This is a genomic window from Streptomyces viridiviolaceus (assembly GCF_014650995.1).
GTDB lineage: Bacteria > Actinomycetota > Actinomycetes > Streptomycetales > Streptomycetaceae > Streptomyces > Streptomyces viridiviolaceus.
This window is the reverse complement of the sequence record NZ_BMWA01000004.1, coordinates 115149-171915: the sequence shown is the minus strand read 5'-3', so window position 1 is coordinate 171915 and position 56767 is coordinate 115149. Positions and strand designations below refer to the sequence as shown.

Below are 56767 nucleotides of genomic sequence, written 5' to 3'. Positions count from 1 at the left end.
CGGTGGTCCGGGTGGTTCGGCTCGTCGCTATGGGCCGCTTCGGGCGCCGGGGAGTACGGGGCCCGGGGACACGTACGGGTGAGCTGTCCCCTCGCCTTGACGCAGGGTGACTGACATCACATCCACGCGCGTTGATGGTCGGTGCGTACCGGCGCCGCGGCCCTTGTCGTACAACCGCACACGGTTGCGAATCGCGATCTGACTCCGAAGTAGCCATGGGTTGACGTCCCGAAGCGCTGAGTGCCGTCGTGAGCCTCTTGAGGCCCCCTTCCGCATATCGGGAGTCGGACGACGATGGTTCAGGGCGGCACATGGGGACTCAGGTACCGGCAAACACCCATCAGTGTCAGTGCTACCGGTAGACTGGGAGACAATCCCGCCCCGAACGTGGGGACCGTCCGGGAAAAGCTGAGCAACGCTGATCAAGGCTTACCAACGCAACATGCCGCAGCCGCTCCGGCAACCCGCCGACGAGCCCGGCTCGTGCTGTGCCAGAAAGGGCGCTTCGTGGCCGATTCCGGCAACCCCAACGAGAACATCCCGTCCACCGAGGCCCCGGCCGGAGTCGCCGAGGGCTCAGCCGCCGCGTCGTACGACGCCAGCGCCATCACCGTCCTCGAGGGTCTGGACGCGGTCCGCAAGCGACCCGGTATGTACATCGGCTCGACCGGTGAGCGCGGCCTGCACCACCTCGTGTACGAGGTGGTCGACAACTCCGTCGACGAGGCGCTGGCCGGGCATGCGGACACCATCGACGTGACGATCCTGGCCGACGGCGGCGTGCGCGTCGTCGACAACGGCCGTGGCATCCCCGTGGGCATCGTGCCCTCGGAGGGCAAGCCGGCCCTCGAGGTCGTGCTGACCGTGCTGCACGCGGGCGGCAAGTTCGGCGGCGGCGGCTACGCGGTCTCCGGTGGTCTGCACGGCGTCGGCGTCTCCGTCGTCAACGCCCTGTCGACGAAGGTGTCCGTCGAGGTGAAGACCGACGGGTTCCGCTGGACGCAGGACTACAAGATGGGCGTCCCGACGGCCCCGCTCGCGCAGCACGAGGCGACCGAGGAGACGGGCACCTCGGTCACGTTCTGGGCGGACCCGGACATCTTCGAGTCCACCGAGTACTCCTTCGAGACGCTGTCGCGGCGTTTCCAGGAGATGGCGTTCCTCAACAAGGGCCTGACGATCAGGCTCACCGACGAGCGGGAGTCGGCGAAGGCCACCGCGGGGGCGGACGAGGCCGGTGCGGACGAGCTGGCCGAGGAGCAGAAGGCCAAGACGGTCACGTACCACTACGAGGGCGGCATCGTCGACTTCGTGAAGTACCTCAACTCCCGCAAGGGAGACGTGGTGCACCCCACCGTGATCGACCTGGAGGCGGAGGACAAGGAGAAGGCCCTGTCCCTCGAGGTCGCCATGCAGTGGAACGGCGGCTACACCGAGGGCGTGTACTCCTTCGCCAACATCATCCACACCCACGAGGGCGGTACGCACGAAGAGGGCTTCCGCGCGGCGCTCACCTCGCTCATCAACAAGTACGCGCGCGACAAGAAGCTGCTGCGCGACAAGGACGACAACCTCACGGGCGACGACATCCGCGAGGGTCTGACCGCGATCATCTCGGTCAAGCTGAGCGAGCCGCAGTTCGAGGGCCAGACCAAGACCAAGCTGGGCAACACGGAGGCGAAGACCTTCGTGCAGAAGGCGGTCTACGAGCACCTCAACGACTGGCTGGACCGCAACCCGAACGAGGCCGCGGACATCGTCCGCAAGGGCATCCAGGCGGCCACCGCGCGCGTGGCGGCCCGCAAGGCCCGCGACCTGACCCGTCGCAAGGGCCTGCTGGAGTCGGCGTCGCTGCCGGGCAAGCTGTCCGACTGCCAGTCGAACGACCCGACCAAGTGCGAGATCTTCATCGTCGAGGGCGACTCCGCCGGCGGCTCGGCCAAGTCCGGCCGGAACCCGGAGTACCAGGCGATCCTCCCGATCCGCGGCAAGATCCTCAACGTCGAGAAGGCGCGCATCGACCGGATCCTGCAGAACCAGGAGATCCAGGCGATGATCTCCGCGTTCGGCACGGGCGTGCACGAGGACTTCGACATCGAGAAGCTCCGCTACCACAAGATCATCCTGATGGCGGACGCCGATGTCGACGGTCAGCACATCAACACCCTGCTGCTGACCTTCCTGTTCCGCTTCATGCGGCCGCTGGTCGAGGCCGGGCACGTGTACCTGTCCCGCCCGCCGCTGTACAAGATCAAGTGGGGCCGGGACGACTTCGAGTACGCGTACTCCGACCGCGAGCGCGACGCCCTGATCGAGATGGGCCGCCAGGCCGGCAAGCGCATCCGCGAGGACTCGGTCCAGCGTTTCAAGGGCCTCGGCGAGATGAACGCCGAGGAGCTGCGCATCACGACCATGGACCAGGAGCACCGCGTCCTCGGCCAGGTCACGCTCGACGACGCCGCCCAGGCCGACGACCTGTTCTCGGTGCTGATGGGCGAGGACGTCGAGGCCCGGCGCGCCTTCATCCAGCGCAACGCCAAGGACGTCCGCTTCCTCGACATCTGAGTCGGTCTCAGCTGACCGCACCAGGAAGGACCTTCACCAGCAATGACCGACGAGAACACTCCCGTCACGCCTGAAGAGGACGGCCTGGCGCTGCGCGTCGAGCCCGTCGGGCTCGAGACGGAGATGCAGCGCTCCTACCTCGACTACGCGATGTCCGTCATCGTCTCGCGTGCGCTGCCGGACGTCCGTGACGGCCTCAAGCCCGTGCACCGCCGCGTGCTGTACGCCATGTACGACGGTGGCTACCGCCCCGAGCGCGGCTTCTACAAGTGCGCCCGCGTCGTCGGCGACGTCATGGGCAACTACCACCCCCACGGCGACAGCTCCATCTACGACGCCCTGGTCCGCCTCGCCCAGCCCTGGGCGATGCGCATGCCGCTCGTCGACTCCAACGGCAACTTCGGCTCCCCGGGCAACGACCCGGCCGCGGCGATGCGGTACACCGAGTGCAAGATGGCGCCGCTGTCGATGGAGATGGTCCGCGACATCGACGAGGAGACCGTCGACTTCACGGACAACTACGACGGCCGCTCCCAGGAACCGACCGTCCTGCCCGCCCGCTTCCCGAACCTGCTGATCAACGGCTCGGCCGGCATCGCGGTCGGCATGGCGACCAACATCCCGCCGCACAACCTGCGCGAGGTCGCGGCCGGCGCCCAGTGGTACCTGGAGAACCCGGAGGCGTCGCACGAGGAGCTCCTGGACGCGCTGATCGAGCGCATCAAGGGCCCCGACTTCCCGACCGGCGCCCTGGTCGTCGGGCGCAAGGGCATCGAGGAGGCGTACCGCACCGGCCGCGGCTCGATCACCATGCGCGCGGTCGTCGAGGTCGAGGAGATCCAGAACCGCCAGTGCCTGGTGGTCACGGAGCTGCCGTACCAGGTCAACCCCGACAACCTCGCGCAGAAGATCGCCGACCTGGTCAAGGACGGCAGGATCGGCGGCATCGCGGACGTGCGTGACGAGACGTCGTCCCGTACCGGCCAGCGCCTGGTCATCGTGCTCAAGAGGGACGCGGTCGCCAAGGTCGTCCTCAACAACCTCTACAAGCACACGGACCTGCAGACGAACTTCGGCGCCAACATGCTGGCGCTGGTCGACGGCGTGCCGCGCACGCTGTCGCTCGACGCGTTCATCCGCCACTGGGTGAACCACCAGATCGAGGTCATCGTCCGCCGCACGCGCTTCCGGCTGCGCAAGGCCGAGGAGCGCGCGCACATCCTGCGCGGCCTGCTGAAGGCCCTGGACGCCATCGACGAGGTCATCGCGCTGATCCGGCGCAGCGACACCGTCGAGATCGCGCGCGGCGGCCTGATGGGCCTCCTGGAGATCGACGAGATCCAGGCCAACGCGATCCTGGAGATGCAGCTCCGCCGGCTGGCGGCCCTGGAGCGGCAGAAGATCGTCCAGGAGCACGACGAGCTCCAGGCGAAGATCAACGAGTACAACGAGATCCTCGCCTCGCCGCTGCGCCAGCGGGGGATCGTCAGCGAGGAGCTGGCGGCGATCGTCGAGAAGTACGGCGACGACCGCAAGACCAAGCTGATCCCGTACGAGGGCGACATGTCCATCGAGGACCTGATCGCCGAGGAGGACATCGTCGTCACGGTCACGCGTGGCGGGTACATCAAGCGCACCAAGACCGACGACTACCGGGCCCAGAAGCGCGGCGGCAAGGGCGTACGCGGCACGAAGCTGAAGGAAGACGACATCGTCGACCACTTCTTCGTGTCCACGACCCACCACTGGCTGCTGTTCTTCACCAACAAGGGCCGCGTCTACCGCGCCAAGGCCTACGAGCTGCCCGACGCCGGCCGGGACGCCCGCGGCCAGCACGTGGCGAACCTGCTGGCCTTCCAGCCGGACGAGGCGATCGCCGAGATCCTCGCGATCCGCGACTACGAGGCGGCGCCGTACCTGGTGCTGGCCACCAAGGCCGGTCTGGTCAAGAAGACGTCTCTGAAGGATTACGACTCTCCGCGTTCGGGCGGCGTGATCGCCATCAACCTGCGCGAGCGGGAGGACGGATCCGACGACGAACTGATCGGGGCCGAACTCGTCTCGGCCGATGACGATCTGCTGCTGATCAGCAAGAAGGCGCAATCGATCAGGTTCACTGCGACGGATGACACGCTCCGTCCCATGGGCCGTGCCACCTCGGGCGTCAAGGGCATGAGTTTCCGCGAGGGAGACGAACTGCTCTCGATGAATGTTGTTCGACCCGGTACGTTCGTGTTCACTGCCACCGACGGCGGGTACGCGAAGCGGACCCCTGTCGACGAGTACCGCGTCCAGGGTCGCGGCGGTCTCGGCATCAAGGCCGCCAAGATCGTCGAGGACCGTGGATCGCTCGTGGGAGCGCTGGTGGTCGAGGAGCACGACGAGATCCTCGCCATCACACTCTCGGGCGGTGTGATTCGCACGCGAGTCAGCGGAGTCAGGGAGACGGGCCGTGACACCATGGGCGTCCAACTGATCAACCTGGGCAAGCGCGATGCCGTCGTGGGCATCGCACGCAACGCCGAAGCGGGACGCGAGGCGGAGGAGGTCGACGGCGACGTGGTCGTCGACGAGACCGCCGAAGGCGCCGCCGCCATCGGCACGGACGAGGGTGACGCGCCCTCGGCCGAGTAGCACGAGGAGAGTCATCGTGAACGGAGCCACGGGCGCCGGATCGGCCGGTACCTCACGGGGTACGGAAACGGACGGCGGCGACCGTGGCTCCGTCGCGCACGGAACGGACTCGCAAGCCCACTCGTCCTCACCCTCGTACGACACTCATGGATCCCAGGGGGGAACTGTGACGGACACCCGAGGCCCGCAGACCCAGCAGTACGCGGCTGGAGCGGGCCCGGCCGCTTCGGGCGCCCAGGGCCGACCCGCGCACCACCAGGAAGCCGCCCAGCAGCCGGCCTCGCCGCTGCCCGGGGAGCGGCAACCGCAGCAGCCCGGCGGGCCGTACCACCCGCCGCAGGCGTACCAGCCCCAGGGCGACGGCCCGGCGGGCCCCTCGGGCGCCGTCCGCCGCCCGCGCACCGGCGCACGCACCACGCCCCGTGTCCGCAAGGCACGTCTGCGCGTGGCGAAGGCCGACCCGTGGTCGGTGATGAAGGTCAGCTTCCTGCTCTCCATCGCGCTGGGCGTCTGCACGATCGTCGCGTCGGCCGTGCTGTGGATGGTCATGGACGCCATGGGCGTCTTCACGACGGTCGGCGGCACGATCTCCGAGGCGACCGGCTCCAACGAGTCGAACGGCTTCGACCTGCAGTCGTTCCTGTCGCTACCCAACGTGCTGATGTTCACGACGATCATCGCGGTCATCGACGTCGTCCTCGCGACGGCCCTGGCGACGCTCGGCGCGTTCATCTACAACCTCTCCGCCGGCTTCGTCGGCGGCGTCGAGCTGACGCTCGCCGAGGACGAGTGACGAGCGGCTGACGTCCGGCTGGAACGGGCAGTTCCACGGTCGGTCCAGGGGCTCACCGACGGCTCCACGCCGGTCCCCCGGCCCGCCACCCACAACCGATTTTGGGACTGCCCACCTCGTGCGCTAATCTTCAGGAGTCAGCGCGCGGGACACACACCGCAGAGCGCGGCGGGGCTATAGCTCAGTTGGTTAGAGCGCATCCCTGATAAGGATGAGGCCACAGGTTCAAATCCTGTTAGCCCCACCAGCGAGAAGACCCCCAGCCGATACCGGCTGGGGGTCTTTGACGTTCACGGCCCACATCAGCCGATGAGTGGATCTCCCAGAAGCTCGGCGATCATGCCCACCGCTTCGCGCACCGGTAGAGGATCAAGGGGGGACAGATGCCGAGTGATCTCCAGTTCAGCTGGGAACTGAGCGGAGCCGGTTGGGCAACGTGCCGCATCGCGGACGGATTTTCGGAACGCCGAGATCATGTCAGCTACTGCACGGACGCTCTCGCTGACCTATTGCATGGCGTAGCAGGCCTGTACGGATCCAGCTCGGTCCAGCGGTTCTCCTTCGACCTGGAACCAGCCGAGATGCGATGGGTTCTCCGCAGCCATGGCACCAGGACGTCGAGATCCTTGTCCATCTCTTCGCTGACATGTTCACGAGCTTCGAGCTGCCCGACGACGAAGGCGAGCTCTCGTGGAGCTCCATCCAGCCTCGCAGCGTGGTTGGGCATGCAGTGACGGAGGCGGCACAGACCGTCTTGCGACAGCACGGAGAGGAGGGGTACCGGAAGAAGTGGATGCAGCACCCATTTCCCGTCTCCGCCTTGCAGGATCTCAGACGCCTGCATCTGCGAGATGACGAGTGCCGGATGGAACATGACCTGCTGCCATAGCCCGGCGAAGGACACCGGCCCGTTGACCGACGCTGCCGACGCCCGGTGATCGACCGGATGAGGATGCGGCCACAGGATCCGATCCTGTCGAGCCCACCAGCGAGAAGACCCCCCGGTGATTCACCTGGGGGTCTTTCACCTTCATGGTTCCGTGCCCGGGTTCGCGCGGTGAGGCCCGGCTGCTCGTTCGAGCGGCCGGGCCCAGGGGGTGGCGCTGCTGTACGCAAGTTCGCCGTGGTGACAGGGGCAGAGGGGCAAGAGGGGCGGGGCCGGGTGGTGGCACGGCGGTGCGTGCCAGGGCGTCAGCGCTGCAGGGGCGTGTCGTCCGGGGTGGTGGACTCTGCCGGGGTCTCGCAGGAGGAGCGGTCGGACTTCGTGGCCGTGGTCGAGTCGTTCGTCGCGGTGGCGTCCGACAGCGGGCGGTGGCGGCAGCTGGGGGACTTGCCGTGGGCCTCGGCGTGGATGCGCTGCTTCATCGTGGGGGGCAGGGCCCCGGCGCGTAGCCAGGACGAGAGGGGCAAGGCCGGCGCCGTCGCCCGCGTGGTGCTGTCACTGTCACTGGTGTTGTCGCTGTTGCGCTGAGTCTCGGTCTGGGGTACGGCCGCCGAGGCGGTCGTCGTGATGAATCCGAGCGCCGTGCACAGCGCGAGGAAGGCGGTGACGATGGCGGTCCACAGCTTCATGACCTTGTTCCGGGCCATGGGCCCCTCACTTTCGGGTCGGGCGATTTGCGTACTTTGCTCATCATGTGTATGTGGATCGCGAAGTGGTGGACCGACGCTCGTGGCGCGTCGCTCTTCGGATGAACACCACTCGGATGGACGTAAGAAGGGCGAAAAGGATCGGAGACGGGAGGAGGGCGGGCAAAAGTCACCCTCCGTGCGGGTGCGATCACCCTCCGACCGGAGCGGCACGGCCCGTTCCTATTGGGCTCCGATGACCGGGAGTTGACAGCCGACGCAGGTCACCGATCGATATCGGTCGGTGTGTATAGTCGGGCGCCAGAGGTCCCCTACGTCAAGGAAAGACGAGGTCGCGCGGTGAAGAAGCTTCTCCTGGTCGCACTGGCCGCCATCGGCGGGCTCCTCGTGTACCGCCAGATCCAGGCGGATCGCGCCGAGCAGGATCTGTGGACGGAGGCGACTGACTCCGTGCCCACGGGTTCGTGAGTACGACCGACATCCGGTTCTGAGCAAACCCCGGCCGTCATCGCGGTCGGGGTTTTGTGTTGCCCGGATGGCGGTCCGGGTCGCGGGGCAGGATGGGCCACGGTCCGGTCCGGGCGACGGCGAGGAGTGGCGGGTGACGGCACGGTGGTGTAGGGCTCGGCGGCGGGCCAGGGCATGGCGCGATCGGCCGGCGAGGCGGCGCCCGTGGGTGCCCGTACGTCTGGCCGTGGTGAGCGCGGTGGCCGGTGCGACGGTCCTCCTGCCGGGCGGCACGGTCCTGGCGGCCGACGGGCCCGCCGACGACGCGTACGCCTTCGCCGAGGGGGCCCGGCGGATCGAGGGGGCGGCCGGCCCGGCGGACGCCGCGCTCCTGGAGCCGGGCATGGCGTACCGGAGTTCCCTGCCCCGGAGCGGCACGGTGCACTTCCGCCTCGAGCTCGACGCCACCTCGAACGCGTACGTCTCCGTCACCGCCGTCCCGGCCGCCGCTGACGCCGTCACGGCCGTCGACGGCATCCGGGTGACCGTGCAGGACGCCGACGGCCGCGCCTGTTCCTCGGACAGCGCGGGTTTCGGCGCCGCCCGCAGCCCCCGCCCGGTCACCGCCTGGGGCATGCGGGAGACGTCCCCCACCGGGACCCGCTGCAAGGAGCCCGGCACCTACTACGTGACGGTCGAACGGCTCCGGCCGCAGGACTCCCCGCCGGGCGCCTGGGACCTGGACCTCACCACCGCCACCGAGCCGCGCCCGACGCGACCCGGAGCGACGAACGCGCCCGAGACCTGGGACTCGGCCTCGCCGACACCCCTCACCGGCGAGCCGGAGCTGCGCCGCGGCGGCAGCGGATTCGCCGACGCCACCGCCGTCGCCGAGGGCGTCTGGCGCGATGACGTCCGGCCCGGGCAGACCCTCTTCTACAAGGTCCCGGTCGACTGGGGCCAGCAGCTCCACGCCACAGCCGAACTCGCCGCTTCGGGCAGCGGCTCCGGCTACGCGACCAGCGCCCTGGCCCTGGCCCTGCACAACCCCGTGCGCGGCGAGGTCGAGGACTCCGCCACCGGCTACACCGGCCGCCGGACGACGGCCGACCTCGCTCCCGTGCCCCCGGTCGCCTACGCCAACCGCTACGCCACCGCCGACCAGGTCAGCGGGATGCGATTCGCCGGCGCCCACTACCTCGTCGTGCATCTCGCGGCGCAGGTCGCCGAGGACTTCGGCGACGGCCCGTTCGAGCTGACGCTGCGCGTACGGGTCGAGGGAGACGGAGAGAGCGGCCCAGGGTACGACGGGGAGCCGGTCCCGCAGGGTGTCTTCGAGGTCGCAGGCCGGCCAGCCGCGCCGGAGGGCGGAGCCACGGGCGACGACCTCGCCCTGAAGGCGGTCGCCGTGGGCGGCATCGGTACGGGCAGCGCGCTGCTGGTGGGGCTGGGCGTGTGGACGGCTCTGGCGCGGCGCAGGGGCGCGGACCCGCGCGCCGGCCTGTAGGGCGCGGCCTGGAGAGCGCCACCGGCTCAGATGCGGGCCAGGGCCCAGAAGCCCACCGCGTAGCAGACCAGCGCCAGCAGCAGGAGCGGGACCGCCACCTTGGCCGGGGGACCGGGGCGGCGCCGTCGCTCCGCACGGTGCTGGGGAAAAGCCCGGGCGGAAGGCGGAACCCGCGGGGCTTGGGCGGTGTACGAAGCAGTAGAGGCGTCGGCGCGCTGGTGCGTCGGCGGTGTCAGGGCCTGGGCGGGGTGCGTCGGCGCGCGCGGCGGAGAGGAGGGCAGTCCATGGGCGGGTTGGTGCGGTGGGTGCTGGAAGCCCTGTGGCCGGCCGTTCTGCGGTGCGTCCGGCGGTGGACCGGGCGCCGAGAAGGAGGTGACGGTGGCCTGCGGGGGCGGCAGAAGGAAGCTGCCGGTGTCCGACACGCGGGACGGCGCGGGGGGCCGCTCGGGTGGTTGCCGCTGTGCCGGGGGAGGCGGTCCCTGGCGCCCCGTGGGCCCGCCGGCGGCGGTGACCGGGCCGGACGGTGGCGCGCTGCCCGGGGCTGCCGCCGGGCCCGGGCCCTGCCGCGGATCCGTGGGGACGGTGCCCGCTCCCGTGCCTGTGCGCGCCCTCGCTGCCGTGCCCGGTGCCGGTCCGAGTGGCCCGTCCGGGCCGAACCCCGGTGGCAGTGGCCCCACTTGGTCGAAGATCTCGATCAGCTCGTCGTCGGGACCCGGCTCCGGCAGCAGCTCAGCGGCCGCGGCCAACGCCTTGCGCGCCCCCGTGGCCGTACGGAACCGGGCCGACGGGTCCGGCTGCAACAGGGTGGCCACGACCTGCCACAGCGGCTCCGGAACGCCCTGGGGAGCACCCGGTGTCCCGTGCTCGGAGAAGTACTGCACGAGGGCCTTGGCGTCCGGTTTGGCACCCTCCAGCAGATACAGAGCCACCAGACCGACGGCGAACAGGTCCGCGGGAAAGTCCGGTTCCGCGCCCATCATCTGCTCGGGCGCCAGATAACCGGGCGTCCCCACCACGAGGTTGGTCTCCGTCAGCCGCGGCTCACCCAGCCGCATCGCGATGCCGAAGTCCGACAGCCGCAGCCGGGGCCGGCCCGTGCCGGTGGCCTCGAGCAGCACGTTGGCGGGCTTGATGTCACGGTGCACGACGTCCTCCGCGTGCACTGCGGCCAGCCCGGCCAGCAACTGGTCGAGGAGAGTGCAGACGAACGCCGGCGGCAGGGGCCCGTAGTCCCCGACCAGGTGGACGAGCGAGCCGCCCGTCACCAGGTCCATGGTGAACAGGACCTTGTCGTCGTCGGCGGCCCAGCTGGCGGGGGCGAGCACATGGGGATGATCGATCCGCAGCGCCTGCTCACGGACGAAGCGCAGCAGCGAGTGGGCGTCGCTCTGCTGGAGCACCTTGGCGGCCACATAACGCCGACGGCGGTGGTCCCAGGCGCGCCAGACGGCGCCGACTCCTCCACGGCCGATCGGATCGACCAGCTCGTACCGGCCGGCGAAGACCTCACCCATGGCTCTGTGCCGCTCCTCCCCCTCGCGTCACTGGTGAGCCCGGCCGCCGAACCCCCCTTCAGCGGCCGGACTCCGGGGTCAGTTCTGGTGGGACTGGTAGTGCGCGACCGCGTCGGAGGTGCGACCGGCGCCGTACACCCGGAGGAACTCCGCCAGTTCCGGGTGGCTCTGAGTGAGGGCGTCCGCCGCATCGATGATGTCGCCCGCGGCCGCCACCGAGCGCAGCAGGGACTGGATCTCGCGGACGACGCGCTTGACCGTCGGCGCTCCCGAACTGCTCGTCGTCTGCGTGGTGTTGTTCAGCACCGAGCCCCCCTGTGACTTCTTGATCTCGTCCATGCGCTCGGACGCCTCGGCCGCGCTCACGCTGCCGTCGGCGACCTGCGCCGCCAGGTCCTGCAGCAGCTGCACCCGCTGGACCACCGCGGGATTGCCGATCTTCGCCCGCTGGCCGCTCATCAACTGCGACAGCATCGGTGCGGACAGTCCCAGAACCCCCGCGAGACGAGCCTGGTTGAGACCAAGATCGTCGATGAGCCTACGGAAGAGCGCCCCCAACGGCTCCCCGTACCAGTTCCGCTGCAGTTCCCGCGCTCTTGCGGTGGCTTCCTGCTGTGCGGCGTCCATTGCGTCTCCCCATCGCTTCCCCAAAAACCGCAGTTCGCTCCAGCGAACCACGCCGAGCATCTTACGGAGCGTGGTCGTTCATCGGGACCCCCAATCATTTGTGAGATACGGGGGCCGACCCGGTACTCTTGTCCCCGGCGCCCTGTCGGCACGCTGTTCCGCCGGCCGGACGCTTCGTCTTCCGGGGCCTTAGCTCAGTTGGTAGAGCGCTGTCTTTGCATGGCAGATGTCAGGGGTTCGACTCCCCTAGGCTCCACAGCCCGAGAGCCCGTCCACCTGCGGTCACGCAGGTGGACGGGCTCTTCGTGTCCACGCCGTCACGCGCCGTGCGCGTACAGGCCGAGGGGTGCCTCCGATATACCCAAGGGGTCACCCGACCACCCGGGCGCTCGGGACCGGCTTCACGCACGCCCCGCATCCGCCCCAGGGCGCACCGACCAGGACGATCATCAACCGCATTCCGGAAAAGGCCAGTTGACGATGCAGGACAACCGCCGCCCCCGGGGATCCGGGCGTGAACAGGCTCACGGAGAGCCGCCACTCAGCACCGGGATGAGGCGGTCTGCTCTTGATATCGTCACCCCAGAGGGCACCAGCGCCACACCCCTGCGGGGCGGTGCCAAGTGGCTCATCGCCGTCGGAGCCGTTCGGTCGCTGCCGACGAGGTGGAAGGGGTAGACCATGCGGGCGAAGGTACGGGCCGCTCTCGACGCGATCTACATGAAGCGGCTGGTCAGGGAACTGGAAGGACGCCCACGCCCCCAGCACATCGGCATCATGCTGGACGGCAACCGCCGGTGGGCCAAGATGTCGGGCATCGACGACCCCCGTGAGGGCTACCGGGCGGGCGGGGCCAAAGTGCTGGACTTCCTCCGCTGGTGCGACTCCGCGGAGATCGAGCACGTCACCCTGTACATGCTCTCCGACGACAACCTGCACCGCCCCGAGGAAGAGCTGAACCCGCTCATCGACATCATCGCCGAGGTGGTGGAGCGACTGGCCGCCCCGGGCAACCCCTGGCCCGTCCAGGTCGTCGGCGCCCTGGACCTCCTGCCCGCCGACTCGGCGAGCCGCCTGAAGACCGCCACCGCCGCGACCGAGGGCCGCCGGGGCGGCACGAAGGTCGACGTGGCCGTGGGCTACGGCGGCCGGCGCGAGATCGTCGACGCCGTCCGCTCGGCCCTCATGGAACACAGCGCCCAGGGCGGCGACATCGACGAGTTCATCGACTCCTTCACCATGGAGCACATCTCCAAGCACCTGTACTCCAAGACGCGGTCCGAGTCCGACCTCATCATCCGCACCTCCGGCGAACAGCGGCTGTCCGGCTTCCTGCTCTGGCAGTCCGCATACGCCGAGATGTACTTCTGCGAGACCTACTGGCCGGACTTCCGCGAGATCGACTTCCTGCGCGCCCTGCGCTCGTACTCCCTGAGGGAACGCCGCTACGGCCGCTGAGAGCCGGGGCAGGCACCACGCCCGTTCCACGTGAAACACCGCCGCGGGGCGGGAGACTCCGAAGTCTCCCGCCCCGCGGCGTCACACGGATACGCCGGTGTCAGCGCGGCTCGTCACCCTCGGCCGCCTCGTCCTGTGCCTGCTTGGCCTGGACCTCGGGGTCGAGGATCGCATCGCCACTGCCGTCCACCGACGACAGCCGCCCGTTCTCGGGCACCTCCGTCGCCGCGGGCGGCTCCACCAGCCAGTCCGGATTGGCCTGCTTGTCCCACCACTTCCACGCGGCGAAGGCACCCCCGGCGACCACACCGATCACCGCCAGCGCCTTGGCGATGCGCCCGGCCTTCGCCCGCCGCTCATGCTTGCGGGCCAGCCGCTGGATCTCCTTCGCCGACACCTGCCCACGCAGCGCCGCCAGCGCGGCGGCACCACGCGCGGCGGCCTCATGGCTGACAGGACCGGCCGCGGCGACCGCCTGCTCGATCCTCGGCCGGGAGTAGTCGGCCGCCTGCCGGGCTGCCAGCCGCGTACGGACCGCGGCCTGGTCCATCTTCGGCGGCACATGCGTACGGGCCTGCTCCAGACGGGGCGCGACATACACGCCGTACTGGAGGCGAGCCTGGTCGGCGGCCTGCGACACCCTGGGCGCCAGCCGTACGCGCGCCTCGTGTGCGTAGTGAGCGGCCCTGTCCTTGGCCGTGTCGGCGTAGGGCGCCACCACTTCCGCGGCGTGCAGCACGCTGTCCTTCGCCGAACCGGTCGCGGCGCGCACGCTGTCGATGCGGGTCACGGGTTCCTCCTCCTCGGTGGCGTACGGTAATTCGACTTTCCACCCTTTTACGGATCATGCCTGCCGACGCACTGCCAGGCATGTGAGGGCGGGCATCCGGGTCACGGACGGTGACTTCGGGCCCTGTGGGACACATGGTGATGAAGAAGCGGTCAAGATGTTCATCGACTGCAATAGCGGATGAATACGGAGCAACGCGAGCTTGTCGACGACAATGCCACGGATCGCCGCGCCTCGCTCGTGACCCGGGAGTACTTGGCCCGATTTCCGCAAGCGAAACCCGCCGACGCGGGACAGGAACCGGCTGCTGGGCGACGTACGGCGCGGACCGTGCGAGGATCGGTGAGCACAACAAGACGACGGAAGGCACATCGTGGCTGAGCAGCTCTACGCCACCCTGAAGACCAACCACGGCGACATCGACGTCCGGCTCCTGCCGAACCACGCCCCCAAGACGGTCAAGAACTTCGTCGAGCTCGCCAAGGGCGAGCGTGAGTGGACCAACCCCGCCACCGGGCAGAAGTCCACGGACAAGCTCTACGACGGCACGGTCTTCCACCGGGTGATCAGCGGATTCATGATCCAGGGCGGTGACCCGCTGGGCAACGGCACCGGCGGTCCCGGCTACCAGTTCGAGGACGAGTTCCACCCGGACCTCTCCTTCGACAAGCCCTACCTGCTGGCCATGGCCAACGCCGGTCCGGGCACCAACGGCTCGCAGTTCTTCATCACCGTCGCCCCGACGACGTGGCTGAACCGCAAGCACACCATCTTCGGCGAGGTGACCGACACCGCCAGCCAGAAGGTCGTCGACGCCATCGCCGGCATCCAGACCAACCCCCGCACCGACCGTCCCGTCAACGACGTCGTCATCGAGTCCGTCGTCGTCGAGACCCGCGAGGGCTGACCCCCTCCCCGCACGCCATGCCCGGCGTGTCCGAAGGGAACTAATCGCCCCGCTCGTCCGTAAGGATGGGCGGGGCGATTGCACGTTGCGGACGGACGAGTGAGGGGAACCCCATGGACCAGGCACCAGGCGGACCGAAGGGCCCGGAAGAACAAGGAGCCCGGCCCGCCCAGAGCCTGCCCGGCTGCTACCGCCACCCGGACCGCGAGACCGGCATCCGCTGCACCCGGTGCGACCGCCCCATCTGCCCCGAGTGCATGGTCAACGCCTCCGTCGGCTTCCACTGCCCCGACTGCGTCCGCACCGGCTCCGGCACCGGCCACACCCCCGACGCGTCCCGGCCCCGCACCCTCGCAGGCGGCACCGTGACCGCCGACCCCCGCCTCATCACCAAGATTCTCATCGGGGTCAACATCGCGGTGTTCATCGCCGTCCACGCCTCGTCGACACTGCTGTACGACCTCGTACTCCGCGGGCAGTGGCCGCCCGCCCCCTACGTCCCGACAGAAGGCGTCGCCGCGGGCGAGTGGTACCGGCTGGTGACCACGATGTTCACTCACGAGGAAATCTGGCACATCGCCTTCAACATGCTCAGCCTGTGGTTCCTCGGCGGCCCCCTCGAAGCCGCCCTCGGCCGAGCCCGCTACCTCGCCCTCTACCTCGTCTCAGGCCTCGCCGGAAGCGCGCTCACCTACCTGCTGGCCGCACCCACCCAGGCCACCCTCGGCGCCTCGGGCGCCGTCTTCGGCCTCTTCGGTGCCACCGCCGTCCTGCTGCGGCGGCTCAACTACGACATGCGGCCGGTCATCGCCCTGCTGGCGATCAACCTGATCTTCACCTTCAGCCCGGGCTTCAACATCGCCTGGCAGGCGCACATCGGCGGCCTCGTCGCCGGCGTCGTGATCGGCTACGCCATGGTCCACGCCCCCCGCGACCGGCGGACGCTCGTGCAGTACGGCACCTGTGCACTGGTCCTCGCCCTGGTCGTCGGACTGACCCTGTTGAGAACCACCCAGCTCACCTGAGCGCTCAGTTGTCCACAGCGGGTGGCGGATCTTGTGCACAGTGTGCGAGAACAGATGTGCCCCCTGTCACCGACCCGTGTTTCCGCAGGTCAGGCAGGGGGCGAACGCGTTTTCGGGTGCCGGTGGTTCTGTCACACCGGCGTCAATGCCCAGTGAGTTATCCACAGATCGTCTTTCTTTTCCTCAGGGTGTGGACAGCACCTGTGGATAACTCCGTGGATAGCCCTGGGCAGAGCTACTTCCATTGCGTCGAGACACCGAATCCGGCGGCGATGAAGCCGAAGCCGACCACGATGTTCCAGTTGCCGAACTGGTCGATGGGAAGTGAACCGTCGGTGACATAGAAGACGACGATCCAGGCGAGGCCGATGACGAACATCGCCAGCATCACGGGCGCGACCCAGGACCGGTTGTCCAGCTTGACGGCGGTCGCCTGCTTCGCGGGCGGCGGCGTGTAGTCGGCCTTCTTGCGGATACGTGACTTCGGCACGAGGGTCTCTCCTGTCGATGCGCTGCGTGGCCGCGCAGGGAACGGGTCGGGCTCGGGGGCGACGTACGAGACGTACAAGGGGACTCTTAGCGCTCCCCCGGGCGTCCGTTAGCGTAGTGCTTCCGTGGCGCCGAAGGAGATAAGGGTACGTTGAGCAATTCTGCCGACTCCCCCGGGACGGGTTCCAGCCCTGCCCGCCGGCGCCGTTTGCGGCCGGTGCGGGTACTCACGGCCGCGGTCTTCGCTCTCGCGGGTCTCATTTTCTTCACCAGCTTCAACACCGCCAAGGGCACCAATATCCGCACGGACACCTCTTTGCTCAAGTTGTCCGATCTCATCCAGGAGCGCAGTCGCAAGAACGGCGAGATGGAGGAGTCGAACGGGGCCCTGCGCGGCGACATCGAGTCCCTCGCCGAGAGCGACGACGGCAGCACGAAGGCGGAGGACGACAAGCTCGCCGCCCTGGAGGAGAAGGCGGGCACGCAGAAGCTGACGGGCGAGGCGATATCGGTCACGCTCGACGACGCCCCGCCGGACGCCACCGCCAAGCTGCCCGGATACCCGGAGCCGCAGCCCGACTACCTGGTCATCCACCAGCAGGACCTGCAGGCCGTGGTGAACGCCCTGTGGCAGGGCGGGGCCGAGGGGATCAAGGTCATGGACCAGCGGCTGATCTCCACCAGCGCCGTGCGCTGCGTGGGCAACACGCTGATCCTGCAGGGACGCGTCTACTCCCCGCCGTACAAGATCACGGCGGTCGGTGACCCGAAGCGGTTGAAGCAGGCGCTCGCCGAGTCGCCGACGATCCAGAACTACATGGTGTACGTCAACGTCTACGGCCTCGGCTGGAAGGTCGAGGACGACGGCAGGGTGACGTTGCCCGGCTACTCGGGCGCCGTGGACCTGCACTATGCCCAGCCTGTGGATTGACGCCGTTCCGGAGGGCTCGGCGCCGTTAGTCTGGTGCCGTACGGCGTGAGTCTGGTGCCGTGGTGCGACGGAAGGGACGGCATGTACGGCTGGATCTGGCGGCATCTGCCGGGGAACGCGTGGGTGAAGGCGCTGCTCTCGCTCGTGCTGGTCGTGGCTGTGGTCTACGTCCTCTTCCAGTACGTCTTCCCGTGGGCCGAACCGCTGCTTCCCTTCAACGATGTGACGGTGGACAACCAGTGAGTGCGCGCATTCTCGTCGTCGACAACTACGACAGTTTCGTCTTCAACCTGGTGCAGTACCTGTACCAGCTGGGTGCCGAGTGCGAGGTCGTGCGCAACGACGAGGTGTCGACGGCGCACGCGCAGGACGGCTTCGACGGTGTGCTGCTGTCGCCGGGCCCGGGCGCGCCGGAGCAGGCGGGTGTATGCGTCGACATGGTCCGGCATTGCGCGGCCACCGGTGTGCCCGTCTTCGGTGTCTGTCTCGGCATGCAGTCGATGCAGGTGGCGTACGGCGGTGTGGTGGACCGGGCGCCGGAGCTGCTGCACGGAAAGACCTCGCCGGTGGAGCACGGGGGCAAGGGCGTTTTCGCGGGCCTGCCCTCGCCGTTCACGGCGACGCGGTACCACTCGCTGGCCGCGGAGCCGGCCACCGTACCGGCGGAGCTGGAGGTGACGGCCCGCACGTCCGACGGCATCGTCATGGGGCTGCGCCATCGGGAACTGCCCGTGGAGGGCGTGCAGTTCCATCCCGAGTCGGTGCTGACGGAGCACGGGCACCGGATGCTGGCCAACTGGCTGGTGGAGTGCGGTGACGAGGGCGCGGTGGCGAGGTCGGCGGGGCTCGCCCCGGTGGTGGGCAGGGCCACGGCGTGACCGCGCTGCGCCCCGAGCGCGAATCCGGCGCGGCCGGTGACCAGGGGGGCTCGTACGGGCAGCCGTACGGGGATCCCGGTGCGTTCGGGGGCGGCTGGTACGAGGGGTACTCCGTCGGCGGTGAGGAGTACGGATCGGGCGCCGGGTCGTACGTGCCGCCGGTGGTGGACGACGAGACGGTGGCTCTGCGGATCGCGGATCCGCCGGGGCGGACGGCCGGTGAAACAGCGCAGTCTGCTTCTCCGCCCCCGGGCGGCGGTCGTGCGGCGCGCAGGAAGGCCGCGAAACGGCGTCACGGGCGTCGTGGGGGCTCGCGGAGGGCCACTGGGGCCGGTGAGCCCGAGGAGGCTCCGAAAGCGCCTCTGTCGCGTGTGGAGGCCCGTCGGCAGGCGCGGGCGCGCAAGCCGGGTGCCGCGGTGATCGCGAGTCGTGCGATCGGCGAGGTCTTCATCACGACCGGTGTGCTGATGCTGCTGTTCGTGACCTACCAGCTGTGGTGGACGAACGTGCGTGCGCAGGCGCAGGCCGACAAGGCGGCGAGCAGCCTCCAGGACGACTGGGCGGACGGCAAGCGCAATCCGGGTACGTTCGAGCCGGGGCAGGGGTTCGCGTTGCTGCACATCCCCAAGCTGGACGTCGTGGTGCCGATCGCGGAGGGCATCGACAGCAAGAAGGTGCTGGACCGGGGCATGGTCGGGCACTACGCGGAGGGTGCCCTGAAGACGGCGATGCCGGATGCGAAGACCGGGAACTTCGGGCTGGCGGGGCATCGCAACACGCATGGGGAACCGTTCCGGTACATCAACAAGCTTCAGCCGGGCGATCCGATCGTCGTGGAGACGCAGGACGAGTACTTCGTGTACAAGATGGCGTCCATCCTGCCGGTGACGTCGCCGAGCAACGTCAGCGTGCTCGATCCGGTGCCCGAGCAGTCGGGTTTCACGGGGCCCGGCCGCTACATCACGCTCACCACGTGCACGCCGGAGTTCACGAGCAAGTACCGGATGATCGTCTGGGGCAAGATGGTCGAGGAACGGCCGCGCAGCAAGGGCAAGCCGGATGCGCTCGTCAGTTAAGGGCAGATGACCAGTGGCAGCGACCACCGACACGGATCACGAAGAGCACACCGGCGCGCCCGGAAGGCCGCCGGCCGCACGCCGCCGCGGGTCCGGGCGGGTTCTCGCCCGGGCGGTGAGCGTCTTCGGTGAACTCCTCATCACGGCGGGCCTGGTGCTCGGTCTGTTCGTCGTCTACTCGTTGTGGTGGACGAACGTCATGGCCGACCGCGCGGCCGACGAGCAGGGTGACAAGGTCCGCGACAACTGGGCGCAGGACAGGGTCGGTTCCGACGGCCCCGGGACGCTGGACACCAAGGCGGGCATCGGCTTCCTGCACGTGCCCGCGATGGGCGACGGCGACATCCTGGTCGAGAAGGGGACGTCGATGAAGGTCCTCAACGACGGCGTCGCCGGCTACTACACCGACCCCGTCAAGGCCACGCTGCCGACGTCGGGCAAGGCGGGCAACTTCTCGCTGGCGGCGCACCGGGACGGGCACGGCGCGAAGTTCCACAACATCCACAAGATCGAGAAGGGCGACCCGATCGTCTTCGAGACCAAGGACAAGTGGTACGTGTACAAGGTCTACGGGATCCTCCCGGAGACCTCGAAGTACAACGTCGACGTCCTCGGCGCCGTGCCCAAGGAGTCCGGGAAGACGAAGGCGGGCCACTACATCACGCTGACGACGTGCACGCCGGTCTACACGAGCAAGTACCGGTACGTGGTCTGGGGGGAGCTGGTGCGTACGGAGAAGGTGGACGGGGAGCGGACTCCGCCGGAGGAACTGCGGTGACACTGAGGCCCTGAGGGGACCTCAGTCGCCTAGCATGACGGAGGCCCGAAGCCGCAACTTCCTCTTGCGACTTCGGGCCTTTTGCCTCGGCACCTATCGGAGGGCCTCGAGGCGTACGCCGGCGCTCCAGGCTTCCAGCTCGTCCCGGTTCACGGTGATGACTCCGCTGAGTTTGGCGATCGCCTCCGCTTCGTGGCTGAAGTTGCAGGTGGCGACGAACAGGGCGACGTCCATGCGGTCGACGACCCGTGCCGCGCCCGCGAACTTCTGCATGTCGGCGCTGGGCACGGTCCAGCGGCCGGACCGGTTCTTGCACTGGACGGCCACCGTACGTCCGTCGGCGGTGCGGCCGGTGATGTCGATGCCCCTGTCGCTGCGGGCCTGTCGTACGACGACGTCCGTGCAGCCGTCGCGGCGCAGTAGGTCGGCGACATGCCGCTCGAACGCCTGCCAGGTCATGGCCTTGAGCGTCGACCTGACGTTGTCCGCGGGGGCGTCACCTTCCAGGGCGGCGAGACGCCGGTGGTGCCAGCACAGTTTGCGTTCGACGTTCTCGATGTCCGCGCGGAGCTCGATGAGCTCGCGCCGGTGCTCGCCCGAGGTTTCGATCAGGGCGTTGAACATCGGCACGACCGTCTTGCCGAGGATGTGGGTGATGCGCTGGTCGATGCGGGCGTCGAGGGTGTCGGCTTCGGCGGGGGCCGGGTTATCCACAGGCTGTGTACGGGCCAGGTACTCCATGTCCAGGAGGTAGACACGCACCTGACGTGCGACTTCGCTGTCCCGGAGGAGCATGGCGACGTTGAGGACGGCGCGGCGGGAGTACAGCGCGAGGGACCTGGAGCGCGACTGAATCCCACTGGCCCTCTTAAAGAGGGCCAGTCGCGTACCTGTCAGAACTTGGTAGCCGCTGGCCTCGAGTTCTTTCCGATGGTCCTCCACAACGGACTCGAGCGACTTCACGGCCACCTCGAAGTACGCCGCCACCATCGCCGTCGTCACGTGCATGCCGTCCGGCAGCAGGGACAGGGCCTTCACTCGGTCGAGTACGTCCGTGCGGTCGAGGACGCTGTTGCGTAGGGCCGGTGATTCCAGTAGGGCTGTTTCGTTGATCATGTGGTGCTCGGACTCCTCCCAGTGGGGGTGGTGGGCACCCGATCAACGAGTAATGACATATGAAGACACGTTCGGTTCTGTGCCGGCGGACACGACAAGAGCCCCGGTCCCTCCGTCGAGGGGCCGGGGCTCTTGTCGTGCGTGGGAGGCGTCGGCGTCAGTCGTCGCGGCCGGTGAGGCCGCCGATGATTCCGCCGTTGCCGTTTCCGCCGTTTCCGCCGCCGGCGGTGGTGAGGGTGATCTGGGTGCCGGCCGGGTTGTCGACCTCGGTGCCGGGCTGCGGATCCATGATGACCACCGTGGCGTTGCCGTCATTGGCGCCGGCGACCTGGACGTTCGTGAAGCCGCTCTGCTGGAGGATCTGCTGGGCCTCCGCCAGCGTCTTGCCACGGACCTCCGGGACCTTGACCTTCTGCTGCTTGGCCTTGCCGACGACGATCTGTACCTGCGAGCCCTTGTCGATCTGCTGGCCCGCCTGCGGCGTGGTGGAGATGACCTTGCCGGCCTGGTTCGGGTCGTCGGTCTCCTGCTCGGTGCAGTTGCCCACCAGGTTGTTGGCCGTCATCTGGGCCTTCGCCGCGTCACAGGTCTGGTTGACGACGTCCGGCACCGTGGCCTTCTCCGCCGCCTTGGCGATGGTGAGGGTGATCGTCGAGCCCTTCTCGATCTCCTCGCCCAGCCTCGGGTCCTGGTCGAGGACGGTGTTGGGCTCCTCCGACGACTCGCGGGCCTCCGTCTTGACCTTGAACTGGTAGTCGTCGCCCTCCAGCTTCGACTGGGCCTCTTCCAGGCTCAGGCCGATCACGCTGGGCACCGTCACCTTGGGGGCGCCGGTGGAGACCACCAGGTTGACGGTGGAGTTCTTCTTGACCTCGGTCTTCGGCTGCTGGTCCTGCGAGCAGATCTTGCCCTTGCTCTGGTTCTCGCAGGGCTTCTGCGTGAACGCCAGTTCCAGGTCGGTGTTGGTCGCCTGTTGCTGGGCGTCCTCCTTCGTCAGACCGACGAAGTTGGGTACGGCGACGGTGTCGTTGCCCGCGCCTCCGTTGCCGCTGAACGCCCACTTGCCGATGAGGATCGCGCCGACGAGGACGAGGATGCCGGCCACGACCAGCAGGATCGTGGAGGTGTTCGACTTGCGTGACTGGCGGCGCCGGTCGGGGCGGTCGTCGTAGCCGTAGCCGCCGTCGTCCGGGTTCATCGGCGGCAGCATGGTGGTGGCGCCGGCGGCGCCGGAGTCGGAGCGCAGGGCCGTGGTCGGCTGGTCGTCCGGGTAGGCGCCGTAGCCGCCGGCGGCCATGGCGCCCATCGAGGCGGTGGCGGCGACCGGCTGGCCGTCGAGGCAGGCCTCGATGTCGGCGCGCATCTCGTCGGCCGACTGGTAGCGGTAGTCGGGGTCCTTGACGAGCGCCTTCATGACGATCGCGTCCATCTCGGGCGTGATCTCGGGGTCGAAGACGCTGGGCGCCTGCGGTTCCTCCCGTACGTGCTGGTAGGCGACCGCGACCGGGGAGTCGCCGACGAAGGGCGGGCGGACGGTCAGCAGCTCGTAGAGGAGGCAGCCGGTGGAGTACAGGTCGGAGCGTGCGTCGACCTGTTCGCCCTTGGCCTGCTCCGGGGAGAGGTACTGGGCGGTGCCGATGACGGCGGCGGTCTGCGTCATGGTCATGCCGGCGTCGCCCATGGCGCGGGCGATGCCGAAGTCCATGACCTTGACCTGGCCGTTGCGCGTCAGCATGACGTTGGCCGGCTTGATGTCGCGGTGGACGATGCCGTTGCGGTGGGCGTACTCCAGGCCCTGGAGGATGCCGATGGTCATCTCCATGGCCCGCTCGGGCAGCAGCTTGCGCCCGCTGTGCAGCAGCTCACGGAGGGTGGAACCGTCGACGTACTCCATGACGATGTACGGGATGGAGACCCCGTCGATGTAGTCCTCGCCCGTGTCGTAGACCGCGACGATCGCGGGATGGTTGAGCGAGGCGGCCGACTGGGCCTCCCGGCGGAACCGGGCCTGGAAGGACGGGTCGCGCGCGAGGTCGGCGCGCAGCGTCTTCACCGCCACCTGGCGTCCGAGCCGGGTGTCATGTGCGTGGTAAACCTCCGCCATGCCACCACGGCCGAGCACCGGGCCCAGCTCGTACCGGCCGCCTAGGCGACGCGGCTCTTCCATGGTTACCTACCAGCCCTCTCCGTCGGTCCCGACCGGCATGCTTGTACGGTCGGAGGCTGCCGTCCGGCCTACCGTACCCGCCTCGCTCTGCGTGACCTGGCCAAGCCCGTCACCCGATACAGGACCGGTATCGCAACGTGCACCGATGTGAAGCGGACGTGAGCGGAGTCACGTCCTGTTCAGCTCTTGGTCACTTCTTGCTGTTGACGACGGCCTCCATCACGCTCTTGGCGATCGGTGCCGCGAGGCCGCCGCCGGAGATGTCGTCACGGACGGCGTTCTCGTCCTCGATCACCACGGCCACGGCGACCGGCGAGCTGCCGTCCTCCGCCTTGGCGTAGGAGATGAACCAGGCGTAGGGGTTCTCGCTGTTGTCCACACCGTGCTGTGCGGTACCGGTCTTGCCGCCGACTGTGACGCCGGGGATCTGTGCGTTGGTTCCCGTGCCGTCCTTGACGACGGTCTCCATCATCGACTGCAGGATCTGCGCGTTCTTCGGCGAGAGCGGCTTGCTCATCTCCTGGGGGTCCGTCTTCTCGATGGTGTCGAGGTTCGGGGCCTGGAGTTCGTCGACCATGTACGGCTTCATCAGGCTGCCGTTGTTGGCGACGGCGGAGGCGACCATGGCCATCTGCAGCGGGGTCGCGGCGGTGTTGAACTGGCCGATGGAGGACAGCGCGGTCTGCGACTCGTTCATGTCGTCGGAGAAGACGGAGGCGCTGGTGCGGACCGGGACGAACTGCTCCTCGGTGAAGCCGAACTTCTTGGCCGTCTCCAGCATCTTGTCGTTGCCGAGGTCGGAGCCGATCTTGCCGAAGACGGTGTTGCAGGAGACGCGGAGCGCTTCGCGGAGGGTGGCGTTCTCGCAGGGGAGGTCGCCCTCGTTCTTCAGCGGGGTCGTGGTGCCGGGCATGGTCCACGGCAGGGGCGAGTCGGTCTTCTCGTCCGCCGAGCCGTACTTGCCGTGCTCCAGTGCCGCTGCCGCGGTGACGACCTTGAAGGTGGAGCCGGGCGGGTAGACCTCGCGCAGCGCCCGGTTCAGCATCGGGTCGTCGGGGTTGTTCTTCTTGTCGAGCTTGTTCCAGGCCTTCTCGTCCGCGGAGGAGCCGCCGGCGATCGTCGAGGGGTCGTACGAGGGGTAGGACGCCAGCGAGAGGATCTTGCCGGTGGACGGCTCGATGGCGGCGACGGCACCCTTGGCGCCCTGCTTCTTCAGGCCGTCGTAGGCGGCCTTCTGCGCGGCGGCGTTGAGGGTGGTGACGACGTTGCCGCCCTCCTTCTTCTCGCCCGTGATCATGTCGAGGGTGTTGCGGAAGAAGAGCCGGTCGTCGTTGCCGGTGAGGATGCCGTCGTCGATGGCCTCGAGCTGGGTGGCGCCGTAGGCCTGGGAGACGTAGCCGGTCACCGGCGCCCACATGGCGCCGTCCTTGTAGGTGCGCTTGTACTTGAAGTCGCCCTCGGTGGTGGCGTGGCCGGTGATGGCCTTGCCGTCGACGATGATGTCGCCGCGCGGGGTGGCGTACCGCTCGATGGCGACGCGGCGGTTGTGCTCGTCTTCCTTGAGGGTGTCGGCCCTGACGTACTGGAGCCAGTTGTCGCGGATGAGCAGGGTGAGGACCAGGAGGCCGCAGAAGATCGCGATGCGGCGCAGGGGCTTGTTCACGGTCGGACCACCTGGGTCATCTCGGCGTCGGGGTTGGCGGCGGGGGCGGGGGCGGGCCTGCGTGCGGTGTCGCTGATGCGCAGCAGGATCCCGATCAGGGCCCAGTTGGCGATGACGGAGGAACCGCCGTACGCCAGGAAGGGCATGGTCATGCCGGTGAGCGGGATGAGGCCCATGACGCCGCCCGCGACGACGAACACCTGGAGCGCGAAGGCGCCGGACAGGCCGATGGCGAGCAGTTTGCCGAACGGGTCGCGGGCGGCGAGGGCGGTGCGTACGCCGCGCTCGACGATCAGCGCGTACAGCAGCAGGATGGCCATGACGCCGGCCAGGCCGAGTTCCTCGCCGAAGGTGGCGAGGATGAAGTCGGAGTTGGCGGCGAAGCCGATGAGGTCGGAGTTGCCCTGGCCGAGTCCGGTACCGAGGGTGCCGCCGGAGCCGAAGGCCCAGAGGGCCTGCATGGACTGTTCGGTGTGGCCGACGACGCCCTGGCGGCTGAGCGTGTACTCGCGCATCGGGTCGAGCCAGGCCTGGACGCGCTGCTGCACGTGGGGCTCGAAGGAGGCGACGCCGACGGCGCCGGCTCCGGACATCAGCAGGCCGAACACGATCCAGCTGGTCCGCTCGGTGGCGACGTACAGCATGATCACGAACATGCCGAAGAACAGCAGCGAGGTGCCGAGGTCGGTCTCGAAGACCAGGATCAGGATGGAGATGGCCCAGACGACGATGATCGGGCCGAGGTCGCGTCCGCGGGGCAGGTAGAGCCCCATGAAGCGGCGGCTGGCGAGGGCCAGGGCGTCGCGTTTGACCATGAGGTAGCCCGCGAAGAAGACCGCTAGGACGATCTTGGCGAACTCGCCGGGCTGGATGGTGCCGAGGCCGGGGATCTTGATCCAGATCCTGGCGCCGAAGACGTTCTGGCCGAGGCCCGGGACCAGCGGCAGGATCAGCAGGATCAGCGCGCCGGCCATGGAGATGTAGGTGTAGCGCTGCAGGACGCGGTGGTCCTTGAGGAAGATCAGTACGGCTACGAACAGGCCGACGCCGAGCGCGGAGTACAGCAGCTGGCGGGGCGCCGCCTCGACGAACGTGCTGCTCGCCTGCAGTCGCTTCGACTGGTCCAGGCGCCAGATGACGACCAGGCCGACGCCGTTGAGCAGCGTGGCCAGCGGCAGCAGCAGCGGGTCCGCGTAGGGGGCGAACTTCCGTACGACGAGGTGGCCGACGCCCGCGATCAGGCCGAGGCCGAGTCCGTAGCTCAGCAGGCCCGGCGGCACCGAGTCGTTGATGGCCAGCCCGACGTTGGCGTAGGCGAACACCGGGATGACGACGGCGAAGACCAGCAGCGCCAGTTCGGTGTTGCGCCGGCTGGGCGCGCCGATGGCGCCGATCGTGGACGTGTGGTGCGTCGGCGAGTTGGTAGTACTGCTCATCGTGTGACAGGGCCTCTCACGGCTTGCCTACTGCTTACCGCACAGCGAGACGACCTTCTGCTCTTCCTCCGAGAGGCTGGGGCCGGGGCTGGGAGTGGGTGCGGTCGTGGACGGGGACGATTCCGGTGCCGTCGTGGACTGCGACGGGGTCGGGGTCGGCGAGGCCTTGGACGTGAAGGAGGCGGGTGTGGTTCCCGTGGTGCCTCCGGCCTCGCCCTCGCCCGTCTTCGCGTTCTCGCTGTCCGCGGCACGCCGTTCGGCCTGCTTCTTGCAGGCCGAGGCCTGTACCGACAGCTCTTCGATCTTCGCCCGGGCGTTGTTCAGGTCGCCCTCGGCGATGGTCGCCTCGACCAGTTTCTGCTGGTAGGGCGGCAGGTACTTCAGTTCGATCTCGGGGTGGTCCTTCTGGACCTTCGACAGCGACACCCAGGCGAGGTCCTGGCTGATCCCGCGGTAGAGGGCGACGTGGTCGTCGTTGGTGCCGACGTAGTACTGGGTCTGTGTCCAGCGCCAGCCGCCATACAGGCCGCCGCCGACGACGGCGAGGGCGAGCACCGTGTAGAAGGACCGCTTGAGCCACTTGCGGTTCTTGCGGGGTTTGACGAAGTCGTCGTCGCCGTAGTCGCCGAAGCCGGCCGCCGGGACGTAGCCGGTGGTGTCGCCGCTGCCGGGCGGGCCGAACTCGCCGCCGCCGCCCTGTCCGCCGCCCTGGCGGCCGAGGCCGGAGGCGCGGCCGGCGGGGGTCTGCATGATGCCGTTGTCGCCGATCTGGTGCTGGTTCTCGGCGACGGCGCCGACCACGACCGGGGTGTCGGAGAGCTGACCGGCGAGGGTGTCGCCGGTGTCCAGGTCGAGGACGTCGGCGACGATGACGGTGATGTTGTCGGGGCCGCCGCCGCGCAGGGCGAGCTGGATCAGCTCCTGCACGGTCTCCTGGGGGCCCTGGTAGCTGGCGAGGGTGTCCTCCAGCGTCTGGTGGGAGACGACGCCGGAGAGCCCGTCGGAGCAGATGAGGTAGCGGTCGCCGGCCCGGACCTCGCGGATGGACAGGTCGGGTTCGACGTGGTCGCCGCTGCCGAGCGCGCGCATCAGCAGGGACCGCTGGGGGTGGGTGTTCGCCTCTTCCTCGGTGATGCGGCCCTCGTCGACGAGGCGCTGCACCCAGGTGTGGTCCTGGGTGATCTGGGTCAGGACGCCGTCGCGCAGGAGGTAGGCGCGGGAGTCCCCGACGTGGACGAGGCCGAGCCGCTGACCGGTCCACAGCAGGGCGGTCAGGGTGGTGCCCATGCCCTCCAGGGCGGGGTCCTCCTCGACCATCTGCCGCAGCTGGTCGTTGGCGCGCTGTACGGCGGTGCCGAGGGAGGTGAGGATGTCGGAGCCGGGTACGTCGTCGTCGAGGGCGACGATGGTGGAGATCACCTCGGAGGAGGCGACCTCTCCGGCGGCCTGGCCGCCCATGCCGTCGGCGATGGCGAGCAGGCGGGGACCGGCGTAACCGGAGTCCTCGTTGCCCTCCCGGATCATGCCTTTGTGCGATCCGGCGGCGAAGCGCAGTGACAGACTCATGCGCACCTCGCCCGTCGGCTCCGGGTACAGCCGGTCGTGTCGAGCCACACTGCCCACCCTCCGGTCGGGAGCGCGCCGGGGCCCGGGGTGCCGGCCGCCGCTGCGTGCTCGCTCCGCTCGCTCATTGTCGTACTACTTCCGCAGCTCGATGACGGTCTTGCCGATGCGGATCGGCGCACCCAGCGAAATCGGTGTGGGGGACGTCAACCGGGACCGGTCCAGGTACGTGCCGTTGGTGGAGCCCAGGTCCTCGACGATCCACTGTCCGTCGCGGTCCGGGTAGATCCTGGCATGGCGGCTGGAGGCGTAGTCGTCGTCCAGCACGATGGTGCTGTCGTGCGCCCGGCCCAGGGTGATGGTCTGGCCCTGGAGGGCGACGGTGGTGCCGGTGAGCGTGCCCTCCGTCACGACCAGCTTGGTGGGGGCGTTGCGACGGCCCCGGCCGCCGCTCTGCTGCTGGCGCTGCTGCGGGGGCGCCTGGCGCGTGGCCTGCTGCTGTGCACGGCCGGCGTCCCGGCGCGACCCGCGCTGGGTGACGCGCGTACCGAACAGGTCGCTGCGGATGACCTGCACGGCCACGATCACGAACAGCCACAGTACGGCCAGGAAACCCAGCCGCATGACCGTGAGGGTCAGCTCTGACATTGCCCCCGGATCACCCTTCGGCTTGCCTATAGATAACGGTGGTGCTGCCCACGACGATCCGCGAGCCGTCGCGGAGCGTAGCGCGGGTGGTGTGCTGCCCGTCCACCACGATGCCGTTGGTGGACCCGAGATCCTGGATCGTCGAGGGCGTTCCGGTCCGGATCTCGCAGTGCCGGCGGGAGACGCCGGGGTCGTCGATCCGCACGTCGGCGTCGGTGCTGCGGCCCAGCACCAGCGTCGCGCGGGAGATCTGGTGGCGTGTGCCGTTGATCTCGATCCAGTAGCGGGTGCGTCCGCCGGGCGCGGGCGCGGCCGGGGGCCGCTGGGCTCCGGCGGGCTGCGGGTAGCCGTAGCCGCCGGGCCGGGCGCCGGGCGGCGGCGCGGCCGGCATCGGCGGGGCGCCCGCGGGGGAGGCCGGCGGGTAGCCGTAACCGCCGGGACCGCCGGGCCGCCCGGAGGGGGCCGGGGGCGCGGCCGGAGCCTGGCCGCCCTGCTGGCTGCTGGAGGAGGCGAGCGTACGGCTGCGGACCCGGTACAGGCCGGTGTCGAGGTCGTCCGCCTTCTCCAGGTGGACCTTGATCGGGCCCATGAAGGTGTAGCGCTGCTGCTTGGCGTAGTCGCGCACCATCCCGGCGAGCTCGTCGCCGAGCTGGCCGGAGTAGGGGCTGAGGCGCTCGAAGTCGGGCGCGCTCAGCTCCACGATGAAGTCATTGGGTACGACGGTGCGGTCGCGGTTCCAGATGGTGGCGTTGTTGTCGCACTCGCGCTGCAGTGCTCCCGCGATCTCCACGGGCTGCACCTCGGACTTGAACACCTTGGCGAAGGTGCCGTTGACCAGACCTTCGAGACGCTGCTCGAACTTCTTCAGGACTCCCATGGGGCACCTCCTCCGATGCTGCCGTCCTGTTCACTGCCCTGCGTGCTGCTTACCTGGTAGTGCTTACTGATCGTATCCACGCGCCGGTCGATCGACTGGTTCCCCTGCGGAGTCCTGTTGGAACTCCTCGGGGAGCACTCCTGGACGTGACTTCTGCCCAGGATCGTAGAGGCGGCCGCAGTCCCAGTGTCCCGCACCGGACTGTGGACCCCTACCGGCTCCCGGGGAGACGGGCAGGACCGGTACGAGGTTGATACGTGAACGGACGCGCCTCGGGGCAAGTGCCCGGGCGGCCGGGGGCCCTGACATTAGGGATGTGAATCCACCCCGTCCAGCGTGCTAATGTTCTGGGTGTCGGAAGGCGCCGGGCCGAAAGGAACGGGGCCGGATGACGCACCCAATGCGCGGGTGGCGGAATAGGCAGACGCGCTGGATTCAGGTTCCAGTGCCCGCAAGGGCGTGGGGGTTCAACTCCCCCCTCGCGCACAAGACGGAAGCCCCGCAGGTCTCGGACCTGCGGGGCTTCCGCGTTGTCGGGCGCCTTGGCCTGTGAGGAACGTCTCAGGTCGGACGGCGCCTCGGTGCGGGAGTCAGTCGCGCCGCCAGAGGGCGGGGACGTGGGGCGGTTCCCAGCCCGGCATCGAGGTGTGGGCCTGCAGGCAGCGGTAGCCGGCGCCGCCGTGGGTGACGCGGTCGCCCGCCGCGTACGGGCGGCCGGGTGCCCAGCTGCCGCCCGGCGGGTCGGTCGGCGGATCGGTGGGGCCGCCCGTGCCCGGGTCGCCGTCCACGTCCAGCACGAAGTCGAACGTGGCCTGCTTGCCGCCGCCGGCGTCGCGGACGTTCATCAGCAGCGCCGGGTCGAAGAGGGCGTCCGTGCCGTTGCGCGGCTCGCCGGGGAAGTACAGCTGGGTGGTGAGCACGGGCTCGCCGGGTGCCTGGGCCTTGACGTGGATGTGCCGGGTCCGGCCCGGGTACAGGCCGGGCACGATCGTCTGCAGGGTGAAGGCGCCGGTGGTGTCGGTGAACTGGTGGCCGCGGAAGGCGTACCCCGCCAGGTCGTAGGCGCCGGCGTTGTCGGCCTGCCAGAAGTCGAGCAGGACGCCGGGGAGCGGGACGCAGTTCCGGCCGAAGACGTGCCCGCTCACCGTCAGCCGGGTGCCGGCGGTGCCCGGCGTGACCAGGTTGGTGCGCAGGGGCGAGTTCGGCTTGAAATAGGGGCCCTCGATCTGGTCGGGCGTGGGGTCGTCGCCGTCGTCGCAGAACGGCGTCGGGGTGAGGGACCGGCCCTGGGAGCCGGCGTCCCGGGCGAGCGCCACCGTGCCCGTGGCGAGCAGCGGTACGGCGGCGCCGGCGGCCACGGCGGCCCTGAGCAGGGTCTTGCGGCTGATGCCGCGGTCGGTGTCCGCGCCGGGGCCGTTGCCGGATTCGTCGGGGGTGGTGGGTGTCATGGCGGGTTCCTCGGTCTCCTCGGTGGGGGGAAGAAGGACGGGACGTGCATGACACGGACCGCGCCCCCGGGTGCGGGGCAGGCTGTCGTGTTCCGGGGGCGCGGTCCGGTGTGATCACGGAGAACGTAATCGCGGCGGCGGGCCGTCGGGGACCTCCCGCTTCGCCCCCTCCCCGGTGTTATGCGGGCGGGGCCGCCGTCCGTGTACGCGCGGTGCGCGTGGCGGTACCGTCGTGGCGCGGCGACGTCGGTGTACGGGCCGGTACGTGCGATCGGGGAGGGGATCCGGATGACCGAGGCGGGGACGGGGACGCGCACCGGGACGGACGGCGGGAGGGACGTGGGGGCGGGCGGCGCGGTGGCCGCGCGGGTCCCTGACGTACCGGGGTTCGCCCGGTGGCCCGGCGACGGTTCGGCGAAGGCGGAGGGCAAGGCGCTGCGCACGCGGGTTCCGCGGTCCGCGCACGCCGCCCTCGACCCGGACGGGTCGCGGCCCGGCGTGGTGAGCGCGGTCGAGGAGTCCAACCGCGGCCGGATACCGGGGCTCACCCCGATCCGGGCCGGGCGGATGGCGGCCACGCCGTTCGCGTTCCTGCGCGGGTCGGCGGGCCTCATGGCGTACGACCTGGCGCGTACGCCGGTGACGGGGATCGGTGCCCAGATCTGCGGCGACGCGCACGCGGCCAACTTCGGGCTCTACGGTGACGCCCGCGGCGGCCTGGTCATCGATCTGAACGACTTCGACGAGACGGTCCACGGCCCGTGGGAGTGGGACCTCAAGCGGCTCGCCGCCTCGCTGGTGCTCGCGGGCCGGGAGGCCGGAGCGGACGAGGACACCTGCCGCGAGGCTGCCCATGACGCGGTGGGCGCCTACCGGCGCACCATGCGGTTGCTCGCCCGGCTGCCCGCGCTGGACGCCTGGAACGCCATCGCGGACGAGGAGCTCGTCTCCCACACCGACGCCCACGACCTGCTCGGCACCCTGGAACGGGTCTCCGAGAAGGCCCGGGCCAACACCAGCGGGCGTTTCGCCGCCAGGTCGACCGAGGCCACCGGGGACGGCGGGCGGCGTTTCGTCGACGCCCCGCCGGTGCTGCGGCGGGTGCCCGCCGGGGAGGCCGCGGCGGTGGCGGCGTCCCTGGAGCAGTACCTGGGCACGTTGTCCGAGGACCGGCTGCCGCTGCTGGCCCGGTACGCGGTGCACGACGTGGCCTTCCGCGTCGTCGGCACCGGCAGTGTGGGAACCCGGTCCTACGTCGTGCTCCTCCTGGACCACCGCGGCGAACCGCTCGTGCTCCAGGTGAAGGAGGCCCGGCCCTCCGCGCTGGTGCCCCATCTGGCGACCGCCGGGTTCGACGCCCCCGCACCGGAGCACGAGGGACGCCGGGTGGTCATGGGGCAGAAGCGCATGCAGGTGGTCAGCGACATCCTGCTGGGCTGGACCTCGGTCGACGGGCGGCCCTTCCAGGTGCGGCAGTTCCGCAACCGCAAGGGCAGCGTCGACCCCGCGGCCCTGGCCGCCGATCAGCTGGACGACTACGGCCGGATGACCGGCGCCCTGCTGGCCCGCGCCCACTCGCACAGCGCCGACCCGCGCGTCGTCGCCGGTTACTGCGGCAAGAACGAGGAACTGGACGAGGCCGTGGCCGCCTTCGCCGTCGCCTACGCCGACCGCACGGAGGCGGACCACGCCGAACTGGTGGCTGCCGTGCGGGCGGGGCGGGTCGCGGCCGAGCTGGGGGTGTGACGGGCCCCGGCGGTGTGGCGGGGGCGGGCGGGGCGTGGCCTAGGCTGGTCGGGTGACGACCCCGGAAGCTGAGCCAGAGCAGGGTGGTGCGCCGCGGCCCGAGGAGCGGCTGGAGCGGGCCGTACGGGCCGCCGAGCAGGCGCTGATCGAGTACGAGATCGCGGTGGAGACCTTCCGTGTGGAGGTCGAGAACTTCTCGCGGCTGCACGAACAGCGGCTCGGCCCCATGTACGCGCGGCTGGAGGAGCTGGAGGCGCAGATCCTCGAGGCCCGGGCGGCCCGCACCCAGGACCCCGAGGACCGGCGCCGGGCCGACGAGGCGCGGGCCCGGCTCCTGCCGATCCCCGGCGTCGAGGAACTGCTGCACGGGTGGATGGACGGGGACGGGCTGTTCCCCGAGGCCTCCGCGATGCTCACGGACCAGGCGGTACGGCCCCCGCAGCGGGTCCGGCCCAGCGAGGAGGCCCGACGGCTCTACCGCGAGCTGGCCCGCAAGGCCCACCCCGACCTGGCGCAGGAGGAGGACGAGCGGGTACGGCGGGAGGAGTTCATCACCCGGGTCAACGCCGCCTACGCCCGCGGCGACGAGAAGGAGCTGCGGGAGCTGGCCGAGGAGTGGGCCGCCGGTCCGACGCCCGAACGGCGGCCGAGCCGTGCCGAGGAGCTGTACGTCCGCCTCGAATGGCTCGCCCAGCGCAAGGAGCTGCTCACCGTGCTCGCCAAGGAGCTGGAGGAGGGCGCGATCGGCTCGATGCTCCGGCTGGCCCCGGACGATCCCGACCGGCTGCTGGAGGAGATCGCCGAGCAGCTGGCCGCCCAGGTCGGCGAGCGGGAGGCGGAACTGGCGGCGGCGCTCGGGCAGACCTGAGCCGGCTTGCGGTTCGGGTAGCGTCGGGGGCATGAGTTTTGGAGCTGGTGTGCCCACGGCCCAGGTCACCGACCTCGAGGACGGCGACTTCCTGCTGGACGTCCGCGAGGACGACGAGTGGCAGGCGGGTCACGTCGCCGGGGCGCTGCACATTCCCATCAGTGAGTTCGTGGCCCGGTACGGCGAGCTGACCGAGGCCGCGCCGCAGGACGGCCGGGTCCATGTGATCTGCCGTTCCGGGGGCCGCTCGGCCCAGGTCACCATGTACCTGGTCCAGCAGGGCATCGACGCGGTGAACGTCGACGGTGGCATGCAGGTGTGGGCCGCCGCTGGTCGCCCCGTGGTGAACGAGAAGGGCGAGCCGGGGCACGTCATCTAGATCTGTCCAACACCGGGTGCGGCGGCCGGCATGACCCGGCGGGTGCGGGTGGGCGGTGGTGAGGGGCGGGCTCCGGCTCAGCGGTCGAAGTCCAGCTCCACCTTCTCCGTCACCGGATGCGACTGGCAGGCCAGGACATAGCCGGCCTCCGTCTCCTCCGGCTCCAGCGCGAAGTTGCGGTCCATCCGCACCTCGCCCTCGACCAGGAAGGCCCGGCACGTCCCGCACACCCCGCCCTTGCAGGCGTAGGGCGCGTCGGGCCGGTTGCGCAGCACCGTCTCCAGCAGCGACTCGCCCTCCCGGACGGGCCAGGTCCCGCCGCGGCCGTCGAGCCGGGCGGTCACCGTGCTGTGCGCGGGGGCGGGGGACGCCGCCGCAAGGGCCGCACCCGCGTCGACGTGGAAGATCTCCTCGTGGATCCGGGTGCGCGGCACGCCGAGCCCGCGCAGTGCCCGTTCGGCCTCCTGCACCAGCCCGAACGGCCCGCACAGGAACCAGCCGTCCACCCGGTCGACCGGCAGCAGCGCCGGCAGCAGTCCGGTCAGCCGCTCCTGGTCGAGCCGGCCGGACGGCAGCCCGGCCTGCTGTTCCTCCCGGGAGAGCACCGTCACCAGCTGCAGCCGCTCGGGGTGGCGGTCCTTCAGGTCGGCGACCTCCTCCAGGAACATCGTCGACGCGGACGTCCGGTCGCTGCGAATCAGACAGAACCGGGCCTCCGGCTCCCGCGCCAGCAGCGTCGACACGATCGACAGCACCGGGGTGATGCCGCTGCCGCCGACGACCGCGGCGTACAGGCCCGGTGCGGGGTCGAGCGTGAAACGGCCGGCCGGGGTCATCACCACCAGCTCGTCGCCGACGCCGATCTCCTTCAGCGCGTACGTCGAGAAGGCCCCGCCCTCGACCAGGCGCACTCCGACCCGCAGCTCGCGCGGGCCCTCGCCGTCCGGTGCCGGGGAGCAGATCGAGTAGGTGCGGCGTATCTCCGTCCCGTCGGCCGTGTGGCGCAGGGCCAGGTGCTGGCCCGGCGCGTGCCGGTACTCCTCGCGCAGAGCCGGGGGCACGGTAAGGGTGAGGGCCACGGAGTCGTCGGTGATCCGGTCGACCGCGGCCACCCGGAGCCGGTGGAAGCGGGCCATCACAGCTCCTTGAAGTGGTCGAACGGTTCGCGGCAGTCGAGGCAGCGCCGCAGCGCCTTGCACGCGGTGGAGGAGAAGCGGCTGAGCAGCTCGGTGTCGACTGATCCGCAGTGCGGGCAGCGGACGGGGGCCGGGTCGGCCGGGTCCGGTTCCGGCGCCCGGGTCCGCAGCGGCCCCAGCGTCACGGGGACGGGGCCGGCCGGCTCCCGCACGCGCGGCGGGGCTATGCCGAACCGGCGCAGCTTGCGCCGCCCTTCGTCGGTGATGTCGTCCGTCGACCAGGCGGGCGTGAGCACCGTGCGGACGGTGATGTCCCGCATGCCGTGCTCGCGCAGCGCCCGCTCGATGTCCACGGACATCGCCTCGATCGCGGGGCAGCCGGTGTAGGTCGGGGTCAGCTCGACCTCGACGGCGTCCGTGCCGTGGACGTGCACCGCGCGCAGCACACCGAGTTCGTGCAGGGTGAGCACCGGCAGTTCGGGGTCGGGGACCGAGCCGGCGACCCGGAGGAGCTCCGCCTCCAGCGGGGTGGTCGTCACCATGACGCCCCCGGGTGGCTGCGGTGCAGGTGCTGCATCTCCGCGAGCATTCGGCCGAAGGGTTCGGTGTGCAGGCCCTGACGGCCGGCTCCGGCCGCCCAGGCGCCCGTCCGCGGTCCCTCGGGGACCGTCAGCGTGGCCCGGCGCAGCACCTCACCCACCGATTCCAGCCAGGCCGTCTCCATCCCCGCCCAGTCGGCGTCGACGCCGTTCACCGGCTGGAACATCTCGCCGGTGAACCGCCACAGGGCGTCGCAGGCCCGCTGCATCCGGTCATGGCTGACGTCCGTGCCGTCGCCGAGCCGGAGGGTCCACTGCTCGGCGTGGTCGCGGTGGTAGGCGACCTCCTTGACGGCCTTGGCGGCCAGCGGCGCGAACGGGCCGTCGCCGGCGGCGAGCCCGGCGTACAGCAGCTGCTGGTAGGCGGAGAAGTACAGCTGGCGGGCGATGGTGTGGGCGAAGTCGCCGTTGGGCTGCTCGACCAGCTGGAGGTTGCGGAAGGCGCGCTCCTCGCGCAGGTAGGCCAGCTCGTCCTCGTCTCCGGCCATCGACAGCAGGACCCGGGCCTGGCCCAGCAGGTCCAGCGCGATGTTGGCGAGGGCGACCTCCTCCTCCAGGACGGGCGCGTGGCCCGCCCACTCGCCCAGGCGGTGGGAGAGCACCAGGGCGTCGTCGCCGAGGGCGAGGGCGGCTGCGGCCGTCGTGTCGACCGTGACTGTCACAGGTGCTTCACTCCCTCGGGGATTTCGTAGAAGGTCGGATGCCGGTAGGGCTTGTCGGCGGACGGCTCGAAGAAGGGGTCCTTCTCGTCCGGGGAGGACGCCGTGATCGCGGACGACGGGACGACCCAGATGGAGACGCCCTCGCCGCGCCGCGTGTACAGGTCCCGGGCGTTGCGCAGCGCCAGCTCCGCGTCCGGCGCGTGCAGGCTGCCGGCATGGGTGTGGGCGAGGCCCCGGCGCGAGCGCACGAAGACCTCCCACAGGGGCCAGTCGGTGGTGCTCATGCTCGTGCCGCTCCCGTCTGCCCGGTGTGCCGGGCCTCACCATGGTGCTTGGCCGCGTGGGCCGCGGCCGCCTCCCGTACCCAGGCACCTTCGTCGTGTGCCCTTCTGCGCTGGGTGATCCGCTGCTCGTTGCACGGGCCGTTGCCCTTGAGGACGTCCCAGAACTCCGTCCAGTCGATCGGGCCGAAGTCGTGGTGCCCCCGCTCCTCGTTCCACTTCAGGTCGGGGTCGGGGAGGGTGAGGCCGAGGGACTCGGCCTGCGGGACGCAGATGTCGACGAAGCGCTGGCGCAGCTCGTCGTTCGAGTGGCGCTTGATCTTCCAGGCCATCGACTGCGCCGAGTGCTGGGAGGCGTCGTCGGGCGGGCCGAACATCATCAGTGACGGCCACCACCAGCGGTCCACCGCGTCCTGCGCCATCGCGTGCTGCTCGGGGGTGCCGCGGCTGAGGGCGAGGAGCAGCTCGTAGCCCTGGCGCTGGTGGAAGGACTCCTCCTTGCAGATGCGGACCATCGCGCGCGCGTACGGGCCGTAGGAGCAGCGGCACAGGGGCACCTGGTTGGTGATCGCGGCGCCGTCCACGAGCCATCCGATCGCCCCGACGTCGGCCCAGGTCAGCGTGGGGTAGTTGAAGATCGAGGAGTACTTCTGGCGGCCCGAGTGGAGCTTGTCGAGCAGCTCGTCGCGGCTCACGCCCAGTGTCTCGGCCGCGCTGTACAGGTACAGGCCGTGGCCCGCCTCGTCCTGGACCTTGGCCATCAGGATGGCCTTGCGGCGCAGGGAGGGCGCGCGCGTGATCCAGTTGGCCTCCGGCTGCATGCCGATGATCTCGGAGTGGGCGTGCTGGGCGATCTGCCGGACGAGTGTGGCGCGGTAGGCGTCGGGCATCCAGTCGCGGGGCTCGATGCGGTCGTCGGCGGCCACGGCGGCGTCGAAGGCGCGCTGGTACGCGGTGGTGTCGCCGGTGGCGTCCGGGGTGCCGTACGCCGTGGTGCCGGCTGTGTCGCGCGTGGCTGCTGTCGCCATGGGGTCCCCCTCGACCTGGGTACTGCTCGGAGTCTGCTCCCGACCGATCGTTCGGTTCGTGCGATTCCATGGTGAGACGGGGGCCGTAAGGTGTCAACCGCTGTGGATGACCTGCCGGGGCCGTCCCGGGCGGAACGGGTCGTTCCGCCCGCTGGGGGCGCCACGGCCCGTGACGCCGCCCAGGAGTGAGCGGGTGGAGGCGCCGGGTGTGGTGACGGCCACGGTGCCGCCGGCCCGGCGGGGGCTGTGCGGGTGGACGGTCCTGAGTACCGTTCCCGTTCGAGCGCCGTGGAGCAGGCACACGGGCGGTGGCCCGGCGTCCTGCGGCAGGCGGGCGGGCGGAACGACGGACCGGGACCGGGGAACGGGGCGGAATGGACGCGTACGACACAGGCTCGAACGCCCGGCGGGGGCAGGACGAGCCGGGCGGTTCCGCCGAGGCCGCAGCCGGCGCCGGTGCCGGTGCCATGGACTCCCGGCCCGATGCCGACGTCTCCCGGCCTGAAGCCGACGGCCCCGGCTCCGGGGCCGTCGGCTCCCCGGGGACCCTCGATCCCCCAGGGGCGGGCGCCCGCCCCCGTACGGGAGTCGCCGCGCTCTCCCCGCGCTACCAGATCGGTGCCGCTCTCGCGCTCGCGGTCGTGGCGGTCGCCGCCTGCGCCCACATCGCCCTGACGTTTCTGCACGTCGCCCCGGCCAACACCGTCACCAAGAAGCACGGCGCGGTGATCGACGAGTGGATCTACCCCGAGTTCGAGCAGAACTGGAAGCTCTTCGCGCCGAACCCGCTCCAGCAGAACATCTCCGTCCAGGTCCGCGCCGAGGTGAGCACGGCCGACGGCGGCATACGGACCACCGGCTGGTACGACCTGTCCGCCGAGGACGGCCGGGCCATCGACGGCAATCCGCTGCCGAGCCACACCCAGCAGAACGAGCTGCGCCGCGCCTGGGACTTCTTCGTCGCCACCCACGACTCCGACCACCGCCCGGTGGGCCTGCGCGGCGCGCTCTCCGAGACCTATCTGCGCCGGATCGCGGTCCTGCGCCTGGAGCGGAACGACGCGGCCGGGCCGGGTGAGGTCGTCGAGCGCGTCCAGTTCCGCTCCCGGACCACGAACGTGCCGCCGCCCGAATGGAGCGGGGAGCAGGTCTCCGACCGGCCGGTCCACCGGGTGGTCCCCTGGTGGACGGTGCCCGCCGGCGAGACGGAAGGGGACGCCGCGTGAACCGCCTCGCCCTCTCGGTCTCCCGGGCCATCGCCCGCGTCACCGACTCCGCCCTCGGTCCGTACCAGAGCGCGGTGATCCGCATCGGGTTCAGCGCGACCTGGCTGCTCTTCCTGCTGCGCGAGTTCCCCCACCGCCACGAGCTGTACGGCCCCGACGGTCCCTGGAGCCGTGACCTCGCCGAGCAGCTGATCGCGGACAACGGCGCCTTCACGGCGCTGATGTGGTGGGACGGCGGGCTCTGGTTCGAGGCCGTCTACGCGCTGTCCGTCCTGACCTGCGTACTGCTGCTGCTGGGCTGGCGCACCCGCACGATGTCGGTGCTCTTCATGGTCGGCGTGCTCTCGCTGCAGAACCGCAGCGTCTTCATGGGGGACGGCGGCGACAACGTCCTGCACCTGATGAGCATCTATCTCGTCCTCACGCGCTGCGGCCATGTGTGGTCGCTCGACGCCCGCCGGGCGGGGCGGGCACGGGAGGCACGCGCGCGTGGGGAACGCGTCGTGGACCGTACCGGGCCCGCGCTGTGGGGTGTGTTCGGGCTGCTGCTCCTCACCGTGACGCTGGCGGGCCGGCTCGACGGCGACTGGTTCGTCCCGGCGCTGCTGTGGACGGTGTGGCTCGCGCAGGCCCTGTGGTGGGGCGTGGCGCGCCTCGCGAGGGGCGGCGAGCTGCGGATCCTGCTCGACGTCGTCGCCAACATCGTGCACAACGGTGCCCTGCTCGTGATCATGGCCGAGGCCTGTCTGATCTACGCGACCGCCGGCTGGTACAAGATCCAGGGCTCCCGCTGGCAGGACGGGACCGCGGTCTACTACCCCCTGCACCTGGACTACTTCTCGCCCTGGCCGGCCCTCGCCGACCTGCTGTCCGCCAGCGGCACGCTCGTGCTGCTCATCACCTACGGCACGGTCGCCGTCCAGGTCGCCTTCCCGTTCACGCTGTTCAACCGGCGGGTGAAGAACGTCCTGCTGGCCGTCATGATGACCGAGCACGCCGTGATCGCCGTGGTGCTCGGACTGCCGTTCTTCTCGCTGGCGATGATCGCCGCGGACGCGGTCTTCCTGCCGACGCCGTTCCTGCGCCGCCTGGGCGACCGGGCGGCACGCGCGCGTGGCCGGCTGGTCCGGCGCGGGGGCGACCGCAGGGCGGCGGTGCCCGCCCCGCGCGGCCCGAAGGACGACGAGCACACGCACGTAGGCTTCTCGGCATGACCGCTCCCGGCCCCGACGACGCCCTCGACGTCTGGCGCAGGCACGTCGACGCGTGCGTGCTGCTCGACGGCTTCCACGCCCTGAAGCACGCGCTGCGCTTCGGCGCCGAGGTGCCGGTGGCCGTCACCGGCGACCGCGCGGCCGCGCTCGCCCTCGCCGACGAGCTGGCCCCTGACGTACGGGACGCCCTGGCCGGCATGCTCGCCGAGGTGCCGCAGGAGACGTACGCGTCCCTCGTGCCGCGTCCGCACCCCACCGCGGTGGCCGCCCTGGCCGCACGGCCCTCGCGCGCGGACGGCCTGCGGAAGCTGGCGCACACGCCCCGCAGCGCGCCCGTCGTGGTCCTCGACAACCCGCGCAACCTCGGCAACGCGGGTGCCGTGATCCGCCTGGCCGCCGGTTTCGGCGCGACCGGTGTGGTCACCACGGGCACCCTCGACCCGTGGCACCCCACGGTGGTGCGCGGCGGCGCGGGGCTGCACTACGCCACCACCGTGGAGCGGCTGGCCGTCGGGGAGCTGCCGCCGGGGCCGCTGTTCGCGCTGGACCCGGAGGGCGACGACATCCGCGGGGTCGAGCTGCCGGACGACGCGCTGCTCGCCTTCGGCTCCGAGCGCAGCGGCCTGTCGCGCGAGCTGCGCGCCCGTGCCGACCATCTGCTCGCGCTGCCGATGCGCCCCCAGGTCTCCAGCTACAACCTCGCGACCAGCGTGGCCATGACGCTGTACCACTGGAGCGCCACCGGGGGCGCGCCCCGCCTCCGCTAGCCCGGCGGACACCGGGGCCCTATGCCTCCCGGCGCACCTCCACCACCCGGAACCGGTTGGCGACGAAGGCACCGTCGCACAGGGCCGCGTTGGCCGCCGGGTTGCCGCCCGAGCCGTGGAAGTCGGAGAAGGCGGCGGTCTGGTTGACGTACACCCCGCCGGTGAGGTTGAGGGAGAGCTGGGCGGCCTCCTCCAGACAGGCCTCCTGCACGGCCTGTTCGACCTCGTCGTCGGTGGTGTACGCGCCCACCGTCATCGCGCCCTTCTCCCGGACGGTGCGGCGCAGCAGCTCCACCGCGTCCGTCGCCGAGTCGACCGCGACGGCGAAGGAGACGGGCCCGAAGCACTCGCTCATGTACACGGCCTGGTCGTCCGGCTTGGCGCCGTCCAGCTTCACGATCACCGGGGTGCGCACGACCGCGTCCGGGAACTCCGGGTTGGTCACCTCCCGCGAGGCCAGGGCCACCTCGCCGAGGCCGGCGGCGGCCTCCAGGCGTGCCTTGACGTCCGGGTTGACGATGGCGCCGAGCAGGGCGTTCGCACGCGCGTCGTCGCCGAGGAGCCCGTCCACGGCGCGTGCCAGGTCGGCGACCACCTCGTCGTAGGACTTCGGGCCCTGGTCGGTGCGGATGCCGTCGCGGGGGATCAGCAGGTTCTGCGGGGTCGTGCACATCTGGCCGCTGTAGAGCGACAGGGAGAAGGCCAGGTTGGCGAGCATGCCCTTGTAGTCGTCGGCCGACTCCACGATCACCGTGTTGACGCCGGCCTTCTCCGTGAAGACCTGGGCCTGGCGGGCGTTGGCCTCCAGCCAGTCGCCGAAGGCGGTGGAGCCCGTGTAGTCGACGATCCGGATCTCCGGGCGGGTCGCCAGGGTCTTGGCGACGCCCTCGCCGGGGCGCTCGGCGGCCAGCGCGACCAGGTTCGGGTCGAAGCCGGCCTCGGTGAGCACCTCGCGGGCGACCTGCACGGTGAGCGCGAGCGGCAGCACCGCGCGCGGGTGCGGCTTGACCAGGACGGCGTTGCCCGTGGCGAGGGAGGCGAACAGGCCCGGGTAGCCGTTCCACGTCGGGAAGGTGTTGCAGCCGATGACGAGGCCGATGCCCCTCGGTACCGGCGTGAACTGCTTGGTGAGCGCGAGCGGGTCGCGCTTGCCCTGCGGCTTGGTCCACTCCGCCGTCTCGGGCGTGCGGACCTGCTCCACGTACGCGTACGCCACGGCCTCCAGGCCGCGGTCCTGCGCGTGCGGGCCGCCCGCCTGGAAGGCCATCATGAAGGCCTGGCCGGAGGTGTGCATCACCGCGTGCGCGAACTCCATCGTCCGGTCGCTGATCCGCTTGAGGATCTCCAGGCAGACCATCGCGCGCAGCTCGGCGCCCGCGTCCCGCCACGCACGCTGACCGGCCTTCATGGCGGGCAGCAGCACGTCGACGTCCGCGTGCGGGTACTCCACCCCGAGCTCGATGCCGTAGGGCGAGACCTCGCCGCCCACCCAGCCGTCCGTGCCGGGCTGGTCCAGGTCGAGGCGGGTGCCGAGCAGGGCGTCGAAGGCCGCCTTGCCCGCGGCCGTGTCCAGGCTGCCGTTCTCCCCGTAGGCCTTGGGGTGCTCGGGGTGCGGGGACCAGTAAGCGCGCGTACGGATCGTTTCCAGTGCCTGGTCGAGGGTGGGCCGGTGCTGGGCGATCAGCTGGTGCGCGGTGAGTTCGGCGGCCATCGGGACCAACTCCTCGTCTGGAGAACTCTTCGTCGAGTTCATGACCTGGGAAGAACCATGGGCGTGAACGGGCGGACAGAGTTAGAGTAACCGAACGATCGGTCGGGACAAGGGGGTCCGCCGCATCTGTGGAAAACCCCGTGCGGGAGGATCGCGCACATGACAGCACTCGACCTCAGCAGCCCCGTGGCCGTCGTCGGAACCGGCACCATGGGCCAGGGCATCGCCCAGGTGGCGCTGGTCGCGGGCCATCCCGTACGGCTGTACGACGCCGTCCCGGGGCGGGCCGGGGCGGCGGCCGACGCGATCGGTGCCCGGCTCGACCGGCTGGTGGAGAAGGAACGGCTCACCGCCGTCGACCGGGACGCGGCACGCGCCCGTCTGAGGCCCGCCGAGGACCTCGCCGAGCTGGCCGACTGCGTCCTGGTCGTCGAGGCGGTCCTGGAGCGGCTGGAGGTCAAGCAGGAGCTGTTCCGCGAGCTGGAGGGCATCGTCGGCGACGACTGCCTGCTCGCCACCAACACCTCCTCCCTGTCCGTCACCGCCATCGGCGGCGCCCTGGCCCGCCCCGGCCGTTTCCTCGGCCTGCACTTCTTCAACCCCGCGCCGCTGCTGCCGCTGGTGGAGGTGGTCTCGGGGTTCGCCACCGACGTGGCGTCGGCCACGCGCGCGTACGAGACGGCCCGCGCCTGGGGCAAGACCCCGGTCGCCTGCGCCGACACCCCCGGCTTCATCGTCAACCGCATCGCCCGGCCCTTCTACGCCGAGGCCTTCGAGGTGTACGAGAACCAGGGCGCCGACCCCGCGACCATCGACGCCGTGCTGCGCGAGTCGGGCGGCTTCCGGATGGGCGCCTTCGAGCTGACCGATCTCATCGGACAGGACGTCAACGAGTCCGTCACGCACTCGGTGTGGCAGTCCTTCTTCCAGGACGTGCGCTTCACGCCGTCCCTCGCCCAGCGCCGCCTGGTCGAGTCCGGCCGGCTCGGCCGCAAGAGCGGGCAGGGCTGGTACGACTACCGGGACGGCGCCGAGCGCCCCGAGCCGCACACCGCCGAGCCGGCCGAGCCGCCCGCGTACGTGGTCGCCGAGGGAGACCTGGGGCCGGCCACCGAACTGCTCGCGCTGATCCGCGAGGCGGGCATCGAGGTCCGCGAGGAGGACGAGGACAAGGGCACGCGGCTGGTGCTGCCCGGCGGCGGACAGCTCGTGCTCGCCGACGGCCAGACCTCCGTGGAGTTCCGGGACGTCGTGTACTTCGACCTCGCTCTGGACTACCGCAAGGCCACCCGCATCGCCCTGTCCGCCGCGCAGCAGACCTCGCCCCGGACGCTCGCCCAGTCCACCGGCCTGTTCCAGGCGCTCGGCAAGAAGGTCAGCGTCATCGGCGACGTCCCCGGCATGATCGTCGCACGCACGGTCGCACGGATCATCGACCTGGCGCACGACGCGGTCGCCAGGGGCGTGGCCACCGAAGAGGACATCGACACCGCGATGCGTCTGGGCGTCAACTACCCGCTGGGACCGCTCGAATGGAGCCGCAGGCTCGGCGGTGACTGGGCCTGCGCGGTCCTCGACAACCTGCACGAGTGCACGCCCTCGGGCCGCTACGCGCCGTCCCTCGCGCTCTACCGCCACGCCTACGCCTCCGACAAGCGGGAGGGCAGCAGCTCATGACCACCGCCAAGCGCGACACCTACACGCCGGAGACACTGCTGTCCGTCGCCGTCCGGGTCTTCAACGACCGCGGCTACGACGGCACTTCCATGGAGCACCTCTCCAAGGCGGCAGGCATCTCCAAGTCGTCGATCTACCACCACGTCACGGGCAAGGAGGAGCTGCTGCGCCGGGCCGTGAGCCGGGCGCTGGACGGCCTCTTCGGCATCCTCGACGAGGAGCACGCGCGCGTGGGGTCCGCCGCCGAGCGGCTGGAGTACGTCGTGCGGCGCATGGTCGAGGTGCTCATATCCGAACTGCCCTACGTGACACTGCTGCTGCGGGTGCGCGGCAACACGGGCACGGAGCGGTGGGCGCTGGAGCGGCGGCGCGAGTTCGACCACCGGGTGGCCGAACTGCTGAAGGCGGCGGCGGCCGAGGGGGACGTGCGCGGCGACGTGGAGGTGCGGCTCGCGACGCGGCTCGTCTTCGGGATGATCAACTCGATCGTGGAGTGGTACCGGCCCGACGGGCGGGGCATGAGCGAACGCGAAGTGGCCGACGCCGTGACGCGGTTGGTGTTCGGGGGGCTGCGCCGCTCCTCGTGACCGCCGCCGGCTCAGCCCTGCGGCTCCAGGTCCTCCTCCTCGAACACCAGCAGGGTGCGGGTGCTGAGCACTTCCGGGATCGCCTGCAGGCGGGTGAGCACCAGCTCGCGCAGGGCGCGGTTGTCCGGCGTGTGGATCAGCAGCAGGACGTCGAAGTCGCCGCCCACCAGAGCGATGTGGGAGGCGCCGGGAAGTGCTCTGAGCTGCTCGCGCACGGTGCGCCAGGAGTTCTGGACGATCTTCAGGGTGATGTACGCCGAGGTGCCCTGTCCCGCGCGTTCGTGGTCGACGCGGGCGCCGAAGCCGCGGATGACGCCGTCCTCGACCAGCCGGTTGATGCGCGCGTAGGCGTTCGCACGCGAGACGTGGACCCGTTCGGCGACCGACCGTATCGAGGCGCGGCCGTCCGCCTGGAGCATGCGCAGGATGTCCTGGTCGATGGCGTCGAGCGGGCGCGCGGGCGGCAGGGTGCCGGTTTCCTCCGGGCGCTCGGCCATTTGTTCAGATGCCATGTCCCCCCGCCTTCCTACCATGGACGTACTGCGTCCATCTCAGGTTGTGGAGAACCGTTTGTCCACAGCCTGGGGGTGCCTGTAGCCAAAATGTGCCGACGACCGAACAATCGGTAGGTGAGGCCCGTCACACCCGTGACGTGCCGACAAGCCGCTCCCACGAGGAGGTGCCGTCATGACGGTCATGGAGCAGCGGGGCGCGTACCGGCCCACACCGCCGCCCGCCTGGCAGCCCCGTACCGACCCCGCGCCGCTGCTGCCCGACGCGGAGCCGTACCGCGTCCTCGGCACGAAGGCGGCCGACCGGGCCGACCCGGAACTGCTGCGCACGCTGTACGCCCGCCTGGTCCACGGCCGACGCTACAACGCGCAGGCCACGGCCCTGACCAAGCAGGGCAGGCTCGCCGTCTACCCGTCCAGCACCGGTCAGGAGGCCTGCGAGATCGCCGCCGCGCTGGTCCTCCAGGAGCAGGACTGGCTCTTTCCCAGCTACCGCGACACGCTGGCCGTCGTCGCCCGCGGAGTCGACCCCGTCGAGGCCCTCACCCTGCTGCGCGGCGACTGGCACACCGGCTACGACCCCCACGAGCACCGCGTCGCCCCGCTCTCCACGCCGCTCGCCACCCAGCTGCCGCACGCCGTCGGCCTCGCGCACGCCGCCCGCATCAAGGGCGACGACGTGGTCGCGCTGGCCATGGTCGGCGACGGCGGCACCAGCGAGGGCGACTTCCACGAGGCGCTGAACTTCGCCGCCGTCTGGCAGGCCCCGGTCGTCTTCCTCGTGCAGAACAACGGCTTCGCGATCTCCGTCCCGCTCGACAAGCAGACCGCGGCCCCGTCGCTGGCCCACAAGGCCGTCGGCTACGGCATGCCCGGCCGCCTGGTCGACGGCAACGACGCCGCCGCCGTCCACGAGGTCCTCTCCGACGCCGTTCGCCACGCGCGCGCGGGCGGAGGCCCCACCCTGGTGGAGGCGATCACGTACCGCGTGGACGCCCACACCAACGCCGACGACGCGACCCGCTACCGCGGTGACGCCGAGGTCGAGACCTGGCGCCGGCACGACCCGATCGAGCTGCTGGAACGGGAGCTGACCGAACGCGGCCTCCTCGACGAGGACGGCATCCGGTCCGCCCGCGAGGACGCCGAGACCATGGCCGCCGACCTGCGCGCCCGTATGAACCAGGACCCGGTCCTCGACCCCATGGACCTGTTCGCCCACGTGTACGCCGAGCCCACGCCCCACCTGCGCGAGCAGCGGGCCCAGCTGCAGGCCGAGCTGGAGGCCGAGGCCGAGTCGGAAGGGACGCACCGATGACGACCGTCGCCGTCAGGCCGGCCACCATGGCGCAGGCCCTCACGCGCGCGCTGCGCGACGCCATGGCCGCCGACGAGAGCGTCCACGTCATGGGCGAGGACGTGGGCACGCTCGGCGGGGTCTTCCGGGTCACCGACGGGCTCGCCAGGGAGTTCGGCGAGGAGCGCTGCACGGACACGCCGCTCGCCGAGGCCGGCATCCTCGGCACGGCCGTCGGCATGGCCATGTACGGGCTGCGCCCGGTGGTGGAGATGCAGTTCGACGCGTTCGCCTACCCGGCGTTCGAGCAGCTCGTCAGCCATGTCGCCAGGATGCGCAACCGCACACGCGGGGCGATGCCCCTGCCGCTGACCATCCGCGTCCCCTACGGCGGCGGCATCGGCGGCGTCGAGCACCACAGCGACTCCTCCGAGGCGTACTACATGGCGACTCCGGGGCTCCATGTCGTCACGCCCGCGACCGTCGCCGACGCCTACGGGCTGCTGCGCGCCGCCATCGCCTCCGACGACCCGGTGGTCTTCCTGGAACCCAAGCGCCTGTACTGGTCGAAGGACTCCTGGAACCCCGAGGACCCGACGCCCGTTGAACCGATAGGCCGCGCGGTGGTGCGGCGCTCGGGCCGGAGCGCCACGCTCATCACGTACGGGCCGTCCGTGGTCGTCTGCATGGAGGCGGCCGAGGCGGCCCGGGCCGAGGGCTGGGAGCTCGAAGTCGTCGATCTGCGCTCGCTGGTGCCGTTCGACGACGAGACGGTGTGCGCCTCGGTGCGGCGGACGGGACGCGCGGTCGTCGTCCACGAGTCGGGCTCCTTCGCGGGCCCGGGCGGGGAGATCGCGGCCCGGGTCACGGAGCGCTGCTTCCACCACCTGGAGGCACCGGTGCTGCGTGTCGCCGGGTTCGACGTGCCGTACCCGCCGCCGATGCTGGAGCGCCACCACCTGCCCGGTGTGGACCGGATCCTGGATGCCGTGGGGCGTCTGCAGTGGGAGGCCGAGAGCTGATGGCACAGGTGCTGGAGTTCAAGCTCCCCGACCTCGGTGAGGGGCTCACCGAGGCGGAGATCGTGCGCTGGATGGTGGAGGTCGGTGACGTCGTCGCCGTCGACCAGCCGGTCGTCGAGGTCGAGACGGCCAAGGCGATGGTCGAGGTGCCCTGCCCCTACGGCGGCGTGGTCACCGCCCGCTTCGGCGAGGAGGGCACGGAACTGCCCGTGGGGGCACCGCTCCTGACCGTCGCCGTCGGCGAGCCCGGCGGCGACGGAGCGACGGCCGAGCAGGGCACCGACGACGGCACGGCCAGCGAGGGCTCGGGCAACGTCCTCGTGGGATACGGCACCTCTCAGGCCCCCGCGCGCCGGCGCAGGGTGCGGCCGGTGCCCACGGCGTCCGCCGCTCAGGCGGCGTCCGGTCGGACGAACGGCCGGATCCGCACCCCCGACGAGGAGAGCGGCCCCGTCCCCGTCATCTCGCCGCTGGTCCGCAGGCTGGCCCGGCAGAACGGCCTGGATCTGCGCGAGCTGACCGGCTCCGGCCCGGACGGGCTGATCCTGCGGGCGGACGTGGAGTACGCGCTGCGTGCCGCCGCGGCGCAGGGCCGTACGGCCGCCGCGGAGGCACAGACACAGCCGGCCGAGGCCGTCCGGGCACCGGCTTCCGCGGCGCCGGCGGCACGGGTCTCCGGCGGGTTCCGCACCCCGCTCAAGGGTGTCCGGGGCGCCGTCGCCGACAAGCTCTCCCGCAGCCGGCGCGAGATACCGGACGCGACGACCTGGGTGGACGCCGACGCCACGGAGCTGATGCGGGCGCGGGCCGCGATGAACGCGGCCGGCGGGCCGAAGATCTCCGTGCTCGCCCTGCTGGCCCGGATCTGCACGGCCGCGCTCGCCCGCTTCCCCGAGCTGAACTCCACCGTCGACACGGAGGCCCGTGAGGTCGTCGGGTTCGACCACGTCCACCTCGGCTTCGCGGCCCAGACCGACCGGGGACTCGTCGTGCCGGTCGTCCGGGACGCGCACGCGCGGGACACCGAGGGGCTGACCGCGGAGTTCGCGCGGCTGACCGAGGCGGCCCGGGAGGGACGGCTGACTCCGGCCGAACTGACCGGCGGGACCTTCACGCTGAACAACTACGGCGTGTTCGGCGTCGACGGCTCCACCCCGATCATCAACCACCCCGAGGCGGCCATGCTCGGCGTCGGCCGCATCGTGCCCAAGCCATGGGTGCACGAAGGCGAGCTGGCGGTGCGGCAGGTCGTCCAGTTGTCGCTCACCTTCGACCACCGGGTGTGCGACGGCGGCACGGCGGGCGGTTTCCTGCGGTACGTGGCGGACTGCGTGGAACAGCCGGCGGTGCTGCTGCGCACACTGTGATCGCACGCGTCCCCCTGCATTCCCTGTGATCGCCCGGACACGCATACTCGGAGGGTGACCGCGTACGAGCCCCCGGGCGACCCCGGCTCCGGTACCGACCCCGCGCCGGGGACGGCCCCTGCCGCGTACGACGCCGTCGTGCTCGCCGGCGGTGCCGCACGGCGGCTCGGCGGCGCGGACAAGCCCGGCGTGCGCGTGGGCGGGCGCCCCCTGCTCGACCGGGTGCTCGCCGCCTGCGCCGGGGCGCGGACCACCGTCGTCGTCGCCGACCCCCGGCCCACCGCACGGCCGGTGACCTGGGCGCGCGAGGATCCGCCCGGCGGCGGACCGCTCGCCGCGCTCGCCGCGGGGCTGCGGCACACCACGCAGGAGCGGGTCGTGGTGGTCTCGGCCGACCTGCCGTTCCTCGACGGGCGGACCGTCGAGCGGCTGCTGACGGCCCTCGCGGCCGGCCCCGCCGACGGCGCGCTGCTCACCGACGCCGACGGCCGCGACCAGCCCCTCGTCGCCGCCTACCGCGCGTCCGCGGTCCGCCGCGAACTGGCCGCGCTCACCGAGGGCCGCGCACAGCCGGCCGGCCTGCCCCTGCGGCGCCTGACCGCCGGACTCAGCCTCACCCGCGTCCCGGATCCCGTCGCGTCCTTCGACTGCGACACCTGGGACGACATCGCCACCGCAAGGGCACGCATCAGGGAGCATGGGCACGTGTTGGATGAATGGATTTCCGCAGCCAAGGACGAGCTGGGCATCGACCTCGACGTGGACACCGGCGTCCTGCTCGACCTCGCCCGTGACGCCGCCCACGGCGTGGCCAGGCCGGCGGCCCCGCTGACCACCTTCCTCGTCGGCTACGCCGCCGCCCGGGCCGGAGGAGGCCCCGAGGCCGTCGCCGAGGCCGCCCGCAAGGCCGCGGCCCTCGCCCGGCGTTGGGCGGAGGAGGACGCCGCCACCCCGGCCCCCGCCGAGGGCCGGCCCGACGTGGCGCCCGACGCCACCCCGGACACCCGCCCGGACGCCGGATGACCGCCCCCGGCACCCGGACCGACGAGGACGCGGAAGACCTCGATGTCGAGGAGGCTCTCGCTCTCGTGAAGGAGAACCCCGGCGACCACCTGCCCGCGCACGCCCCGCACCACGGTCACGCGACCGCCCCGCACCACCCCGGGGAGCCACGCCACCGTGCCACCCCCTGGCCGGAGGCCCGGACGATCGCCGAGCGCGCCGCCCGGGCCGGTGTCCGCGCCGCCCGCCGGGCCCCGGTCTCCGTGTCCCTCGACACGGCCCTCGGCCTCACCCTGGCCGAGCCCCTCACCGCCCTCACCGACCTGCCCTCCTTCGACACCTCCGCGATGGACGGCTGGGCGGTCGCCGGCCCCGGCCCGTGGACCGTGCGTGCCGAGGGCGTCCTGGCCGGACACGCGGAGCCCGAACCCCTCACCGACGGCGAGGCCGTCCGTATCGCCACCGGCGCCCGCATCCCCCCGGACACCACCGCCGTGCTCCGCACCGAGCACGGCCGCAGCGACGCCAAGGACCGCCTGCACTCGACCAGGGAGGTCGTGCACGGTCAGGACATCCGTCCGCGTGGCCAGGAGTGCCGCAGCGGCGACCAGCTCCTGTCCGTCGGGACCGTCGTCACCCCGGCCGTTCTGGGACTCGCGGCAGCCGCCGGGTACGACACGCTCACCGCCGTTCCCCGCCCCCGCGTCGACGTCCTCGTCCTCGGCGACGAACTGCTCACCGGGGGCCTTCCGCACGACGGTCTGATCAGGGACGCGCTCGGACCGATGCTGCCCCCCTGGCTGCGGGCGCTGGGCGCCGAGGTCACCGCGGTCCAGCGGATCGGCGACGACGCCGAGGCACTGCACCGCGCCGTCACGACGTCCGACGCCGACGTCCTCGTCACCACCGGCGGCACCGCCGCGGGCCCCGTCGACCACGTCCACCCGACCCTGCGGCGCATCGGCGCCGAGCTCCTCGTGGACGGCGTCAAGGTCCGCCCCGGCCACCCGATGCTGCTGGCCCGCACCAAGGAGAACCAGCACCTCGTCGGCCTGCCCGGCAACCCGCTCGCCGCCGTCTCCGGGCTGCTCACGCTCGCCGAGCCGCTGCTGCGCATCCTCGCGGCCCGCCCGGCGCCGGAGCCGTACACGCTGCCGCTGCGGGACGCGGTGCACGGGCACCCCTACGACACCCGGCTCGTCCCCGTCGTCCTGCGCGGTGACGGTGCGGTCCCGCTGCACTACAACGGTCCGGCCATGCTGCGCGGCATCGCGGCGGCCGACGCCCTGGCCGTCGTACCCCCGGGCGGTGCGCGGTCGGGGCAGGAGACGGAACTCCTCGACCTGCCCTGGGCCACCGGCGGAATCGGAGTGTGTTTCACGTGAAACTTCCGGGCCAGGACGCGATCGCCCGTCAGGCCGACGAACACCTCGTGACCCATCGGGTGAAACTCCCGAGGAAGATGGTGGAGCACCCGATCCGCCAGGTCGGCAAACGGTTGTCGATGGCCCTCGTGGTGCTCCTGGTCACCGCCGTGATCGTGTATGCCGACCACGAGGGCTACAACGACAACTCCGACGGCTCCGTCGACCTCCTCGACGCCTTCTACTACGCCACCGTCACCCTCTCCACCACCGGCTACGGCGACATCACACCCGTCAGCGACGCCGCCCGGCTGACCAACATCTTCGTCATCACGCCCCTGCGTGTGCTGTTCCTGATCATCCTGGTCGGCACCACGCTGGAAGCCCTCACCGAGCGCACCCGGGAGGAATGGCGACTGAACCGCTGGAGGTCCACCTTGCGCGATCACACCGTCGTCGTCGGCTTCGGGACAAAGGGGCGCTCCGCGCTCCAGACGGTCTGTGCGACGGGGCTGCGGAAGGAGCAGGTCGTCGTGGTCGACCCCAGCGGAAAGGCGATCGAGGCAGCGACGGCCGACGGCTTCGCCGGGGTGATAGGCGACGCCACGCGCAGCGATGTGCTGAAACGGGCTGAGGTGCAGCGGGCGCGGCAGATCATCATCGCCACCCAGCGCGACGACACGGCCGTGCTGGTGACCCTGACGGCCCGGCAGATGAACCGCGGCGCGAAGATCGTGGTCGCGGTCCGTGAGGAGGAGAACGCGCCGCTGCTGAAGCAGTCCGGTGCCGATGGCGTGATCACCAGCGCCAGCGCCGCGGGCCGCCTGCTCGGTCTCTCCGTCCTCAGTCCCGCCGCCGGCATGGTCATGGAGGACCTCATCCACCAGGGCACCGGGCTCGACCTCGTCGAACGGCCGGTCATAAAGGCCGAGGTGGGCAAGAGTCCACGGGAGACGGACGACCTGGTGGTGAGCGTCCTGCGGGGCCACCGGGTCCTCGGCTACGACGATCCGGCCGTCGGCGGGCTGGAACTGACGGACCGCCTGATCACGATCGCGCGGGCGACGCCGGGCACCCACGTGGCGCCCGACGCCCGACCGCTGCCCCGCGACTGACCGGTCGCGGGACCGGGGTGCAACCGTCTACTTGCGGTTGTACAGCCGCATCGTGACCGGTCCGAAGACCACCAGGAACAGGGCCGCCCAGCCCAGCGTCCAGCCGATCTCGTCGGCCGGCCAGTGGCCCGCCATCAGCTCGCGCACGGCGGACGCCAGATGCGTGATCGGGCTGTTGTTGACGAACGCCTGCAGCCAGCCCGGCATGGTCTTCGGATCGACGAAGACGTTGGACAGGAAGGTGAGCGGGAAGATCACCAGCATGCTGACGCTCATCACCGACTTCTCGGTGCGCAGCATCAGCCCGAACATCGTCCAGACCCACGAGAAGGCGAACGAGAACACCAGCAGCAGCGCGATCCCGGCGACCACTCCGGTGAAGCCGCCGTCCGGGCGGTAGCCGAGGACGAGGCCGACGACGAGCATCACCACGGACGCGATCGTGTAGCGCAGCGCGTCGCCGAGCAGGTAACCGACCATCGCCGACGGCCGCCAGATCGGCAGCGACCGGAAGCGGTCGAAGACGCCCTTCTCGATGTCGATGTTCACCGAGACCCCGGTGTACATCGTGATCATCACGACCGACATCACGAGGATGCCGGGCAGCACGAACTGGATGTAGTCGCTCGGTGAACCGGCCAGCGCACCGCCGAAGAGGTACGTGAACATCAGCAGGTTCATGATCGGAAAGGCGGTGACGTCGAAGAGCTGCTCCGGCACGTGCTTGATCTTGAGGACGGCGCGCCAGCCGAACGTCAGCGAGGTCGACAGGGAGCTGGGCCGCGGGGGCCGTTCCCTCGCCACCAGGAGGGCGGCCAGGGAGTCGGCCCGGACCGGTGCGAGTTCCTTGCTCTCGGTGCCCGTGGCCGTGCTCATGCCGCCACCTCGTCCTTCGTGTCGTGGCCGGTGTCGTGTCCGGTCAGCGCCAGGAACACCTCGTCGAGGCTGGGCTGTCCGAGGGAGAAGTTGTCGACGGTGATTCCGGCCCGGGACAGTTCGGCGAGTGCCCGGGCCGCCCGGTCGGCCGCGGTGTCGCTCGCCGCCGCGCCGAGCAGGGCGGTCAGCGCCACCGGGTCGGGTTCCAGCTGCACCTCGGCGGCCAGCAGGTCCCGCAGCACCCGCTCGGCCTCCGGCCGCTGGTCCGCGTCCCGCAGCCGCAGGTGTACGGAGCCGGCGCCGACGGACGCCTTCAGCTCGCCCTTCGTGCCCTCGGCGATCACCCGGCCCTTGTCGATGACGGCGATCCGGGACGCCAGCTGGTCGGCCTCGTCCAGGTACTGCGTGGTCAGCAGCACGGTCGTGCCCTGGGCGACGACCGCGCGCACGATGTCCCAGACCTGGTTGCGGCTGCGCGGGTCCAGGCCGGCCGTCGGTTCGTCGAGGAAGAGCAGGTCGGGTGTGTTGAGGATGGACGCGGCGATGTCGATGCGCCGCCGCATGCCACCGGAGTAGTGCTTGACCTGCTTCCCGGCCGCCTCCGTGAGCCCGAACGCCTCCAGCAACTGTGCGCCACGCTCCCGGGCGGCCTTCTTGCCGTGGCCGAGGAGCCGGCCCAGCAGGACCAGGTTCTCGGTGCCGGTGAGGTCCTCGTCGACGGACGCGTACTGCCCGGTGAGGCTGACGCGGCCGCGTACCTCGTCGGCCTCGCGCACGACGTCGTGGCCGAAGACATGGGCCTCACCGCCGTCCGGCCTGAGCAGCGTGGCGAGCATCTTCACCGTGGTGGTCTTGCCGGCGCCGTTGGGTCCGAGGACGCCGTAGACCGTGCCGGCCGGCACCGCGAGGTCCACACCGTCCACGGCCCGTGTCTCACCGAACGTCTTCACCAGGCCCGCGGTCTCGATCGCGAGACCGGACGTCTGCGTGCTCATGCTTGGGTCCTTCCGCGTGCTTGGGCTACGCATGGGGAGACCTTTACCGTCGCGCAAACTCATCGGTCACGCACAGGGATTTCCGGCGGATGGGTCCAAAGGCCGAGGACGGTCCGCCCTCGGACGCAGGCAGTAGGGGCCCGGAAGGGGGACGGAGGAGTAGCGTCCCCCTCATGCATGCGATCACGATTCCCGAACCCGGAGGCCCCGAGGCGCTGGTCTGGACCGAGGTCCCCGACCCGGTGCCCGGCGAGGGCGAGGTCCTGGTCGAGGTGACGGCCAGCGCCGTCAACCGGGCCGACATCATGCAGCGGCAGGGGCACTACGACCCCCCGCCCGGTGCGTCCCCCTACCCCGGCCTGGAGTGCTCCGGGCGCATCGCCGCGATCGGTGCCGGAGTGTCCGGCTGGGCCGTCGGTGACGAGGTGTGCGCACTGCTCGCGGGCGGCGGTTACGCCGAGAAGGTCGCCGTTCCGGCCGGTCAGCTGCTGCCGGTCCCCGAGGGCGTCGGCCTGTCGCAGGCGGCGGCGCTGCCCGAGGTGGTCTGCACGGTCTGGTCGAACGTCTTCATGGTCGCCCACCTCCGCCCCGGTGAGACGCTGCTGGTGCACGGCGGCTCCAGCGGCATCGGCACCATGGCGATCCAGCTCGCCAAGGCCGTCGGCGCGAAGGTCGCCGTGACGGCGGGCACCAAGGAGAAGCTCGAGCGCTGCGCCGAGCTGGGCGCCGACATCCTGATCAACTACCGGGAGCAGGACTTCGTCGCCGAGATCAAGGAGGCCACGGGCGGCGCGGGCGCCGACGTCATCCTCGACAACATGGGCGCCAAGTACCTGGACCGCAACGTCCAGGCCCTCGCCGTCAACGGACGGCTGGCGATCATCGGCATGCAGGGCGGCAGGAAGGGCGAGCTGAACATCGGCACGCTCCTCGCCAAGCGCGCCGCCGTCAGCGCGACCTCGCTGCGCGCCCGTCCGCTGGAGGAGAAGGCGGCGATCGTGGCAGCCGTGCGCGAGCACGTGTGGCCGCTGGTCGACGGGGGCCACGTCCGCCCGATCGTCGACCGCGAACTGCCGATGAGCGACGCGCCCGCCGCGCACCGGGTCGTGGAGGAGAGCGGACACATCGGCAAGGTGCTGCTGATCGCGGCCTCCTGAGCCACGTGGCCCGTCTCCGGCGCCCTAGCCCCGCCGGAGGCGCAGTGCGACGAACGCCAGGCCCAGGCCGAGGCCGATGAGGACCAGCCCGCTGCCCAGCGGCAGGATCTTCATGACGGGCTCGGCTGCTGCCTCGGCGTGCGTGTCGGCCTGCGGTTGGGACCGCGTCGGGGAAGCGGAGGGCACGAGGCCGGCCTCCCCGGGCGACACGGCGGGAGCCGGTCCCTCGGTCAGGCCCCGGCCGCGGTCGGCGTCCGTGTCCCTGGTGTCCCACGCATGGCCGTCCTCCTCTGCCTCCCACGGCTCCTGCCGGCCCGGCCGCTGCCGTCCCTCGCCCGGCCGGCTGCCCGCCCGGGACGACTCGTCGTCCGGCACGGAGACGGCGGACGGGGACGCGGAGAGGGATGCGGACCTGGAGGGCGACGCGGAGTCCCGCACCGCACTGCCGGCCGGGCCGGACGTCGGCCGGCCGGCGGTTCTGGACGTGGAGGCCGACATGGAGGCCGACGTGGCGGCGGGTTCACGCTCAGGACCTTCCGGCTCCGAGGCCGAGGCGTCGTCCGGCACCGAAGGAGAAGGGGACGCGACGGCCCCCGGGGAGGCGGACCCGGCAGCGTACGCCGTCCCCAGCGTGCACGGCGTCAGCGTCGCGCCCACCACGAGAATCCCCGCCAGTCCCGTCGTCCTCACTGTGCGCAGCCATGGAGTCACGTCGGTGACCCCCTCCCGGTCCCAGTCGGCAAGATCGACGGAACAAGCCTCACACCCGCCGGCCATTCCGGCATTCCGGATACCGCCGTATGCGGTGGATCAGCCTTCTGTGGGGGCACCACCCTGGTGAGGTGCAGGCGTACGAGAGAATGGCGACATGGAGAAGCCGAGGAACGACAGGTCACCGGAGAACCCCCAGATCCTGGTCGTCGGCCAGGACGGAATGGCACTCAGCGGCGGCAGTGGCTCAGACGAGGACTCCCGTGAGATCCCGGTGACCGAGCAGGTGGAGCAGCCTGCCAAGGTCATGCGGATCGGCAGCATGATCAAGCAGCTGCTGGAGGAGGTGCGCGTCGCTCCCCTGGACGAGGCGAGCCGGGCCAGGCTCAAGGAGATCCACGCCAGTTCGGTGAAGGAACTCGAGGACGGCCTGGCGCCCGAACTGGTCGAGGAACTGGAGCGGCTCTCCCTGCCCTTCACGGACGACGCGACCCCGACCGACGCGGAACTGCGGATCGCCCAGGCCCAGCTGGTCGGCTGG

Annotated in this window: 54 protein-coding genes and 3 tRNA genes (2 of these 57 only partly in view); 33 read left to right on the top strand and 24 right to left on the bottom strand. The window is 70.8% G+C overall.

Features of this window, described 5'->3' with window-relative positions; translation table 11 throughout:
* The 5 genes from IE260_RS06755 to IE260_RS06735 all read left to right on the top strand — a co-directional run.
* A protein-coding gene (locus IE260_RS06755; protein WP_189869551.1) for a DciA family protein crosses the window boundary here: on the top strand, positions 1-82 show its 3' end. The gene continues 461 nt to the left of window position 1, outside the view; the window shows 82 of its 543 coding nt (coding positions 462-543); its start codon lies off the left edge, out of view; the stop codon is at positions 80-82.
* 401 nt (positions 83-483) lie between these two features.
* A complete protein-coding gene (gene gyrB, locus IE260_RS06750; protein WP_189869550.1) occupies positions 484-2565 on the top strand; it encodes a DNA topoisomerase (ATP-hydrolyzing) subunit B in 2082 nt (693 codons plus the stop codon).
* A gap of 42 nt (positions 2566-2607) precedes the next feature.
* A complete protein-coding gene (gene gyrA, locus IE260_RS06745; protein ID WP_189869549.1) occupies positions 2608-5199 on the top strand; it encodes a DNA gyrase subunit A in 2592 nt (863 codons plus the stop codon).
* A gap of 16 nt (positions 5200-5215) precedes the next feature.
* Entirely contained in the window at positions 5216-5992 is a 777-nt protein-coding gene (locus tag IE260_RS06740) for a DUF3566 domain-containing protein (protein WP_189869548.1), read from the top strand.
* A 170-nt stretch (positions 5993-6162) separates the two neighbouring features.
* Positions 6163-6239, top strand: a tRNA-Ile gene (locus tag IE260_RS06735).
* A 55-nt stretch (positions 6240-6294) separates the two neighbouring features.
* On the opposite strand, the gene IE260_RS06730 is transcribed toward IE260_RS06735, so the two are convergent.
* On the bottom strand, positions 6295-6468 hold the full coding sequence (locus IE260_RS06730) for a hypothetical protein (RefSeq protein WP_189869547.1): 174 nt from the start codon (positions 6466-6468) through the stop codon (positions 6295-6297).
* A 715-nt stretch (positions 6469-7183) separates the two neighbouring features.
* The gene (locus tag IE260_RS06725) at positions 7184-7582 is read right to left on the bottom strand and encodes a DUF6344 domain-containing protein (protein WP_189869546.1); all 399 of its coding nucleotides are present in this window, start codon (positions 7580-7582) and stop codon (positions 7184-7186) included.
* Positions 7583-7921: 339 nt separating this feature from the next.
* Between IE260_RS06725 and IE260_RS41515 the strand changes: the two genes are divergently transcribed.
* Both IE260_RS41515 and IE260_RS06715 read left to right on the top strand, forming a co-directional pair.
* A complete protein-coding gene (locus IE260_RS41515; RefSeq protein ID WP_003999697.1) occupies positions 7922-8050 on the top strand; it encodes a DLW-39 family protein in 129 nt (42 codons plus the stop codon).
* A gap of 208 nt (positions 8051-8258) precedes the next feature.
* On the top strand, positions 8259-9536 hold the full coding sequence (locus tag IE260_RS06715; RefSeq protein WP_189869544.1) for a hypothetical protein: 1278 nt from the start codon (positions 8259-8261) through the stop codon (positions 9534-9536).
* A 26-nt stretch (positions 9537-9562) separates the two neighbouring features.
* Here the strand turns inward: IE260_RS06715 and IE260_RS06710 are convergent, their stop codons facing one another.
* Together IE260_RS06710 and IE260_RS06705 are read right to left on the bottom strand one after the other, a co-directional pair.
* Entirely contained in the window at positions 9563-11050 is a 1488-nt protein-coding gene (locus tag IE260_RS06710) for a serine/threonine-protein kinase (RefSeq protein ID WP_189869543.1), read from the bottom strand.
* Between the two features lie 78 nt (positions 11051-11128).
* Positions 11129-11677, bottom strand: a complete 549-nt coding sequence (locus IE260_RS06705; protein WP_189869542.1) for a helix-turn-helix domain-containing protein — start codon at positions 11675-11677, stop codon at positions 11129-11131.
* A gap of 183 nt (positions 11678-11860) precedes the next feature.
* On the opposite strand from IE260_RS06705, the gene IE260_RS06700 reads away from it, so the two are divergent.
* Both IE260_RS06700 and IE260_RS06695 read left to right on the top strand, forming a co-directional pair.
* Positions 11861-11933 (top strand) — tRNA-Ala (locus IE260_RS06700).
* A gap of 425 nt (positions 11934-12358) precedes the next feature.
* A complete protein-coding gene (locus IE260_RS06695) occupies positions 12359-13135 on the top strand; it encodes an isoprenyl transferase (protein ID WP_189869541.1) in 777 nt (258 codons plus the stop codon).
* Between the two features lie 100 nt (positions 13136-13235).
* On the opposite strand, the gene IE260_RS06690 is transcribed toward IE260_RS06695, so the two are convergent.
* The gene (locus IE260_RS06690; RefSeq protein ID WP_189869540.1) at positions 13236-13925 is read right to left on the bottom strand and encodes a DUF5324 family protein; all 690 of its coding nucleotides are present in this window, start codon (positions 13923-13925) and stop codon (positions 13236-13238) included.
* 373 nt (positions 13926-14298) lie between these two features.
* Between IE260_RS06690 and IE260_RS06685 the strand changes: the two genes are divergently transcribed.
* Complete coding sequence (locus IE260_RS06685) at positions 14299-14832, top strand: peptidylprolyl isomerase (RefSeq protein ID WP_189869539.1); 534 nt, start codon at positions 14299-14301, stop codon at positions 14830-14832.
* Positions 14833-14945: 113 nt separating this feature from the next.
* Positions 14946-15857 (top strand): rhomboid family intramembrane serine protease, encoded by a 912-nt coding sequence (locus IE260_RS06680; protein ID WP_189869538.1) that lies wholly within the window; start codon positions 14946-14948, stop codon positions 15855-15857.
* Between the two features lie 235 nt (positions 15858-16092).
* On the opposite strand, the gene crgA is transcribed toward IE260_RS06680, so the two are convergent.
* A complete protein-coding gene (gene crgA, locus IE260_RS06675) occupies positions 16093-16347 on the bottom strand; it encodes a cell division protein CrgA (protein ID WP_189869537.1) in 255 nt (84 codons plus the stop codon).
* Positions 16348-16497: 150 nt separating this feature from the next.
* Between crgA and IE260_RS06670 the strand changes: the two genes are divergently transcribed.
* From IE260_RS06670 to IE260_RS06650, 5 genes are read left to right on the top strand one after another with little or no spacing between them, the layout of a single operon-like run.
* Positions 16498-17277 carry a DUF881 domain-containing protein gene (locus IE260_RS06670; RefSeq protein WP_189869536.1) on the top strand — a complete coding sequence of 260 codons (780 nt, stop codon included), beginning with the start codon at positions 16498-16500 and terminating at the stop codon, positions 17275-17277.
* Positions 17278-17322: 45 nt separating this feature from the next.
* Positions 17323-17520, top strand: a complete 198-nt coding sequence (locus IE260_RS06665; RefSeq protein WP_188184630.1) for a hypothetical protein — start codon at positions 17323-17325, stop codon at positions 17518-17520.
* Entirely contained in the window at positions 17517-18155 is a 639-nt protein-coding gene (locus tag IE260_RS06660; RefSeq protein WP_189869535.1) for an aminodeoxychorismate/anthranilate synthase component II, read from the top strand. The genes IE260_RS06665 and IE260_RS06660 overlap by 4 nt, the downstream gene beginning before the upstream one ends.
* Positions 18152-19231, top strand: coding sequence for a class E sortase (locus tag IE260_RS06655; protein WP_189869534.1), 1080 nt, complete (start codon positions 18152-18154; stop codon positions 19229-19231). The genes IE260_RS06660 and IE260_RS06655 overlap by 4 nt, the downstream gene beginning before the upstream one ends.
* A 13-nt stretch (positions 19232-19244) precedes the next feature.
* Positions 19245-20009, top strand: coding sequence for a class E sortase (locus IE260_RS06650; protein ID WP_189869533.1), 765 nt, complete (start codon positions 19245-19247; stop codon positions 20007-20009).
* Between the two features lie 93 nt (positions 20010-20102).
* Here IE260_RS06650 and IE260_RS06645 read toward each other — a convergent pair whose 3' ends face one another.
* From IE260_RS06645 to IE260_RS06615, 7 genes are all read right to left on the bottom strand, one after another.
* Complete coding sequence (locus IE260_RS06645) at positions 20103-21125, bottom strand: restriction endonuclease (RefSeq protein WP_189869532.1); 1023 nt, start codon at positions 21123-21125, stop codon at positions 20103-20105.
* 157 nt (positions 21126-21282) lie between these two features.
* A complete protein-coding gene (gene pknB / locus IE260_RS06640) occupies positions 21283-23292 on the bottom strand; it encodes a Stk1 family PASTA domain-containing Ser/Thr kinase (protein WP_189869531.1) in 2010 nt (669 codons plus the stop codon).
* 190 nt (positions 23293-23482) lie between these two features.
* On the bottom strand, positions 23483-24955 hold the full coding sequence (locus IE260_RS06635) for a peptidoglycan D,D-transpeptidase FtsI family protein (RefSeq protein WP_189869530.1): 1473 nt from the start codon (positions 24953-24955) through the stop codon (positions 23483-23485).
* Complete coding sequence (locus IE260_RS06630; RefSeq protein WP_189869529.1) at positions 24952-26391, bottom strand: FtsW/RodA/SpoVE family cell cycle protein; 1440 nt, start codon at positions 26389-26391, stop codon at positions 24952-24954. The genes IE260_RS06635 and IE260_RS06630 overlap by 4 nt, the downstream gene beginning before the upstream one ends.
* Positions 26392-26418: 27 nt before the next feature.
* Complete coding sequence (locus IE260_RS06625) at positions 26419-27957, bottom strand: Stp1/IreP family PP2C-type Ser/Thr phosphatase (protein WP_189869720.1); 1539 nt, start codon at positions 27955-27957, stop codon at positions 26419-26421.
* A 132-nt stretch (positions 27958-28089) separates the two neighbouring features.
* Entirely contained in the window at positions 28090-28602 is a 513-nt protein-coding gene (locus IE260_RS06620) for an FHA domain-containing protein FhaB/FipA (protein ID WP_189869528.1), read from the bottom strand.
* A gap of 10 nt (positions 28603-28612) precedes the next feature.
* Positions 28613-29479 (bottom strand): FHA domain-containing protein, encoded by an 867-nt coding sequence (locus IE260_RS06615; protein WP_189869527.1) that lies wholly within the window; start codon positions 29477-29479, stop codon positions 28613-28615.
* A 402-nt stretch (positions 29480-29881) separates the two neighbouring features.
* On the opposite strand from IE260_RS06615, the gene IE260_RS06610 reads away from it, so the two are divergent.
* Positions 29882-29965: transfer RNA gene (locus IE260_RS06610), tRNA-Leu, on the top strand.
* 104 nt (positions 29966-30069) lie between these two features.
* On the opposite strand, the gene IE260_RS06605 is transcribed toward IE260_RS06610, so the two are convergent.
* On the bottom strand, positions 30070-30927 hold the full coding sequence (locus IE260_RS06605; RefSeq protein WP_189869526.1) for a dioxygenase family protein: 858 nt from the start codon (positions 30925-30927) through the stop codon (positions 30070-30072).
* Between the two features lie 288 nt (positions 30928-31215).
* Between IE260_RS06605 and IE260_RS06600 the strand changes: the two genes are divergently transcribed.
* The 3 genes from IE260_RS06600 to IE260_RS06590 are packed head-to-tail and all read left to right on the top strand — an operon-like array spanning position 31216 to position 33920.
* The gene (locus IE260_RS06600; RefSeq protein ID WP_189869525.1) at positions 31216-32673 is read left to right on the top strand and encodes a DUF2252 domain-containing protein; all 1458 of its coding nucleotides are present in this window, start codon (positions 31216-31218) and stop codon (positions 32671-32673) included.
* 52 nt (positions 32674-32725) lie between these two features.
* Positions 32726-33541, top strand: coding sequence for a hypothetical protein (locus IE260_RS06595; RefSeq protein WP_189869524.1), 816 nt, complete (start codon positions 32726-32728; stop codon positions 33539-33541).
* Positions 33542-33590: 49 nt separating this feature from the next.
* Complete coding sequence (locus IE260_RS06590; RefSeq protein WP_189869719.1) at positions 33591-33920, top strand: rhodanese-like domain-containing protein; 330 nt, start codon at positions 33591-33593, stop codon at positions 33918-33920.
* Between the two features lie 77 nt (positions 33921-33997).
* Here the strand turns inward: IE260_RS06590 and IE260_RS06585 are convergent, their stop codons facing one another.
* From IE260_RS06585 to paaA, 5 genes are read right to left on the bottom strand one after another with little or no spacing between them, the layout of a single operon-like run.
* Positions 33998-35056: a 2Fe-2S iron-sulfur cluster-binding protein gene (locus IE260_RS06585; protein ID WP_189869523.1), complete on the bottom strand. Its 1059-nt coding sequence runs from the start codon at positions 35054-35056 to the stop codon at positions 33998-34000.
* Entirely contained in the window at positions 35056-35598 is a 543-nt protein-coding gene (paaD, locus tag IE260_RS06580) for a 1,2-phenylacetyl-CoA epoxidase subunit PaaD (protein WP_189869522.1), read from the bottom strand. Before paaD ends, IE260_RS06585 begins: the two co-directional genes overlap by 1 nt.
* The gene (gene paaC / locus IE260_RS06575) at positions 35592-36317 is read right to left on the bottom strand and encodes a 1,2-phenylacetyl-CoA epoxidase subunit PaaC (RefSeq protein ID WP_189869521.1); all 726 of its coding nucleotides are present in this window, start codon (positions 36315-36317) and stop codon (positions 35592-35594) included. The genes paaD and paaC overlap by 7 nt, the downstream gene beginning before the upstream one ends.
* Complete coding sequence (paaB, locus tag IE260_RS06570) at positions 36314-36601, bottom strand: 1,2-phenylacetyl-CoA epoxidase subunit PaaB (RefSeq protein WP_189869520.1); 288 nt, start codon at positions 36599-36601, stop codon at positions 36314-36316. Before paaB ends, paaC begins: the two co-directional genes overlap by 4 nt.
* A complete protein-coding gene (paaA, locus tag IE260_RS06565) occupies positions 36598-37626 on the bottom strand; it encodes a 1,2-phenylacetyl-CoA epoxidase subunit PaaA (protein WP_189869519.1) in 1029 nt (342 codons plus the stop codon). The genes paaB and paaA overlap by 4 nt, the downstream gene beginning before the upstream one ends.
* Positions 37627-38000: 374 nt before the next feature.
* Between paaA and IE260_RS06560 the strand changes: the two genes are divergently transcribed.
* The 3 genes from IE260_RS06560 to IE260_RS06550 are packed head-to-tail and all read left to right on the top strand — an operon-like array spanning position 38001 to position 40833.
* Entirely contained in the window at positions 38001-38852 is an 852-nt protein-coding gene (locus IE260_RS06560) for a DUF5819 family protein (protein ID WP_189869518.1), read from the top strand.
* A complete protein-coding gene (locus tag IE260_RS06555; RefSeq protein ID WP_189869517.1) occupies positions 38849-40066 on the top strand; it encodes an HTTM domain-containing protein in 1218 nt (405 codons plus the stop codon). Before IE260_RS06560 ends, IE260_RS06555 begins: the two co-directional genes overlap by 4 nt.
* On the top strand, positions 40063-40833 hold the full coding sequence (locus IE260_RS06550) for a TrmH family RNA methyltransferase (RefSeq protein ID WP_189869516.1): 771 nt from the start codon (positions 40063-40065) through the stop codon (positions 40831-40833). Before IE260_RS06555 ends, IE260_RS06550 begins: the two co-directional genes overlap by 4 nt.
* Positions 40834-40852: 19 nt before the next feature.
* Here IE260_RS06550 and paaN read toward each other — a convergent pair whose 3' ends face one another.
* The gene (paaN, locus tag IE260_RS06545) at positions 40853-42544 is read right to left on the bottom strand and encodes a phenylacetic acid degradation protein PaaN (protein ID WP_189869718.1); all 1692 of its coding nucleotides are present in this window, start codon (positions 42542-42544) and stop codon (positions 40853-40855) included.
* 159 nt (positions 42545-42703) lie between these two features.
* Between paaN and IE260_RS06540 the strand changes: the two genes are divergently transcribed.
* Both IE260_RS06540 and IE260_RS06535 read left to right on the top strand, forming a co-directional pair.
* The gene (locus IE260_RS06540; RefSeq protein WP_189869515.1) at positions 42704-44221 is read left to right on the top strand and encodes a 3-hydroxyacyl-CoA dehydrogenase; all 1518 of its coding nucleotides are present in this window, start codon (positions 42704-42706) and stop codon (positions 44219-44221) included.
* Positions 44218-44808, top strand: a complete 591-nt coding sequence (locus tag IE260_RS06535; protein WP_189869514.1) for a TetR/AcrR family transcriptional regulator — start codon at positions 44218-44220, stop codon at positions 44806-44808. The genes IE260_RS06540 and IE260_RS06535 overlap by 4 nt, the downstream gene beginning before the upstream one ends.
* 11 nt (positions 44809-44819) lie before the next feature.
* Here IE260_RS06535 and IE260_RS06530 read toward each other — a convergent pair whose 3' ends face one another.
* A complete protein-coding gene (locus tag IE260_RS06530) occupies positions 44820-45320 on the bottom strand; it encodes an Lrp/AsnC family transcriptional regulator (protein ID WP_373303321.1) in 501 nt (166 codons plus the stop codon).
* 175 nt (positions 45321-45495) lie between these two features.
* Between IE260_RS06530 and pdhA the strand changes: the two genes are divergently transcribed.
* The 6 genes from pdhA to IE260_RS06500 are packed head-to-tail and all read left to right on the top strand — an operon-like array spanning position 45496 to position 52487.
* Positions 45496-46638 (top strand): pyruvate dehydrogenase (acetyl-transferring) E1 component subunit alpha, encoded by a 1143-nt coding sequence (gene pdhA, locus IE260_RS06525; protein ID WP_189869513.1) that lies wholly within the window; start codon positions 45496-45498, stop codon positions 46636-46638.
* Positions 46635-47639 (top strand): alpha-ketoacid dehydrogenase subunit beta, encoded by a 1005-nt coding sequence (locus IE260_RS06520; protein ID WP_189869512.1) that lies wholly within the window; start codon positions 46635-46637, stop codon positions 47637-47639. Before pdhA ends, IE260_RS06520 begins: the two co-directional genes overlap by 4 nt.
* Positions 47639-49006: a dihydrolipoamide acetyltransferase family protein gene (locus tag IE260_RS06515; RefSeq protein ID WP_189869511.1), complete on the top strand. Its 1368-nt coding sequence runs from the start codon at positions 47639-47641 to the stop codon at positions 49004-49006. The genes IE260_RS06520 and IE260_RS06515 overlap by 1 nt, the downstream gene beginning before the upstream one ends.
* 54 nt (positions 49007-49060) lie before the next feature.
* Positions 49061-50029, top strand: a complete 969-nt coding sequence (locus IE260_RS06510; RefSeq protein ID WP_189869510.1) for an NTP transferase domain-containing protein — start codon at positions 49061-49063, stop codon at positions 50027-50029.
* Positions 50026-51393 carry a molybdopterin molybdotransferase MoeA gene (locus IE260_RS06505; protein WP_189869509.1) on the top strand — a complete coding sequence of 456 codons (1368 nt, stop codon included), beginning with the start codon at positions 50026-50028 and terminating at the stop codon, positions 51391-51393. Before IE260_RS06510 ends, IE260_RS06505 begins: the two co-directional genes overlap by 4 nt.
* Positions 51390-52487 (top strand): potassium channel family protein, encoded by a 1098-nt coding sequence (locus IE260_RS06500; RefSeq protein WP_189869508.1) that lies wholly within the window; start codon positions 51390-51392, stop codon positions 52485-52487. The genes IE260_RS06505 and IE260_RS06500 overlap by 4 nt, the downstream gene beginning before the upstream one ends.
* 27 nt (positions 52488-52514) lie before the next feature.
* Here the strand turns inward: IE260_RS06500 and IE260_RS06495 are convergent, their stop codons facing one another.
* On the bottom strand, positions 52515-53363 hold the full coding sequence (locus IE260_RS06495; RefSeq protein WP_189869507.1) for an ABC transporter permease: 849 nt from the start codon (positions 53361-53363) through the stop codon (positions 52515-52517).
* A complete protein-coding gene (locus IE260_RS06490; RefSeq protein ID WP_189869506.1) occupies positions 53360-54358 on the bottom strand; it encodes an ATP-binding cassette domain-containing protein in 999 nt (332 codons plus the stop codon). Before IE260_RS06490 ends, IE260_RS06495 begins: the two co-directional genes overlap by 4 nt.
* Positions 54359-54531: 173 nt before the next feature.
* Here IE260_RS06490 and IE260_RS06485 point away from each other — a divergent pair, with 173 nt between their 5' ends.
* Positions 54532-55515 (top strand): NAD(P)H-quinone oxidoreductase, encoded by a 984-nt coding sequence (locus IE260_RS06485; protein ID WP_189869505.1) that lies wholly within the window; start codon positions 54532-54534, stop codon positions 55513-55515.
* 24 nt (positions 55516-55539) lie between these two features.
* Here the strand turns inward: IE260_RS06485 and IE260_RS41510 are convergent, their stop codons facing one another.
* Positions 55540-56013 carry a hypothetical protein gene (locus IE260_RS41510; RefSeq protein ID WP_229880464.1) on the bottom strand — a complete coding sequence of 158 codons (474 nt, stop codon included), beginning with the start codon at positions 56011-56013 and terminating at the stop codon, positions 55540-55542.
* A 370-nt stretch (positions 56014-56383) separates the two neighbouring features.
* Here IE260_RS41510 and IE260_RS06475 point away from each other — a divergent pair, with 370 nt between their 5' ends.
* Positions 56384-56767, top strand: the 5' portion of a protein-coding gene (locus IE260_RS06475; RefSeq protein WP_189869504.1) for a bacterial proteasome activator family protein. Its footprint extends 171 nt past the window's final position; 384 of the gene's 555 nt are visible here — the first part of the coding sequence; its start codon is at positions 56384-56386; the stop codon falls past the right edge of the window.

Bases quoted from the DNA above. Each gene is read 5' to 3' on its own strand.
- IE260_RS06630 (WP_189869529.1), bottom strand. From the start codon at position 26,391: ATGAGCAGTACTACCAACTCGCCGACGCACCACACGTCCACGATCGGC.
- paaD (WP_189869522.1), bottom strand. From the start codon at position 35,598: ATGGTGACGACCACCCCGCTGGAGGCGGAGCTCCTCCGGGTCGCCGGC.
- IE260_RS06705 (WP_189869542.1), bottom strand. From the start codon at position 11,677: ATGGACGCCGCACAGCAGGAAGCCACCGCAAGAGCGCGGGAACTGCAG.
- IE260_RS06695 (WP_189869541.1), top strand. From the start codon at position 12,359: ATGCGGGCGAAGGTACGGGCCGCTCTCGACGCGATCTACATGAAGCGG.
- IE260_RS06725 (WP_189869546.1), bottom strand. From the start codon at position 7,582: ATGGCCCGGAACAAGGTCATGAAGCTGTGGACCGCCATCGTCACCGCC.
- IE260_RS06550 (WP_189869516.1), top strand. From the start codon at position 40,063: ATGACCGCTCCCGGCCCCGACGACGCCCTCGACGTCTGGCGCAGGCAC.
- paaA (WP_189869519.1), bottom strand. From the start codon at position 37,626: ATGGCGACAGCAGCCACGCGCGACACAGCCGGCACCACGGCGTACGGC.
- paaB (WP_189869520.1), bottom strand. From the start codon at position 36,601: ATGAGCACCACCGACTGGCCCCTGTGGGAGGTCTTCGTGCGCTCGCGC.
- pdhA (WP_189869513.1), top strand. From the start codon at position 45,496: ATGACGGTCATGGAGCAGCGGGGCGCGTACCGGCCCACACCGCCGCCC.
- IE260_RS06710 (WP_189869543.1), bottom strand. From the start codon at position 11,050: ATGGGTGAGGTCTTCGCCGGCCGGTACGAGCTGGTCGATCCGATCGGC.
- IE260_RS06585 (WP_189869523.1), bottom strand. From the start codon at position 35,056: ATGGCCCGCTTCCACCGGCTCCGGGTGGCCGCGGTCGACCGGATCACC.
- IE260_RS06485 (WP_189869505.1), top strand. From the start codon at position 54,532: ATGCATGCGATCACGATTCCCGAACCCGGAGGCCCCGAGGCGCTGGTC.
- paaN (WP_189869718.1), bottom strand. From the start codon at position 42,544: ATGGCCGCCGAACTCACCGCGCACCAGCTGATCGCCCAGCACCGGCCC.
- IE260_RS06530 (WP_373303321.1), bottom strand. From the start codon at position 45,320: ATGGCATCTGAACAAATGGCCGAGCGCCCGGAGGAAACCGGCACCCTG.
- pknB (WP_189869531.1), bottom strand. From the start codon at position 23,292: ATGGAAGAGCCGCGTCGCCTAGGCGGCCGGTACGAGCTGGGCCCGGTG.
- gyrA (WP_189869549.1), top strand. From the start codon at position 2,608: ATGACCGACGAGAACACTCCCGTCACGCCTGAAGAGGACGGCCTGGCG.
- IE260_RS06680 (WP_189869538.1), top strand. From the start codon at position 14,946: ATGGACCAGGCACCAGGCGGACCGAAGGGCCCGGAAGAACAAGGAGCC.
- IE260_RS06625 (WP_189869720.1), bottom strand. From the start codon at position 27,957: ATGAGTCTGTCACTGCGCTTCGCCGCCGGATCGCACAAAGGCATGATC.
- IE260_RS06605 (WP_189869526.1), bottom strand. From the start codon at position 30,927: ATGACACCCACCACCCCCGACGAATCCGGCAACGGCCCCGGCGCGGAC.
- IE260_RS06505 (WP_189869509.1), top strand. From the start codon at position 50,026: ATGACCGCCCCCGGCACCCGGACCGACGAGGACGCGGAAGACCTCGAT.
- IE260_RS41510 (WP_229880464.1), bottom strand. From the start codon at position 56,013: ATGTCGGCCTCCACGTCCAGAACCGCCGGCCGGCCGACGTCCGGCCCG.
- IE260_RS06620 (WP_189869528.1), bottom strand. From the start codon at position 28,602: ATGTCAGAGCTGACCCTCACGGTCATGCGGCTGGGTTTCCTGGCCGTA.
- IE260_RS06535 (WP_189869514.1), top strand. From the start codon at position 44,218: ATGACCACCGCCAAGCGCGACACCTACACGCCGGAGACACTGCTGTCC.
- IE260_RS06615 (WP_189869527.1), bottom strand. From the start codon at position 29,479: ATGGGAGTCCTGAAGAAGTTCGAGCAGCGTCTCGAAGGTCTGGTCAAC.
- IE260_RS06495 (WP_189869507.1), bottom strand. From the start codon at position 53,363: ATGAGCACGGCCACGGGCACCGAGAGCAAGGAACTCGCACCGGTCCGG.
- IE260_RS06490 (WP_189869506.1), bottom strand. From the start codon at position 54,358: ATGAGCACGCAGACGTCCGGTCTCGCGATCGAGACCGCGGGCCTGGTG.
- IE260_RS06515 (WP_189869511.1), top strand. From the start codon at position 47,639: ATGGCACAGGTGCTGGAGTTCAAGCTCCCCGACCTCGGTGAGGGGCTC.
- IE260_RS06560 (WP_189869518.1), top strand. From the start codon at position 38,001: ATGGACGCGTACGACACAGGCTCGAACGCCCGGCGGGGGCAGGACGAG.
- IE260_RS06540 (WP_189869515.1), top strand. From the start codon at position 42,704: ATGACAGCACTCGACCTCAGCAGCCCCGTGGCCGTCGTCGGAACCGGC.
- IE260_RS06600 (WP_189869525.1), top strand. From the start codon at position 31,216: ATGACCGAGGCGGGGACGGGGACGCGCACCGGGACGGACGGCGGGAGG.
- IE260_RS06520 (WP_189869512.1), top strand. From the start codon at position 46,635: ATGACGACCGTCGCCGTCAGGCCGGCCACCATGGCGCAGGCCCTCACG.
- IE260_RS06645 (WP_189869532.1), bottom strand. From the start codon at position 21,125: ATGATCAACGAAACAGCCCTACTGGAATCACCGGCCCTACGCAACAGC.
- IE260_RS06730 (WP_189869547.1), bottom strand. From the start codon at position 6,468: ATGATCTCGGCGTTCCGAAAATCCGTCCGCGATGCGGCACGTTGCCCA.